General features: G+C 70.9%; 32 protein-coding genes (1 of these 32 cut by a window edge). 17 read left to right on the top strand and 15 right to left on the bottom strand.

What is annotated here, in order from left to right; all coding sequences use genetic code 11:
• Positions 1-209 precede the first annotated feature (209 nt).
• On the top strand, positions 210-2234 hold the full coding sequence (locus tag MFF21_RS21595) for a TonB-dependent receptor (RefSeq protein ID WP_238313963.1): 2025 nt from the start codon (positions 210-212) through the stop codon (positions 2232-2234).
• A gap of 102 nt (positions 2235-2336) precedes the next feature.
• Here MFF21_RS21595 and MFF21_RS21590 read toward each other — a convergent pair whose 3' ends face one another.
• The 5 genes from MFF21_RS21590 to MFF21_RS21570 all read right to left on the bottom strand — a co-directional run bounded on the left by MFF21_RS21590 (position 2337) and on the right by MFF21_RS21570 (position 5073).
• Entirely contained in the window at positions 2337-3227 is an 891-nt protein-coding gene (locus MFF21_RS21590) for a cyclase family protein (RefSeq protein WP_238313945.1), read from the bottom strand.
• 114 nt (positions 3228-3341) lie between these two features.
• The gene (locus tag MFF21_RS21585; RefSeq protein ID WP_238313943.1) at positions 3342-3962 is read right to left on the bottom strand and encodes an SRPBCC family protein; all 621 of its coding nucleotides are present in this window, start codon (positions 3960-3962) and stop codon (positions 3342-3344) included.
• Positions 3963-4020: 58 nt separating this feature from the next.
• The gene (locus MFF21_RS21580; RefSeq protein WP_238313941.1) at positions 4021-4257 is read right to left on the bottom strand and encodes a carbon-nitrogen hydrolase family protein; all 237 of its coding nucleotides are present in this window, start codon (positions 4255-4257) and stop codon (positions 4021-4023) included.
• Positions 4258-4261: 4 nt separating this feature from the next.
• Positions 4262-4666 (bottom strand): cupin domain-containing protein, encoded by a 405-nt coding sequence (locus MFF21_RS21575; protein ID WP_238313940.1) that lies wholly within the window; start codon positions 4664-4666, stop codon positions 4262-4264.
• 8 nt (positions 4667-4674) lie between these two features.
• Entirely contained in the window at positions 4675-5073 is a 399-nt protein-coding gene (locus MFF21_RS21570) for a hypothetical protein (RefSeq protein ID WP_238313939.1), read from the bottom strand.
• 112 nt (positions 5074-5185) lie between these two features.
• Here MFF21_RS21570 and MFF21_RS21565 point away from each other — a divergent pair, with 112 nt between their 5' ends.
• Positions 5186-5818 carry a helix-turn-helix domain-containing protein gene (locus MFF21_RS21565; protein ID WP_238313937.1) on the top strand — a complete coding sequence of 211 codons (633 nt, stop codon included), beginning with the start codon at positions 5186-5188 and terminating at the stop codon, positions 5816-5818.
• Positions 5819-5922: 104 nt separating this feature from the next.
• Here the strand turns inward: MFF21_RS21565 and MFF21_RS21560 are convergent, their stop codons facing one another.
• The 4 genes from MFF21_RS21560 to MFF21_RS21545 are packed head-to-tail and all read right to left on the bottom strand — an operon-like array spanning position 5923 to position 11859.
• On the bottom strand, positions 5923-8199 hold the full coding sequence (locus MFF21_RS21560) for a xanthine dehydrogenase family protein molybdopterin-binding subunit (RefSeq protein ID WP_238313935.1): 2277 nt from the start codon (positions 8197-8199) through the stop codon (positions 5923-5925).
• Positions 8200-8202: 3 nt separating this feature from the next.
• Positions 8203-8685, bottom strand: coding sequence for a (2Fe-2S)-binding protein (locus MFF21_RS21555; protein ID WP_238313933.1), 483 nt, complete (start codon positions 8683-8685; stop codon positions 8203-8205).
• The gene (locus tag MFF21_RS21550) at positions 8678-11008 is read right to left on the bottom strand and encodes a xanthine dehydrogenase family protein molybdopterin-binding subunit (protein ID WP_238313932.1); all 2331 of its coding nucleotides are present in this window, start codon (positions 11006-11008) and stop codon (positions 8678-8680) included. The genes MFF21_RS21555 and MFF21_RS21550 overlap by 8 nt, the downstream gene beginning before the upstream one ends.
• Entirely contained in the window at positions 11005-11859 is an 855-nt protein-coding gene (locus tag MFF21_RS21545; protein WP_238313930.1) for an FAD binding domain-containing protein, read from the bottom strand. Before MFF21_RS21545 ends, MFF21_RS21550 begins: the two co-directional genes overlap by 4 nt.
• 538 nt (positions 11860-12397) lie before the next feature.
• Here MFF21_RS21545 and MFF21_RS21540 point away from each other — a divergent pair.
• The 5 genes from MFF21_RS21540 (at position 12398) to MFF21_RS21520 (ending at position 18141) form a co-directional block, all read left to right on the top strand.
• Positions 12398-13084, top strand: coding sequence for a cysteine hydrolase family protein (locus MFF21_RS21540; protein WP_238313928.1), 687 nt, complete (start codon positions 12398-12400; stop codon positions 13082-13084).
• A gap of 187 nt (positions 13085-13271) precedes the next feature.
• Positions 13272-14384, top strand: a complete 1113-nt coding sequence (locus MFF21_RS21535; RefSeq protein WP_238313921.1) for a BMP family ABC transporter substrate-binding protein — start codon at positions 13272-13274, stop codon at positions 14382-14384.
• Positions 14385-14562: 178 nt separating this feature from the next.
• Complete coding sequence (locus MFF21_RS21530; protein ID WP_238313919.1) at positions 14563-16038, top strand: ABC transporter ATP-binding protein; 1476 nt, start codon at positions 14563-14565, stop codon at positions 16036-16038.
• Positions 16031-17176, top strand: a complete 1146-nt coding sequence (locus MFF21_RS21525) for an ABC transporter permease (RefSeq protein ID WP_238313917.1) — start codon at positions 16031-16033, stop codon at positions 17174-17176. Before MFF21_RS21530 ends, MFF21_RS21525 begins: the two co-directional genes overlap by 8 nt.
• A 29-nt stretch (positions 17177-17205) precedes the next feature.
• On the top strand, positions 17206-18141 hold the full coding sequence (locus MFF21_RS21520) for an ABC transporter permease (protein WP_238313915.1): 936 nt from the start codon (positions 17206-17208) through the stop codon (positions 18139-18141).
• Between the two features lie 60 nt (positions 18142-18201).
• On the opposite strand, the gene MFF21_RS21515 is transcribed toward MFF21_RS21520, so the two are convergent.
• From MFF21_RS21515 to MFF21_RS21500, 4 genes are all read right to left on the bottom strand, one after another.
• Positions 18202-20547, bottom strand: coding sequence for an acetamidase/formamidase family protein (locus MFF21_RS21515; RefSeq protein WP_238313914.1), 2346 nt, complete (start codon positions 20545-20547; stop codon positions 18202-18204).
• Positions 20548-20627: 80 nt separating this feature from the next.
• Positions 20628-21887, bottom strand: coding sequence for an acetamidase/formamidase family protein (locus tag MFF21_RS21510; RefSeq protein WP_238313911.1), 1260 nt, complete (start codon positions 21885-21887; stop codon positions 20628-20630).
• A gap of 82 nt (positions 21888-21969) precedes the next feature.
• A complete protein-coding gene (locus MFF21_RS21505; RefSeq protein ID WP_238313908.1) occupies positions 21970-23586 on the bottom strand; it encodes an amino acid ABC transporter permease/ATP-binding protein in 1617 nt (538 codons plus the stop codon).
• Positions 23587-23653: 67 nt separating this feature from the next.
• Entirely contained in the window at positions 23654-24565 is a 912-nt protein-coding gene (locus MFF21_RS21500) for an ABC transporter substrate-binding protein (RefSeq protein WP_238313899.1), read from the bottom strand.
• 274 nt (positions 24566-24839) lie between these two features.
• On the opposite strand from MFF21_RS21500, the gene MFF21_RS21495 reads away from it, so the two are divergent.
• The 10 genes from MFF21_RS21495 to bcsN all read left to right on the top strand — a co-directional run bounded on the left by MFF21_RS21495 (position 24840) and on the right by bcsN (position 41492).
• Positions 24840-25244, top strand: coding sequence for a RidA family protein (locus tag MFF21_RS21495; protein WP_238313897.1), 405 nt, complete (start codon positions 24840-24842; stop codon positions 25242-25244).
• Between the two features lie 284 nt (positions 25245-25528).
• Complete coding sequence (locus MFF21_RS21490) at positions 25529-26977, top strand: Hint domain-containing protein (RefSeq protein WP_238313896.1); 1449 nt, start codon at positions 25529-25531, stop codon at positions 26975-26977.
• A gap of 7 nt (positions 26978-26984) precedes the next feature.
• On the top strand, positions 26985-28139 hold the full coding sequence (locus MFF21_RS21485) for a glycosyltransferase (RefSeq protein ID WP_238313894.1): 1155 nt from the start codon (positions 26985-26987) through the stop codon (positions 28137-28139).
• Between the two features lie 331 nt (positions 28140-28470).
• Positions 28471-30906 (top strand): response regulator, encoded by a 2436-nt coding sequence (locus MFF21_RS21480; RefSeq protein ID WP_238313892.1) that lies wholly within the window; start codon positions 28471-28473, stop codon positions 30904-30906.
• Between the two features lie 276 nt (positions 30907-31182).
• A complete protein-coding gene (gene bcsS, locus MFF21_RS21475) occupies positions 31183-31950 on the top strand; it encodes a cellulose biosynthesis protein BcsS (RefSeq protein WP_373325076.1) in 768 nt (255 codons plus the stop codon).
• 168 nt (positions 31951-32118) lie between these two features.
• The gene (gene bcsA / locus MFF21_RS21470) at positions 32119-34530 is read left to right on the top strand and encodes a UDP-forming cellulose synthase catalytic subunit (RefSeq protein ID WP_283206549.1); all 2412 of its coding nucleotides are present in this window, start codon (positions 32119-32121) and stop codon (positions 34528-34530) included.
• 8 nt (positions 34531-34538) lie between these two features.
• On the top strand, positions 34539-37220 hold the full coding sequence (locus MFF21_RS21465; protein WP_238313888.1) for a cellulose biosynthesis cyclic di-GMP-binding regulatory protein BcsB: 2682 nt from the start codon (positions 34539-34541) through the stop codon (positions 37218-37220).
• Positions 37217-38416: a family 8 glycosyl hydrolase gene (locus MFF21_RS21460; protein WP_238313882.1), complete on the top strand. Its 1200-nt coding sequence runs from the start codon at positions 37217-37219 to the stop codon at positions 38414-38416. The genes MFF21_RS21465 and MFF21_RS21460 overlap by 4 nt, the downstream gene beginning before the upstream one ends.
• Positions 38413-40434, top strand: a complete 2022-nt coding sequence (locus MFF21_RS21455; RefSeq protein ID WP_238313880.1) for a hypothetical protein — start codon at positions 38413-38415, stop codon at positions 40432-40434. The genes MFF21_RS21460 and MFF21_RS21455 overlap by 4 nt, the downstream gene beginning before the upstream one ends.
• Positions 40431-41492 (top strand): cellulose biosynthesis protein BcsN, encoded by a 1062-nt coding sequence (gene bcsN, locus MFF21_RS21450; protein WP_238313878.1) that lies wholly within the window; start codon positions 40431-40433, stop codon positions 41490-41492. Before MFF21_RS21455 ends, bcsN begins: the two co-directional genes overlap by 4 nt.
• Positions 41493-41662: 170 nt before the next feature.
• On the opposite strand, the gene MFF21_RS21445 is transcribed toward bcsN, so the two are convergent.
• On the bottom strand, positions 41663-42610 hold the full coding sequence (locus MFF21_RS21445) for a LysR family transcriptional regulator (protein WP_238313870.1): 948 nt from the start codon (positions 42608-42610) through the stop codon (positions 41663-41665).
• A 972-nt stretch (positions 42611-43582) separates the two neighbouring features.
• A protein-coding gene (locus MFF21_RS21440) for a hypothetical protein (RefSeq protein WP_238313862.1) crosses the window boundary here: on the bottom strand, positions 43583-43628 show its final stretch. The gene runs 101 nt beyond the window's last position; only the last 46 of its 147 coding nucleotides appear in the window; its start codon lies off the right edge, out of view — the gene reads right to left on this strand; its stop codon occupies positions 43583-43585.

The raw sequence follows: 43628 nt of genomic DNA, 5'->3' as shown, positions 1-43628 counted from the left end.
GTGTCCTGGCGGGTGTCGAAGGTCCGCCATTCCTGCGAGGAGGCGGTGACCCGAGACCTCGTTCGCGGTGACGTGCCACTGCCGTTGCCCGAGGCTGCCGTCCCGTGTCCCGCCCCAGTCTGCTTCTTCTCTCCTGCGCACTCCTCGCCACCGCGCAGCCTGCCCATGCCGAGGACTCCCTCGGCGAGACGCGCCTGGACGAGATCGCCGTGGCGGGGGAGGCCGCCGCTTCCGCCGGGGGGGCATCCGGCCCCGCCGCCAGTGCCGGCTTCGTCGGCGGCAGCACGGGTATCGGCGGCGCACTGCCCGTCGTGGAGGCGGCGAGCGCGGGGGTCATCACCGGCGCGCAGCTCAACAGCCGCCCGGTCACCCGGCCCGGCGAGGTGCTGGAATCGGTGCCCGGCCTGATCGTCACGCAGCATTCGGGCGAGGGCAAAGCCAACCAGTTCTTCCTGCGCGGCTTCAATCTCGACCACGGCAGCGACATCGCCATCACCGTCGACGGCATGCCGGTGAACATGCGCACCAACGCCCATGCGCAGGGCTATGCCGACATCAACTTCCTGATCCCCGAGCTCGTCGGCGCGGTGGAATTCCACAAGGGCCCGTATTTCGCCCGCGACGGGGACTTCGCCTCGGCCGGCTCGGTGCGGATCGACTATCTCGATACGGTCGAGAAGAACCTCGCGCTCACCTCGATCGGTTCCTTCGGCTACAAGCGGGCACTCGCCATCGCCTCGGCGCCCCTGGGCGAGGGCCACCTGCTCGCCGCCGGCGAGGCCCAGGTCTATGACGGGCCCTGGGACGCGCCGGATCGCCTCGCCAAGTTCAACGGCGTGCTGCGCTACAGCCAGGGCACGGCGCTCGACGGCTTCTCCGTGACCGGCATGGCCTATTGGGCCAAGTGGAACGCCACCAACCAGATCCCCGAGCGGGCCGTGGCGGAGGGCATCCTCGGCCGCTACGGCACGCTGAACCCGACCGATGGCGGCGATACCGGCCGGTTCTCGCTCTCGGGACGCTGGAGCGCGACCGACGATACCGGGGTCACTCGGGCGAGCGCCTACGTGATCCGCTACCGGATGAACCTGTTCAACGACTTCACCTATTTCCTGAACGACCCGGTCAACGGCGACCAGTTCCGCCAGCTCGACGACCGGGTGCTCGGCGGCGGCGAGATCGCCCACGTCTTCCAGGGCGACCTGTTCGGCCTGGCGACCGAGACCGAGATCGGCGTGCAGACCCGAACCGACAGCATGCGCGTCGGCCTGTTCAACACCGCCAACCGCCAATACCGCTCGACCGTGCTCGACGACCGGGTGCTGGAGGCGAGCGCGGCGTTCTACGTCGAGAACCGGGTGCGCTGGACGGACTGGCTGCGCACCAGCCTCGGCTTCCGGGCGGACGGCTACTACGCCGACGTCGTCTCCGACATCGCGGCCAATTCCGGCAAGGCCCGGGACGGCATCGTCAACCCGAAGCTCGGCCTCGTGCTCGGTCCCTTCGCCGACACCGAGCTCTACGTGAATTACGGCGGCGGCTTCCATTCCAACGACGTGCGCGGCGTGACCGCGACCGTCGACCCGTCGAGCCCGCTCTTCAACATCCAGCGCTCGCCCTTCCTGGTGCCCTCGACGGGCTACGAGGTCGGCCTGCGCAACCGTTCGATCGCGGGACTGGAAACCTCCGTCGCCCTGTTCCGGCTCGATTTCGCCTCCGAGAACCTGTTCCAGGGCGATACCGGCACCACCGAGCCGAGCCGGCCGACCCGGCGCTTCGGCGTCGAATGGACGAATCGCTACGCGCTCACCCCGTGGCTGCGGCTCGAAGGCGCCCTCACGGTCACCAATGCCCGGTTCTCGGATGTCGACCCGGCCGGCAACCGGGTGCCGGAGGCGCCCACCACCATCGCCTCGGCCGGGGTGACCTTCGGGGAAGGCACCGGCTGGTTCGGGACCCTGCGCTTCCGCTATTTCGGGCCGCGCCCGCTCATCGAGGACAATTCGGTGCGCTCGAAGCCGACCGCGCTGCTCAACGGCCGCATCGGCTACAATTTCGAGAACGGCGTCAGCCTCGCCCTCGACGTGCTGAACCTGACCAACGCCAAGGCCGACCAGATCACCTATTTCTACGAATCCCGCCTGCCCGGCGAGCCGGCGGACGGCATTGCCGACCGCCATTTCCATCCCGTCGAGCCCACCGCCGTGCGGCTGACGCTCGCGGGTCGGTTCTGAGGCGAAGCAACGGGCGACCCGGCGCTTGCCGGGCCGCCTCGTGACGAATCTCCCGCCCGGCTTCCATCGCCGGACGGGAGGGGAGCCAAGCCCGAGGACGCCTCAGCGGCCGTCCGGGCCGCCGCTGGTCAGGCCGGCGGCGATGGAGCGCGGGCCCAGGATCGCCTTGGCCGCGTCGCCCACGGCCTCGACCGCTTCGTCCATGCCGTCGAAGCAGACGATCCGGCAGGGGCAAGCCTCGAGACCGTCGTAGCGCCAGGGGAAGGCGCCGATGATCGAGCGCTTGTTCAGCATCAGCTCGATGTCGCCGCCGACGTTCTCGGCATGGATCAGGCCCTCCTGGAAGGCGTAGGCGTGGAAGGGGAAGATCTCCTCCGTCACGGCGCGGCCGGAGCGCTTGTGGGTGTAGCTGTAGTCGCCGAAGAACTGATCGCAGGTCATGCCGACCTTCTGCTCGAAGCGCTTGGCGAGGTCGGGGCGCATGTGGCGGATCGAGGTGTTCATGGCGTGGTCGCCCGAACCGCAATCGATGCCGAACCACTTGATCTTCTTCTTGAGCATCCATTCCAGGAGCTCGATCTTGCCGCCCGGATGCATGCAGAAGTAGCGCACGAGATCCTGCTGAGGCTTGCCCTCCCAGTACCGGTGCCAGCCGGTATGCAGGATCAGGATATCGCCCTCGCGCACCTCCACCGGAGCGCTCTCGATCATCTCGGGCGTGATCACCGCCCAGTCGTCCATGTGCTGGGACACATCGACGACGGCGCCGGGCCCGACCAGGAAGTCGAGGGGATAGGAGGCCATGTCGCCCATGCCGTCGGTGCCGTGCATGGCGCCGTCGATATGCGTGCCGACATGAAGGGCGGTGTCGATGCGCTGCGCGACGATCTGCTTCGTCTGCAGGTTCTGCGCGTAGTACATCTTGTTGCCGGCATACCCGACCCAGCCGGGGGTGTGCACGTTCATCAGATGCGAGAGGTCGACGATCTTCACGGGTCTCGGTCTCCTTCAATGTTCGAGATCATGGGACGGCGCGTCTCCGCCCTGCGGGCACCCGGAGGCGCCACGATGGATCCACGGCGGAGCGGAGGATGTCGCGGGGGCGACTCAGCTGTTCTCTTTGGTCTGCGTCCGCCGGAACAGAGATCGAAACCATCCCTTGAGGACGGCCAGGGCGAGGGAGAGCGCGCTTACCGGGCGCCCCGGCGCGGCGATGGGGGCCGCCGCAGAGGCGGGCACAGGTGCCGCCGAGGGCGCAGCGCCTTCGGCCACGGCGGGTGCGGCGGGCACGAGCTGCGCCTCCGCGTTCTGCACGAAGCTCTGGACGAGAACCGCGGCGACCTCGTTGAGGAGGCTGGTGCGACCGAACTGGGCGATCGGGCCGGAGAGCTGGACGTCGGCGTCGACCGTGACCTTGGTGGAATCGCCGGCGGCCTCGCAGGTGCAGGCCATGGTCATCTTGCCCCGGCTGGCGCCCTTGCGGTCGACGCCCTTGCCGACCGCCGTCACCGCATGGGCGGCCTCGTCGTAGGTGACCTCGGCCTCACCCTCGAAGCTGGTCTGGAACGGGCCGACCTTGGTGGTCACCCGGCCCGAATGCCGGCCGTCCTCCTTGACGCCGAGATAATCCGCCCCCGGCACGCAGGCCGCGACACGGGGAATGTCGTGGAAGAACTCCCACACCACCGGCAGCGGCCGGCCGACGGTGAACACCTGCGTGATCTTCACGATGCTTCTCCTGAATGTCTCCGTCGGCCCGTCCCGGTGATGCGCGCCGGGGCGGCTCTCAGTGGATGTCGCCCCCCAGGATGCCGTGCGCCCGCGCGAGATCCGACCAGAGCCGCAGGCTCCGCCCGTCCACCGGCGCTGCCGCCTGCAGCGCCTGAGGATCGACCGCGTCGCCGGACACGATCGGCGTGGGCAGCTTCACCAGGCTCGCGCCCGCGGCAGCCACAGACGCGATCGCCTGGGACCAGCACGCGCGATTCGCCTCGCTGCGTCCGATCCGTCCGGCGATCGCCACGGACTCAGCTCCGCTCCGGTGCCTGGGCGCCCTGAGGCAGCGCGCCCGCCTTGACGAGCAACGCCACGTCGGCCGGGCTCGGGCCACCGACGCTGACGATGCCGACGCCGCGATCGGCCTTCACCGCATGCTTGACGCCCACGGGGACATGGACGGCGCAGCCCGCATGGAACGGCAGGCTGACGTCATTGGTATAATCCTGGATCGTCCCCTCGCCTTCGAGGATGAAGATCGTATCCTCGGATTGAACGTGGATATGGGGCACGTTCTCCTCGCCCGGCTCGAGCCGCACGTAGTTCATGTTGGCCGTCCAGGCGCCGACGCCCGGCCAGACCACGAAGCGGGCATCCTTGGAGATGAGCGGCAGGCGCAACGAGGGCGTGTCGCGATGGAAAACTCGAATGGCCATGGCTGCCGCTACCCCCGCGCGCGAAGATTTGCATAGAGTTCGAGATCGGCCGGGCACGGCCCCCCGAGCAGGCTCATGCCGGAATTGCCATGGGCCTCGAAGGTGTAGGAATCTCCACCGTCGATATGGACCATGGAGCCTTCGACGAGCTCCGCGCTGAAGTCGTCGGACGGGCTGCGCACGATGCCACTTCCTGAAACGACATAATAAACACTATCGCCCTTATGGCTCAGTGGAATAGTTTTATCGGATGCGTGGAGCGCAATAAGATGAAATGTCCTGTATATTGCCCCATTCTCGGGCCACATGACGACTTTTGCATTGCCCGCACCGACCACGATCGGTATCTCAGGACAGTCGACCGCGCTGTCGATGACGCGGACGGTCTCCACCGTCTCAGTGCTCATAGCCGACGATGATCCTTTTTGAATATCACTCAAATGATTTTACACATATAAAAAACCGACGCAAGGCGGAACTGTGGGGCTGGCCTTCGTTGGTCTGCGAGGAAGAAACGAGATGACACGAGAGATCACCGTGGCGGGCGACCTGACAGAGGACGTGCCGATGGCGACGTCGGCGGAGATCGCGGAAAGCACGGCCTCGACGCTGGCGGCGATCGGCCTGCGTATCCGCGAGGCCCGCAGCGCCCGGAACATGACGCTTCAGTCCCTCGCCGCCGCGTCGGGGCTCAGCACCTCGATGCTGAGCCTCGTCGAGCGGGGACGCGCCTCGCCCTCGATCGGATCCCTCGTGGTGATCGCGAGCGCGCTGGGCATCACCATGTCGGACCTGGTGTCGAGCGAGCCCACCTCCGAGGAGAAGCTGGTGGTGCGGGCCAACGAGACGCCGGCCATCGAGACGGCACAGCACGTGGTTCGGCGGCTGCTGCGCGACGACCGCGCGCGGGGCGTCACCGTGGCGGTGAACGAGTACCAGCCGCAGACCGGCAGCGCCGACCGGCCGATGTCGCATGCCGGCTTCGAATACGGCTACGTGCTGGAGGGACGGCTGACGGTCGAAGTCGACGGCGCGGTCTATATCCTGAACCCCGGCGACCTCATCGCCTACCTGTCGCAGCGCCCCCACCGGATCTGGAATCACGGATCGACGGTGGTACGGACCCTGTGGTTCAACATCGATCGCCACTGAGGCTGCCGCCGCGCTCGCTCCACAGGGAGCGCGCAGCCAATCCTCGCGGCAGGGCCTTCCCCTGGCACGCGGCGGAGCGGGAGATGCGCCGCCGGAGCCTCGGCTCATGAGCCCATGGCGCCGTCGAGGGCGTCGTAGAGATACAGGGGGGCGATCGGCAGCCGCGCCACCAGGCCGGGCCGCTGCAGAGCGTCGTCTACGGCCGCCGCGATAGCGGCACCGGCTGCGGTGAGGCCGCCTTCGCCGGCCCCCTTCACGCCGAGGGGATTGAGCGGGCTCGGGGCATCCTCGCGCAGGAGCACCTCGACGAGCGGGGCTTCCCGGCTCGTCGGCATGAGGTAGTCCGCGAAGCTGGTGGCGAGGGGCTGCCCCTCCGCGTCGTAGACGAATTCCTCGAGCAGCGCCCCGCCGATGCCCTGCACGGCCGCGCCGACCACCTGCCCTTCGATCAGCATCGGATTGATGGCCCGGCCGACATCGTAGGCCACGAGATAGCGCTCGACCGTCACGCCGCAGGTCCGACGGTCGACCCGGACCTGGGCGACGTGGACGCCATAGGGGTAGTTCATGTGGTCGGCCTCGAACAGGCCTTCGCCCGCGAGCGCCTCGCCGCTCTGGAGCGCGACACCGGCCAGATCGATCGAAGCGCCGGTCTCCGGATGGTAGAAGGCGCCATCGCGGAAGATGAGGAGGTTCGGTTCGGCCTGAAGCAGGCGGCCGGCGGCCTCACGGGCTCGCCCCAGCAGATCCTCGGCGGCGAGCTTCACCGCCGAGCCCGTCATCACCGTCACGCGGGACGCGAAGGCCCCGAAGCCGATCGGGATCTCCCGGGTCTGGCCATGGATCACCTCCATGCGCGTGATCGGAACCTGAAGGGTCTCCGCACAGATCTGGGCCATCGCCGTCTCGACGCCCTGGCCGACCGAGCAGGCCCCGGTCACGATGCGGATCAATCCGTCCGGGAAGAGGCTGACCCGGGCGAGATCGCGGGGCCCGAGGCCGCTCTTCTCGACGAAGAAGGCGAGGCCGAGCCCGACCGCCTCCCCCGCGGCCCGCCGCGCCGCGGTCTCGGCCTTCAACGCGGCATAGCCGAGATGGTCGAGGGTGCGCTCCAGAAGGTCGTGGTACTTGCCCGAATCGTAGACGACGTGGGTCCCGAGGGCATCGATGCCTCGGTCGAAGGGCATCGCCTCCTCGGGGATGAGGTTGACCCGACGCACGGCGACCGGGTCGAGGCCGAGGCGCGCCGCGACGGCGTCGAGGAGGCGCTCGCGCGCGAAGGTGGTCTCGTAGCGCCCCGGCGCCCGGTAGGTGCCGCAGGGCGTCTTGTTGGTGAGGCGGATATGCCCCTCCACCCGGTAGGCCGGCACGATGTAGGGGCCGGGCAACAGGGCGGCGGCGAGATCCGAGACGGTGGCGCCGTGGGTGCGGATATAGGCGCCCTGGTCCGTGTGGAAGCAGACGTCGAGGCCGAGGATGAAGCCGCGGGCATCCACCGCCGCCCGCATCCGATGGCGCTGGTCGCGGGAATGGTTGGCGGCCATCAGGTGCTCGCGCCGATCCTCGATCCAGCGGACCGGGCGCCCGAGGCGCAGGGCCGCGGCGCAGACGAGCACGTCCTCGGGATAGATCTCGCCGCGGATGCCGAAGCCGCCGCCGACATGGCCCTCGCTGAGCTGCAGCCGCGCCGGGTCGCGCCCGAGCATACGGGCGATGGCGTCGCGGTTGTAATGGACGACCTTGGCCGCGCCATACATCGTCAGGGTGTCGGTCTCGGCGTCGAGGACCGCCACAGCGCCGCGCGTCTCCATGGGCACGCCGGAATGGCGGCCGATCGCGACCTCGAGCTCCACCACCGCATGGGCGGCCGCGAAGGCGCCTTCGAGATCCCCGTAGCCCTTGCGCAGCACCGCAGGCTCGGTGTGCAGGTCCGGCGCCACACCCGGCGCGAACAGGCCCGGCTCCGCCACCGGATCGAGCCGGGGCGCGAGGTCGTCGATCTCGCAGAAGACGCGTTCGGCGGCGTCCTCCGCGATATAGGCGTCCTGCGCGAAGACCACGGCGACGGGCTCGCCGACATAGCGCACGAAGTCGCGGGCGAGCACGGGCTGGCGGTAAGGCTCCAGGCCGTCGACCTTCGTCATGCGGAAGTCGATCGGCGGCAGGTCGGCGACGTCGCGCGCCGTCCATACCGCGAGCACGCCCGGCAGTTCGAGCGCCGCCGCGATGTCGATGTCGAGGATGCGCCCGAAGGCGACAGGCGAGCGCACGACGCGCATCGTCACCTGCCCCGGAAAGGCGGCATCCGCCGCGAAGCGGCCGGCGCCGGTGAGCAGGGGGCGGTCTTCCAGGCGCTTCGGTGAGGCTCCGATGCCGTGCATGGTTCAGCCGCCCGCCCGCATGTCCTTGACCGCCAGGGCGACGGCCTTGGCGATGTTCTGATAGCCCGTGCAACGGCAGAGATTGGACGAGAGCACGTCCTTGAGCGCCTCCTCGCTCAAGTTCGGATCGTTCTCGATGGCACCCGCCGCGAGCATCAGGAATCCCGGGGTGCAGAAGCCGCATTGCAGCCCGTGCTGCTCCCAGAAATGGCGCTGGAGCGGATGCAGCGTGTCGCCCTCGGCCAGCCCCTCGACGGTGCGCACAGGCAGCCCCTCGGCCTGGACCGCGAACATCAGGCAGGACCGCACGGGTCGCCCGTCCACGAGCACGGTACAGGCCCCGCAGACCCCATGCTCGCAGCCGAGATGCGTGCCCGTCAGGCCGCAATCCTCGCGCAAGGCGTCGGCCAGGGTCTTCCTTGGCTCGACATTGATTTCGTAGCGCTTGCCGTTGACGTCGAGGGACGTCGCGATCCTGTCAGTCATGTCGGGTGTCCATGTCGCGTCCGCGCCGGGCGGCACGGATCCGCGCGCGGATGCGCTCAGGGGTTGCGGGAATTTCGTTGATCGTGACGCCGAAGGGCTCGAGCGCGTCGACGATGGCGTTCACCACCGCCGCGGGCGCGCCGATCGTTCCGCCCTCCCCGACGCCCTTGGCGCCGGTCAGGGTGGCGTCCGAGATCGTCTCCATATGGAGGATCTCGATGCGCGGGATCTCGTTGAGGGTCGGCGGCAGGTAATCGGCGAGCGAGCTCGTCAGCAGGTTGCCGTCGGGATCGTAGATCATCTCCTCGTAGAGGGCGTTGGCGATACCCTGGGCAACGCCCCCGTGGATCTGGCCGTCGACGATCATCGGATTGACGAGCCGCCCCGCATCCTCGACCACGAGGAAGCGCTCGATCCGCACGGCCCCGGTCTCGACATCCACCGCGACGATCGCCGCGTGGCAGGCATTCGAGAACGTGCCGGACGGATCGTAGAAGGCGCTCTCGCGCAGGCCCGCCTCCAGGCCGGCGAACCGATGGCTGCGGTGATGCGCGGCCCGGGCGAGCTCGGTGATCGGGGTCGAGCGGTTCGTGCCGCGCACCCGCGCCAGCCCCGCATCGAGCTCGATCTCGCCCTCTTCCGCCTCCATCACCCGCGCGGCGATCGTGCGCAGCTTCTGGGCGATCTTGCCGGAGGCGAGCCGGGAGGCACCGCCCGCGATCACCATCGAGCGGCTGGCGAAGGTACCCCAGCCATAGGGCGTCCGGTCCGTGTCGCCCGAGACCACCCGGACCTTGGCCGGCTCGAGGCCGAGCTCGTCGGCCACGAGCTGCGCCAGGGCGGTGCCGAGCCCCTGCCCGTGCGGGGAGGCGCCGATGCGCAATTCGACGTGGCCGGACGGGTCCATGGCGCACTCGACCTGCTCGTAGCCCGGCACGATCGCCATGCCCCGGGCCGCATAGGCCGGGGTGCCGTAGCCGGTGCGCTCACTGAACACCGAGAAGCCGAGGCCGAGATGGAGTCCCTGCGCCCGTGCCTCCGCCTGCCGGCGCCGGAAGGCCGGCACGTCGATGGCGGCCACCGCCGCCTCCATCGCCGCGATGTAGGAGCCCTCGTCGTAGACGAGCCCGGTGGGGGAGCGGTGGGGGAAGCTGTCGATCAGATTGCGGCGCCGGATCTCGATCGAATCGAGCCCGAGGCGCCGGGCGGCGCTCTCCATCAGCCGTTCCATGGTCAGGGTGAGCATGGGACGGGCGACCCCGCGATAGGGGGCCATCGTGCAGGTGTTGGTGGTGACGCCCCGCGAGCGGGCACCGTATTCCGGCACCTTGTAGGGGCCGGGCAGCTCGGCGAAGGCCATCAGCGGCTCCACCCCGCAGGTGACCGGGTAGCAGGAGAAGGCGCCGACATTGCTGCGCAGATCGGCCTCCAGTCCGAGGAGGCGGCCCTCCGCGTCGAAGGCCCCCCTCACCGTGAAGGCCTGGTCGCGACTATGGGCGGAGGCGAGGAAGTTCTCCCGGCGATCCTCGATCCAGGCTACGTCCCGCTTCAGGTGCCGGGCAAGCCAGACGAGGGCCACGTATTCGGGGAAGAGCGCCATCTTCTGCCCGAAGCCGCCGCCGACATCGGGGGCGACCACCCTCAGATCCGCCTCGGGACAGCCGAGGCAATCGGCAAGCCCGGTGCGCAGCATGTGCGGCATCTGCACCGAGGCGTAGAGGGTGGTGCGCCCGTCGCGGGCGTCGTAGCGGGCCACGGCACCGCGGGTCTCCATCGGCATGGCCGATTGCCGGCGGGAGCGCAGGTCGAGCTCGATCACCGCCGCAGCACCGGCGAACGCCGCATCGAGGCCCGGGCTGCGCATCGCACCCTCGACGAGGACGTTCCCGGGCGCCTCCGGATGCGTTCGGGCGACCTCCGGGGCGAGGGCCGCGTCGAGATCGATCACGGGATCCTCGGGCTCGATGTCGAGGAAGACCTGCTCGGCGAGATCCTCGGCCGCGGCCGCGTCCTCCGCGACGACGAAGGCCACCGCCTGCCCCGAGAAGCAGACCCGGTCGGCGGGCAGGATCGGCTGCGCGATGGGCCGGTAATCCGGACGCTCCAGGATCGGACGGATCGCTCCGACGCCCGCCAAATCGGCGGCGGTGTAGACGGCCGCCCCCGCGGGCGCCTCGATCCCGAGGATGGCGCCCCGGGCGAGGGGGCTGCGGACGAAGCGGACATGGGCGGCCCCGCGGGCGAGATCCGCCACGTAGCGCCCCTGCCCGCGCAGCAGCGTCGGGTCTTCCAGCCGCGGGAGGGAACGCCCGATCCAGCTCACGCCGCGGCCTCCGCCAGGGCGCGGGAGACCATGGCGGCGATCAGGTCGCGCCGGTATTCCGATGAGGCGTGGATGTCGGCGCTGGGCTCCACAGCCTCGCGCGCCTGCGCCGCGGCAGCTTGGAACGTCGCCTCCGAGGCCTGCTGACCGATCAGCGCAGCCTCGATCCCCGAGAGCCGGATCGCCCGGTCGGCGACGCCGCCGATGCCGAGCTTGGCCCCGCGAATCACACCGCCCTCGACCTTCAGGACGGCGAGCGCCATCGCCAGGGCGAAGTCGCCAGCGCGCCGCGAGAACTCGGAGAACCCTCCCCGCCAGCCGGCATCGAGGACCGGCAACCGGATCTCGGTGATCAGCTCGTCCTCGTCGAGGGCTGTCGTGAAGGTGCCCCGGAAGAAGTCGGATGCAGGGAGGCGGCGCGTTCCACGAAGGCTGCGCATCGCGATCTCCGCGTCGAGCACGGTCGCGGTGAGGCACCATTCGGAAGCGGGGTCGGCATGGGCAAGGCTTCCCGCGAAGGTGCCGCGCTGACGGATGGGATAATGCGCGATGTGGCCGGCCACCCGGGTCAGAAGCAGGCCGAGGGGACCCTCGACGACGTGACGGTGGAAGGCCGCGTGTCGGGTCAGGGCGCCGATTCGCAGGAACGTCCCCTCGACGGCAAGGCTGTCCAGCTCCCGAACGCGATTCACGTCGATGAGCACGCTCGGCCGAGCCAGGCGGAAGTTCATCGCCGCGACCAGGCTCTGGCCGCCCGCCAGAATCTTCCCGTCCGTGCCATGCGCCTCGAGCAGCGTCAGGGTCGACGGCACATCGAGTGGGCGGTGATAGTCGAACGCAGCTGGCTTCATTTTGATACCATTAAAATTACCCCAGGGATAAGCCGTGGCGGCAAGGGCTGTCCATAGTCCTTCCCAAGGGCCCGAGCCGGAGAACCCTCCCACTTTATGCACCAAAGTTCATTTCTGCACTTTTTTTGGACAGCAGCAGACCCAGGCCGCCGCGGAGAAGCGCCGGCATCTGAGCCGAGAAGGGCAATTTCTCGCTCTGAACAGTTGTCGCAGAGGCTGTACCGACGATGGCGCGGGATCGGCACAAAAGTCCGACGCGACGCCAGATTGCACGAAATGCAAACTTTGTGGGCAGATATGCCGAACTATCGTGCATGCAACCCTTTTAGATCTGTGAGAAATTATTTGAGCAGAATGAAAAGTCCGATGGATCGGAATTTATGCGGGCTCAAAAATTCTTACCGCTGCCGCTGCTAGGCGACCATGTCTCGGCGCCGCTCGGGACAGGCGCAGCGACACTTGAAGAGCCGTGTGTCGGCAGGCGCGCGCCCGAACCGATCTCATCCGTGACGGCGCCTGAGCGCAGGGATCATCGCTCATGAAGAGCTACATCAACGGCGAATTGCAGCCGCTCGGCGCCGACTTCGCCCCCTTCTTCGACCGCTCGGCGACGGCGATCGTCTCGATCGACCTGCATCGCGGACATCTCGACGACGACCCGCTCTGTCCCTGCCCGGCGCCGCGCGCCCGCGACGTGGTCGCACCGGTGAACGCCTTCCATCGCGCCGCCCGGGCGCTCGGCGTGCCGATCATCCATGTTCGCAGCACGCTGCGGGCCGGTGGCGTCGACGACATCGCGGGCCGATCCCCCTCGGCCTGGCGCCTCGTCTTCCCCCTCCATGTCGGTGCCATCGGCAACGCCGACGCGCATGCCATTCAGGGTACGCGCTGGACCGAGTTCGTGACCGAGGTGGAAGAGGGCGACCTGATCGTCGAGTCGAAGAAGCGGCTCTCCGCCTTCTACCCGACCGATCTCGACTTTCTCCTGCGCAACATGGGCGTGCGCAACCTCGTGCTGAATGGCTGCCTGGCCGATTGCTGCGTGCTCAACACCGCCTTCGACGCCTCCAATCTCGGCTACCAAGTGAGCGTGGCGCGCGACCTCGTCGCCGGCACCAATCCGGAGCTCGAAGAGGCGGCGATGCGCATCGTGGCCATGCATGTCGGCCTCGTCTCGAACGCTGCCGTGCTCCTCGAAGCATGGGCGGAGCAGAAGGCGACCTGACGTCAGGGCAACCGGCGCGGCGAAGCCGACGCGCCGGCACGCGTATCGCCCTCGGGGGGATGCGGACGGAGATCTGGAGCTTCGAAGCCGGCCTCCGGCCCGATGCGCCAGGACACTCGCGGACAACGCGGGATCCATCAGGAACGGCCGCTTCGCGGCACGTGACAACAGGGGCTGAGCGAGGACGATGATCGGAAGATTTGTCAGCAGAACCGCGGCTTACGCCGCGCTCGGGCTGTCCTGCGCAGCGGGACTGGCGCCGGCCCTGACGGGGCCTGCGCAGGCGGCGCCGTTCAAGCTCGAGGGCGAGCCCAAGGTCGCGATGGTGCTGTTCGGGCCCAAGAACGACGGTGGCTGGTCCCAGGCTTTCGATGAGAGCCGCATGCGCACCGAGCAGGCGCTCGGGATCAAGATCCCGGTGGTGGAGAACATCAAGGAATCGGCGACCGCGATCCGGCCGGCGGTCGAGCTGTTCATCAAGCGCGGCTACAATGTCATCATCGGCACCGCGTTCGGCTATTCCGACACGTTCAAGGAGCTGGCCGAGAAGTACCCGAAGATCGCCTTCGTGAACGGCTCGGGCACGGCCAACGGCCCCAACCTCGAATCCTTCTACGGCCGCACCTACGAGACGCATTACCTCTGCGGCATGGCCGCAGGCGCAGCCTCGAAGGAGGGCAAGCTCGGCTTCGTCGCCGCCAACCCGTTCGGCGTCGTCAACTGGACGGTGAACGCGTTCGAGCTCGGCGCCAAGCAGATGAACCCGAAGGCGACCACGACGGCGATCTTCACCGGCTCCTGGAACGATCCGGTGAAGGAGCGCGCCGCGGCCGAGGCCCTCGCCGGCCAGGGCATCGACGCGATCGGCCAGCACGTCGACACGCCGACCCCGCAGATCGTGGCCCAGGAGAAGGGCATCTTCGGTACCGGCCATCACCGCGACATGCGCGAATTCGCGCCCAAGGCGACGCTGTGCTCCTCGGTCTGGTACTGGGATCGCTACCTGATCCCGACCATCCAGAAGATCAAAGCCGGCACCTGGGAGCCCGCGCCCTACGGCGCCTTCGTCTCGATCAAGGAGGGCGGTCCGGACATCGCCTGCTGCGGCCCGGCCGTGCCCAAGGAGGCGGTCGCCAAGATCATGGCGGAGCGCCAGGCCATCATCGATGGCAAGAAGATCTATGCCGGCCCGCTCAAGGACCGGGAAGGCAAGGAGCACGTGCCGGCGGGCGGCGCGCTCAGCGATGCCGATCTCTGGAAGATGGACTGGTTCGTGCCCGGGGTGATCACCCAGAAATAGCGGCCGGACGTCGCCATCATGCGGGCGCCGCCGGCCATCCGGCGGCGCCCCTCGGCATGCTCCCTGCGAAGCGAGGGACGCCGATGCCCGAGGCATCATTCCCTTTTCTCTTCGGCGGATTTTGGTGTTTTCGATGAGCGGTTCGTGTGGGGCGTCGCCCGCTCTCTGCCTGACGGGGGTGTCGAAGTCGTTCGACGGCTTCGCGGCGCTGTCGGAGGCGGGTTTTTCGGCGCATGCGGGGGAGGTGCACGCCCTGCTGGGTGAGAACGGGGCGGGCAAGTCGACGCTGATGAACGTGGCGATCGGGCTGTACCGCCCGGATGCGGGGGAAATCCGGATCGGGGGCGAGGCGGTGGTGCTCGACGGGCCGCTCTCGGCCAAGCGGCGCGGCATCGGGATGGTGCACCAGCACTACAAGCTGGTCAAAGCCTTCACCGCGCTCGAGAACATCCTCCTGGCCTGCGGCGGCCCGTCCTACGGGCGGGGTCTGGCCGCGGTGGAGACGGCGGTGCGCGGGCATTGCGAAGCGCTGGGCTTCGCCGTGCCCCTCGATCGGCCGGTCGGGCTGCTGTCGGTGGCCGAGCAGCAGCGGGTCGAGATCCTGAAGGTGCTGGTCGAGGGCGCGCGGATCCTGATCCTGGACGAGCCGACCGCCGTGCTGACCGACCGCGAGGCGGAGCAGATGCTCCTGACCATGCGGCGCCTGGCCGACGAGGGCCGCACGGTGATTCTGGTCACGCACAAGTTGGGCGAGGTGAAGCGGCACGCCGACCGGGTGACGGTGATGCGTGGGGGCCGCACGGTGGCGAGCGCGGATCCCGACAGCCTGTCGCTGTCCGAGCTCACCGCGCTGGTGGTGGGGGCGCCGGTGGCACGGGAGCGGGCCCCGGCGCCGGCGATCGGCAAGCCGATGCTGCGCATCGCCGGGCTGTCGGGGGCGCGGGCGGACGGGCTGACGATGCTGTCGGACGCCACGCTGGTGGTGCGGGCGGGGGAGATCTACGGGATCGCCGGGGTCGGCGGGAACGGCCAGACGGAGCTGGCCGAGATCCTGATGGGGGTGCGCAAGCCGCTCTCGGGCAGCATCGAGCTGGAGGGCGGGGGCGATCTGTGCGCGGGGGATGCCGGGCTGCGCCGGGCGCTGGGCCTGGCCGCGATCCCGGCCGACCGCTCCGCCTACGGGCTGGCGGGCAGCCTGTCGGTGGCGGAGAACTACGCGGTGGGCGGGGTGCTGTCGGGCCGGTTCGGCAGCTGGCTGCGGCTCGACCGCAAGGCGATGCGCGCGGCCACGCAGGCGGCGGTGTCGGCCTTCGACATCCACGGCGTGCGCGCCCCGCGCCAGAAGGCGAGCCTGCTCTCGGGGGGCAACGCGCAGAAGCTGGTGGTGGCGCGCGAGTTCGCGCACCCGCCCCGCGCGGTGCTGGCCCACAGCCCGTCCCGGGGCCTGGACGTGCGCGCCGCCGGCGCGGTGCACCAGCGCCTGCGCGCGGCCCGGGACGCGGGCGCGGCCATCCTCCTGATTAGCGAGGATCTCGACGAGGTCCTGCTCCTGTCCGACCGCATCGGGGTGATGAGCCGCGGGCGGATCGTCGCCGAGTTCGACACGCCCGCCGACCGCAACGCGGTGGGGGCCGCCATGGTGCACCATGCCTGACACCGCGCCTTCCGCCATGCTCCTGACGCCCCCGCCGGCCTCGAAGCCGGCTTCGAGGCCGAACCCCGAGGCTCCGAGGCGCCGTACCCGCCGCCTGGCGGTCGAGATCCGCCAGCACGCCCCCGGCTGGCTGCAGGCGGCGGCGCTGTCCGGCGGGCTCCTGGCGGGGCTGGCCTGCGCCGCCGCGATCCTGATGGCCTCCGGCGTCGGCCTGTCCGAGCTCGCCCAGGAATTCGTGGTCTCGGTCGTCACCAGCCCGGAGAGCTTCGCGGCGGTGCTCACCCAGGCCGCGCCGCTGGCCATCGTCGGGCTGGCCGCGGCCCTGGCCTTCCGGGTGCGCTTCTGGAACATCGGCATCGAGGGCCAGATGATCAGCGGCGCCATCGCCGCCACCGCGGTGGCCCTGGCCGATCTCGGCCCGGCCCCCCTGCGCCTGGGGCTGATGGGGCTGGCCGCCGCCCTCGGGGGCGCCCTGTGGATGCTCGGGCCGACGCTGCTGCGCCTGCGCCTCGGGCTCAACGAGATCATCTCGACGCTGCTTCTGAACTACGTCGCCCTCAACGGCCTGCTGCACCTGCTCTACGGCCCCTGGCGCGACCCCGAGAGCAACTTCCCCAACTCGGCCCTGTTCGGGCCGGCCGAGCGCCTGGCCGATCTCGGCTGGCAGAACCTCACCGCCGCCCTGCCGCTGGCCCTGGTCCTGCTGCTGGCCGGCTGGTGGCTGATCGACGTGAGCCGCTTCGGCTTCCTGATGCGGGTGGCCGAGGCCAATCCGCGCCTGGGCCAAGCCCAGGGCCTGCCCATGACCCGGGTGCTGCTGGCCGCCACCCTGCTCTCGGGAGCGCTGGCCGGAGTGGCGGGCTTCGCGATCTGCGCCGGCGTCGAGCACCGGCTCACCCAGTCCTTCGCCGTCGGCTACGGCTTCTCCGGAATCCTGATCGCCTTCCTGGCCCGCAACAATCCCCTGGCCGTGCTGGTGGTGGCCTTCGCCGTCGGCACCCTGTTCGTGGCCGGCCAGAGCCTGCAGGTCTTCTACCAGATCCCCAGCTCCGCGGTGCAGCTCGTCCAGGCGGTGATCGTCCTGTGCGTGGCGGCCTCGGACTTCTTCATCCGCCACCGGCTGCGCTGGATCGACTGAGCTGGATCGACTGAGAAAGAGCCGTCCCGATGTTCCTCGACTTCCTGCTCGACTGGCTCGCCGCGGTGCCGGGCTTCGCCGTGCCCTTCGCCCTGGCCGCCCTGGGCATGCTGCTGATGGAGAAGGCCGGCGTGCTCGCGCTCGGGGCGGAGGGCTTCATGCTGGTGGGGGCGCTGGCCGGCATCGGCGCCATCCTCGGGCTGGGGGCGGCGCCGATGCCGGCCCTGCTGGTCTCGGCCCTGGCCGCCGCGCTCCTGTCCCTGCTCTACGCCGTGCTGGTGGTGAGCCTGCGGGTCAACCAGGTCATCGCCGGGCTGAGCTTCGTGTTCCTGGCTCAGGGCCTGACCGGGCTGATCGGCACCAGCCAGGGCTGGGTCAACCGGCCGGTGGAGGGTCTGCGCAGCCTCTCCCTCGTCCCGCTCTCCGACCTGCCCGGGATCGGCCCGGTGCTGTTCCGCCAGGACGCGGTGGTGTTCCTGACCGTGCCCGCCTTCGGCCTGGTCGCCTGGTTCCTGGCCCGCACCCTGACCGGGCTGCGCCTGCGCGCCGTCGGCGACGGGCCCGACGCGGCGGACGCCGCCGGCATCGGCGTGTCGGCCACGCGCTACGGCGCGGTCGCCGCCGGCGCCGCCCTGGTCGGCCTGGCCGGGGGCTACCTCTCCGTGGGCATCGCCCGGATCTGGGTCGAGGGCATGACCGGCGGACGCGGCTGGATCGCCGTCGCCCTCGTCATCTTCGCCCGCTGGCAGCCCTGGCGCGCCCTGGCCGGCGCCCTGCTGTTCGGCGCCATCGAAGCCCTGATCCCCCGGATCGCCGCGGTCGGTATCCAGGTCCCCCAGTACTTCATCGCCATGATCCCCTATCTCGCCACCCTCGGCGTCATGATCTGGACCTGCCTCAAAGCCCAATCCAACAACACCGAACCAAGAGCCCTCGGAACACCTCACCTGCGCGAAGACCGATAGGGCCGGAACCGAGAGACGGGCGCGCGCCGAAGGGAGCCGCCCGGGGCCGCCTCCGGGGGCTCAGGGCGCGCCCTGCGGCCCCCGGAACATGGCCTTGTCGATCATCGCGTGCACGCCCCAGTTCCCGTCGACGACCTGCGTGATCCCGAAATCGACGGCCGCCGACATCAGGGCGATGGCCTCGTCCTCGTCGAGGTTCATGTTCGCCATCAGGAAGCGGCGCACCTTGCGGAAGGCGTCGCGCATGGCGAGGTCGAGGGACGACTTGCTGTAGACGTCGCTCTGGCCGTGGGCGCCGAACTCGGCGAGGTAGTTCGGGTGGCTGAAGCCGGTCAGCACCCAGTGCTCGGGGGTCTCGATCAGCGGGTAGGTCAGGTCGCCGAGGGGCGTGCCGCCGGTGTCGGCCCTCTTGTGCAGGACCACCCGGAAGGTCCCCGTCATCGAGCACTCGATCGCCGTGCCCGACAATTCCCCGTCCCCCTGGGCCGCATGGGGGTCGCCCACGGAGAGGAGCGCGCCGGCGACCGAGACCGGCAGGTAGACGGCCGCCCCCTTTCCGAGGCGCCAATTGTCGAGGTTTCCGCCGAAATAGGCGGGCGGCACGGAATCGACGAGATCCGCCTCCCGCGGCGCCACCGCGATCACGCCGAAATGCGGCCGCAGCGGGATCCGGATGCCCGAGAGCACCGGCCTGCGCCGCGTCACCGTGGCCGGATCCACCGGCACGCCGGGATAGTCGTAGAGCGCGTGGCGCACGCCGTTCGGATCGGTCTGCGGCTCCCAGCGGAAGGCATGGACCGCCCGGGCATGGGGCGCGTCCCCGTCCGGGAAGATCTCGTAGATCGTCACCGTCTCGCGGGGCCGGGGCTCGCTGAGAAACTCGCCGTAATGGTAGCCCCACCAGGCGGCGACGCTGCTGCCGAAGACGCGGCCGGCATAGGCCGGGTTCTGCGAGCGCCGCGGGGCGATGTCGACGATCCGGACCTCGAGCACGTCGCCGGGCTCGGCGCCGCGCACCGCGATCGGCCCGGTGCAGATATGGACGCCGAAGCCCTCGCCGGCGCCCCGCCCGAGCACCGAGGCGTCGAGGGGGCCGGCGCCGCGGCGGTTGACGGCCTTCTCGGTCGCCGTCCAGCGGAACACGTTCTCCGCGCCCGCATCCCCGCGGATCATCCGTTCCGGGTCGTCGGAGGCGTGCTGGGTCAGGGTCTCGACGGTGACGAGATCGCCGGATTCGATCGCCAGGACCGGCTTGAGCGACCGGCTGAAATAGCCCCAGTGCACGGTGCCGGCATCGACGGCCAGGTGATGGTGCCCCGGCGTGCGGGCCGCCCCCTCCCGGCGCATGGGCCGGGCGGCGGCGCCCGGCGCCTCGTCCTCTCCGCGGGCCGGGCGGGCGCGCAGACGGGCGAGGGCCTGTTGCGGCCAGCCGCGCTGAACGTTCGGCGCCGCGCCCGCCGCCCGCTCCTGCTCCGCCTCGCGCCGCCGCAGCTCCCGGGGCGGCAGCCCGAAGCGCTCCCGGAACAGGCGGCTGAAATGGGCGGAATCGGAGAAGCCGTAGCGATAGGCGATCTCGGAGATCGACACGGCGCCACAGGCGGGATCGACCAGATCGTGCCAGGCGCGCTGCAGGCGCCGCTCGCGCAGGTACTGGCTGAAACTGTCCCCGCTGCCCTCGAACAGCTTCTGCACGTAGCGCTCGGAGATGCCCTCGCTCTGGGCGATCTCGGCCACCGAGAGGCTCGCCGCACCGAGCCGCCGCTCGATGGTGGCGTAGAGACGCTGCAACAGGGCGACCCGGCTCGACGAGGCGTCGGCCGCCTCCGAGGCGCGCTCCGTCGCGAGGGCCAGAAGCAGTTCCGCGGCGCTCTGGGCCACGGTCTCCCACGCCATCTCGGAGAGGCGGTCGAGGGTGCCGGCCGCGGCCTCCGCCGCCTTCGCCAGGATCCCGGACACGCCCTCCCGGTCGAGGATATGGGGCCGCGACAGGTTCTGCAGGGCGAGCGTGCGGCCCCGGAACATCTCCGCCGGCGCCGCGAGCACGATCGCGTGCAGCCCACGCTGGAAGCTGAGCTGCCAGTCGCCGCCCCGGGGGCCGAGCAGCATCTGCCCCGACCGGAGGATCCGGTCGCCCTCGGCGGCCTGGAGCAGGCCACCGCCCTCCTGCGGCAGGATCAGGAGGGGCGGGCCGCTCGCGCCATGGGCCGGCTGCAGGACCTGCGGCTCGGCCGAGAGGGTGCCGAGGCGCAGGCCGAGGGAGGAGGCGCGGAACAGGGCGGAGGCATGGGCCGAGATCGGCGGGCGCGCCGCCACGGAGCGCAGGGCGAAGCCGCCGAGAACCTCCTGCCAGGCCCGGTCCCGCGAGGCCCCGCTATAGGACTCGCTGGCGAAGGGCTGCGCGCTCATGGTGACGATCCCGGCATGGCCGGGGCGCGGCCGCAAGGATCGTGCCCCGGCCAGGCCCGGCCCGCGGGCCGGACGGCCCCTCAGCGCGCCGCGCGGCCGGCGAAGACCGCCTTGGGGATGGAGCCGGTCACGCCCCAATTCGCGTCGACCACCTGCGTCACGGAAAAGTCCGCGGCGACCGACATGAGCGAGATCGCCTCGTCCTCGCTCAGGCCGTGAGCCGTCATCAGGAAGCGGCGCAGCTTCCGGAAGGCGTCGCGCATCGCCGCGTCGAGGCTGGAGCGCTTGAGGATCTCCGCCTGCGGATCGGGCGCCAGCTCGGTCAGGTAGTTGGGCACGCTGAAGCCGTAGACCGACCAGAGCGCCTCGGTTTCGAGGAGCGGGTGGTTCAGCCCTTCGAGGATCGTGCCCTCCAGCGCGCCCTTCTTGTGCAGGACGAACTCGAACTCGCCGGTGAGCGAGATCTCGATGGCGGTGCCGGAGAGCTCGCTGTCTCCCTGCGCGGCATGGGCGTCGCCGCAGGAGAACAGCCCGCCCGCCACCGCGACCGGGTAATAGACCCGGGCGCCCTTGGCGATGCGCCAGTCGTCCATGTTGCCGCCCGTATAGTTCGGCGGGATCGTGCTGACGAAATCCACCTCGGCCGGGGCGAGACCCATCGTGCCGAAATGCAGCCGCGCCGGCACCCGGATGCCCTGCAGGACGTTCTCCCGCTTGGTGACGGTGGCGTGGTCGACCGGCACGCCGGGATAGTCGATGGTCGGGTGGACGATCCCGTCCGGGTCGGTCTGGGGTGTCCAGCGGTAGGAATAGAGCGCCTTGACCGAGGCCTCGGCCATGTCGAGCTCGTAGATCGTCACCACCTCGCGCGGCTTCGGCTCCTCGATCAGGTCGTTGTACTGGAAGCCCCAATTGGCGGAGGGGTTGGACCCGAAGAAGCGGCCGGCATAGGCGGGATTGGCGCTCGGGCGCGGCCACATGTCGATCACCCGCACCTCGATGATGTCGCCGGGCTCCGCGCCCTCGATGGCGATGGGCCCCGTCAGGAGATGCACGCCCAGGCCCTCGCCGGAGCCGGCGCCAAAGGGGGGCTCCGTCGCGCCGGCGCCGCGGCGGCGCAGGGTCTTGGTCTCCTTCGTCCAGCGGAAGATCGCCTCCGCGGCCGGGTCGCCGGCGATCATGCGCGCGTGATCGTCGTTGGCGTGGTGCGTGATCGTCTCGATCACGGCGCGCTCGCCGGATTTCAGGGTGAGCACGGGCTTCAGGGTGTGGCTGAAATAGCCCCAGTGCACGGTCTCGGGCGTGGCGGGCAGGTGATGCGGGGGGCGGTGCGCGGTCATGGGATCTCGCTGGGTACGGTCTCGCGGGGCATGGGGAGAGAGGCCACTCGGGCGGGCGGCGTCGCCGGGCGTCCGGGGGCCTTCAGGCGGCGTCCATGGTGCGGAGGAAGCGGGCGGTGAGGGGATGGGCGGGGGCCGCCAGCACCCGGTCGGCCGGGCCCTCCTCGACGATCCGGCCGCCGGAGAGGAACACGATCCGGTCGGCCACCTCGCCGGCGAAGCGCAGCTGGTGGGTGGAGATGATCATGGCGAGCCCCTCCTCCACCGCCAGGCGCCGGATCACCTCGAGCACCTCGCTGACGAGCTCGGGGTCGAGGGCGGAGGTCGGCTCGTCCAGGAGCAGCACGCTCGGCCCCGGGGCGACGGCGCGGGCGATGGCGACGCGCTGCTGCTGGCCGCCGGAGAGGTGGCGGGGGAGGGCGTCGGCGCGCTGGGCGAGGCCGACGCGCTCGAGCAGCTCCTGCGCCCGCCGCGCCGCCTCACGAGGCGAGCGCCGCTGCACCCAGCGCAGGGGGCCGGCGATGTTCTCCCGGGCGGTCAGATGGCCGAACAGGTTGAACTGCTGGAACACCATGCCGACGCCGACGCTCGCCCGCATCTCGGCGATGGCCCGGGGCGTCAACCTGCGGCCGCGCTCGTCCACGTCGAGGGAGCAGCCGCCGACGCGGATCGTGCCCTCCTCCCAGGTCTCGAGGCGGTTGATGCAGCGCAGGAGCGTGCTCTTGCCCGATCCGCTCGGGCCGAGCAGGGCGACGACCTCGCCGGCGCGCACGCTCAGGTCGACCCCGTCGAGGACGGTGTGGCCGCCGTAGCGCTTGCGCAGGCCGCTGATCGCGACGGCCGTGGCGTGGCCGGCCAGGCGCTCGCTCCGGGCCGCCCGGTCGAGGCCGTCCGCGCCGGGGCGGAGCCGCCGGAGGGCGGGCAGCGGCTCGGCCGGAGCCAGCGGAACCGCCGCCGGGGCGGGCGTCGCGGGCACCGCCGCGCTCGGCGGGGCGGCCCGCCCGGGCAGGAGGGCGCGCAGGAGGCGGGCGAATTGCTCCCGGGCCGGCGGCCGGTCGAGGTCGAGCAGCCGCTCGACGCCGACCTGGATGAGCGCGACCGCCCCGGTGAGCCCCAGATACATCAGGCCCGAGGCGCAGAAGATCGAGAAGAAGTCGAAGGTCGCGGAGGCGAGCTGGGTCGAGCGCAGCGTCAGCTCCTGCACCGCGACGACCGAGGCGAGCGAGGAGTTCTTGAGGGCGCTGACCGTCTCGTTGCCGAGGGCCGGCACCATGGCGCGGATCGCCTGCGGGGCGATGATCCGGCGCAGGATGGCCGCCGGCGTCATGCCGAGGGCCTGGCCGGCGCTGACCTGCCCGCGATCGACCCCGAGCACGTTCGAGCGGAGGATCTCGGCGATGAACGGCGCCTCGTTGAGGGCGAGGGCGAGGCCGGCCGCGGCGATGGCGGAGAGCTTGATGCCGATCAGCGGCAGGGCGTTGTAGCAGAACACCATCTGCAGGATCAGCGGCGTCCCGCGGAAGACGATCGCGTAGCCGCGGGCGAGGACGGCCAGCGCCTTGAAGCGGCTGAGCTGCATCGCGGCGAGGAGGAGCCCCATCGCCAGCCCGCCCAGCAGGCCGAGCCCGGTGATGAGAAGGGTGTAGCCGATGCCCTCCAGGAGGTAGGGCATGCTGAGGTAGTGCAGGAACGGATCCATCGGCCTGTTCGCGGCTTCGAGGAGGGGGCGGCCGGTGCGCGCGGCCCGGCCGCCCCGAAGGACGCCCTCAGTCGGCGAGGACGAGCGTCGGCGCCTCGAGCTGCTCGGCGGGCAGGTTCCACTTCTTCATCAGCGCGGCCTGCAGGCCGGATTTCTGGATCTCGGTCAGGGCCGCGAAGACCGCGTCGCGGAAGGCGACCTTGTCGCGCGGCACGGCGATGCCCACCGAATAGGGCAGCGTCACCGCCGTCGCCTTGTCGAGCTTGGCCGGATAGGCCTTCACGGCGCCGTCGACGGTGTTGGCGTCGTTGATGTAGGTGTCGGCGCGCCCGGCCAGGATCGCCTGGATGCAGTTGGCGTTGTTGTCGTAGAGCTGGATCTCGGGCGCCGGCTTGCCGGCCTTCTTGCACGCGGCCTCCAGGGCCTGGATCAGCGGCACCTCGACATAGCCCGTGTTCTCGGCGGCCACCGCGCCGCAGAGCGAGAGGTTGATGCCGTCGATCTTCTTCGGGTTGCCCTTGGCGACCAGCACGCCGTCGAACACCTTGAGATAGGTGATGAAGTCCGCCGCCTTGGCGCGCTCCTTGGTGGCGTAGATGTCCGAGATGACGATGTCGGCCTGCCCCGCCTGCAGGGTGGTGAGCAGCGCCGCGAAGGTGACCGGCTTGTAGGTCAGGCTGAAGCCGAGGCATTCGCCGATCGCCTCGCCGAGATCGACGTCGAAGCCGATGTACTTGCTCGGATCCTTGGGATCGATGGTCTCGTAGCCCGGCGTGTGCGGGTTGATGGCGTTGACCAGCGTCTTCCCCTTCAGGGTGGGATACTTGGCCTGGAGCGCCGCGCAGGCCTCCGGCGCCGCCGCCTCGGCCGTCCCCGGGAGCGCGGCCGCCGCCAGGGCGAGACCGAACGCGCCGAGAACGGCCCGCTTCAGCCAGGTCGCGGCCCCTGCCACGGGCTGGCCGCAGGATTGATCGAACATGGAAGCCACCGGACACTCCCCTCGTCTCGCCGCCTCGTCGCGGCCATGAGTCCCGAGACAGGAGTGTCACCGAAGCGCCCGCGGCGGACTTGTCTGTGGCCGCACTGTTTGTTGGATCGGGCCGGGCCAGATTCCGGGCAGGGCGCGCCCATCGGATGAGCAGCCGCCGCCCCCGCACCGGGGTCGAAAGCCGGATCAGGCCGGGGCGGCGGATGGCTCGCACCTTGCCCCGGCCCCGCGCGGCGTCGTTCGCCGCGCTGCCGAGGATGACCCGATGTCGAAGACCGCCCCCGCCCTCCTGTTCCACATGGTCCCGGGAGGGCCGAAGCCGGTCGCGCCGTTCAGCCACGCCGTGGAGACGGACGGCTTCGTCTTCGTCACCGGCCAGATGCCGGACACGCCGGAGGCGCCCGGCCGGCTCCCCGAAGGGATCGAGGCGCAGACCCATCACGTCATGGCGAACCTGAAGACTGTCTTGTCCGGGCTCGGCCTGGGCCTGGAGCACGTGGTGATGGTGCGGATCTACCTGACCCGCTTCGACGCGGACTACGCGGCGATGAACGCCACCTACCAGGGCTATTTCCCCGCCGACCGCCGCCCCGCCCGCACCTGCGTCGGCGTGACGGGCCTCGCCTACGACGCCCGCATCGAGATCGATCTCGTCGCCCGGCGCCCCTGACCCCGGGGGGCGCGCCCGCCCCCCCGCGCCATCGATCCGGGAGGCCGTGGCGGCCTCCCGCCCCCAATACACAACTCTCAGTTGCAACTCGGCAACGATCAAGCCGCAAATCGTTGACGCGTGGAGCGACCTTTCCATAATCCAGCATGCGTGAAGAGAAGCTGGATTCCATTCAATACAGTTGCGGACCGAAAGATGTTTTGGTTTTTTCACTCGTAGACATCGCCTCGAATGCGATGGGAAAAACCTCTGCGGCGCAATCATAAGCCCAGGGGAATGCACAAATGGCCGAGACATTCGTCAACCAGACTTTCGGAGCCGGACAAGCCTCCACAGGACTTCTGCTCGGAAATACTTTCACGGGAACGAACCTCGCCAGTGGCGCGGCGTCGATCACCATCAACGGCAATATCGACCTGCCCGGCTCGCCGGTAACCGTCGATTCGACCCTGGTCGGCATTGCCGGCGTCGGCCTGCAGGGAAGCTATCTCGGCTTCACCGCGATCCCCAACTCCCAGGAAGCGATCTATTACTTCCGCGTCGAGCCCGCCGGCATCGGCACGCCCGTCACCGTCGCGGTGCGGAACGCCCCCCTGCCGCCGCTCCAGGTCGGCGTCGCCGTCGACACCACGAACGTCAGCGCGCCCGACAGCCCGACCATCGTCTGCTTCACCGAAGGCACGCAGATCCTGACGGATCGCGGCGAGGTGCCGGTCGAGTCCCTTCAGGTCGGCGACCTGGTGGTCACGGCCTCCGGGGAGCAGCGCCCGGTCAAGTGGCTCGGCCACCGCACCATGGATCCGCGCCGCCATGCCCGGCCCGAGATCGCCATGCCGGTGCGAATCCGGGCCGGCGCGCTGCGCGAGAACCAGCCGTCGCGGGACCTCGTCGTCTCCCCGGGCCACGCCATCGCCCTCGACATCGTCGGCGAGATCCTGGTCCCGGCCTTCTCGCTCATCAACGGCGCCACCATCGTCCAGGAAGAGGTCGAGAGCGTCACCTACTGGCATGTCGAGCTCGACAGCCACGATCTCCTCGTCGCCAACGGCCAGGCCACCGAGAGCTATCTCGACATGGGCAACCGGACCTTCTTCGGCCGCTGCAGCGGCGAGGCGGCGAACGGCGTCCTGATCGATCTCGGCGCCGGTCCCGACGCGGATCCCGCCCAGCGCACCCATGCCGACTTCTGCCGTCCGTTCCATCAGACCGGCGCCGTGGTCGAGTTCGTGCACGAGCGGCTCTGCGCGCGCGCCCGCGCCCTGGGCTGGCGCCTCGACGAGGAGGCCTGGGCCCACGCGCACCTCATCGTGGACGGCCGGCGCGTCGACCCGGAGACCCGCGGCCTCACCGCACGCTTCGTCGTGCCGGCGGGCGCCAAGGAGGTGTGGCTGGTCTCGCAGACCAACGTGCCGCGCCATCTCGGGATGAGCCACAAGGACGGGCGCGCCCTCGGGCTCTGCCTCGCCGGCCTGCGCATCGACGACGGCTGGAACGGTCCGCGGGCCGTGGCGCTGGACGATCCGCTGCTGTGCCTGGGCTTCCACGAGATGGAGGGCCCCCAGGGCAAGCGCCGGCGCTGGACCGCCGGCCGGGCTCGCCTCCCCTCGGGCCTGTGGACCGGCAGCACGGGCAGCTTCCAGCTCTGGCTGGACCTGCACCGCGCCGCCCTGCCCCGCTGGATCGCGCCGCAGGTCGCCGCCCAGCGCGCCACCCTCAGCGCCGTCGCGGCCTGAGCGGACGATGACCCGGCTCATGCCCGTCGCGGGACGAGCCGAGCGGGGGGCGCTCGCGCCCCCCGTCCTATTCTGGTGCGACACCACCGCGCGGCAGCCCTTCGAGACCGGCATCCAGCGCGTCACCCGCCGCCTGGCCCGGGGGCTCGAAGCCTGCGGCCTCGACGTCGTGCCGGTCGGCTGGGATGCGGGACGGCGCCTGATGCGCCCCCTGGGCGATGCGGGCGCGGCCGGGCCGGACCGCTTCGAGGCCGCCTCCGGCGGCGACTGGCTGATCCTGCCCGAGATCCCGAGCACCCTGCTCGGCGAGGACATCGACCCGATCCGGCTGGCGCGGGCCAGCGGCCTGCGGGTCGCCGCGATCGTGCACGACCTCATCCCGATCCGCCTCGCCCACCTCTACAGCCCGGCCCAGACCCTCCTCTATCGCCGCTACTTCCGCATGCTCGCCCGGGCCGACCTCGTCCTGGCGACGACCCGGCTCGTGGCCGGCCATCTGCGCGCCTATCTGGAGGGCGAGGGGCTCCCGGTGCCGGAGATCGGGGTGGTCCCGCTGCCGGCGCAATTCGCCGACCGGCCGCGCCTGCGGGAGGCGCTCCCTCCCCGCGCGGCGGGCGAGCCGTTGCGGCTCCTGGCCGTCTCCACCTGGGAGCCGCGCAAGAACCTGCCGCGGCTGCTCCGGGCGCTCGACCGGGCGCAGCGGAGCCATGGCGCGGCGATCCGGCTGACGCTGGTCGGGCGCCGGGGGGCTTCCGCGGCGCTGGATGCGGAGATCGAGGGCCTGCTGGCCGGCCTGCCGCAGGCGCAGGCCACCGAGCGGATCGACGACGACGCCCTGGTGGCGCTCTACCGCTCGCATCACGCGAGCGTCTATCCGTCCTGCGACGAGGGCTTCGGGCTGCCCGTCCTGGAGAGCCTGTGGCTGGGGCGGCCCTGCCTGTGCCATGCCGGCTCGGCGATGGCCGAGGTGGCGCCGGGCGGGGGCACGCTGATGCTGGACATGGGCGGCGAGGCCGCCATCGCCGACGGCCTGGGGCGCCTCGCCCGCGAGCCCGGCCTGCTCGACCGGCTGTCGGGCGAGGCCCGGGGCCGCCCGCTGCGCGACTGGACGGACTACGCCGCGGACGTGGCGGACCGCACGGGCCTGGGCGGTCGGGGCTGAACAGGCGGGACGGACCGGCCGGTCGGCGCCGGTTTCCCGCGCCGTTCGCCCGATCACGGAAAGACGACGGCGACGCGCGCGGGCCTGGTCCGCCGCGCCCGGACCGATCCTCCGCCGGTCAGCGATGTCCTCGCCGGCCGGGAGATGAGAAAAGATCCGAGCCTGTCTTGGAAATGACCTTTCTAGTCCTTCGCGCGGGCACGCCCGCGTCGCTGCGCGGGCGGATCGATTTCCGGGCGGCGTCGAAACAGCGTTAACGGCACCTTAAGCCCTTCCCCCCTCGTCTGACCGGGAAGAGAGGCCGATTCCGGCCTCCCGCGACAGGCAGACCATGCGAGGGGATCGTCCAAACGGGCCGGGTTCGCGGCGCGTCCCGCTCAAGATCCTGAACGCGGCGCAGCTCGCGGCCGTCACGGCCGCCGCGCTGCTGGTCGCCTGGGCGGGGCTCGCCTTCGGGACCGCGCCGAGCTTGGACGCGGAGCGCGCCGCCGTGCAGGCCGGCGCCCGCGCCCTCGCCGATTCGCTGGAGGCGCAGCTGCGCGGCGGCGTCGCCGATGCGCGTAACCTCGCCCTGCTGCTGCAACTGGACGATCCGGCCCGCGCGGATGGCGACCGCTCCGCGCTGCTGCAGGACTGGCTCGCCCTCAACCCGCGCTACCGCGAGGCCGCGCTGATCGGGATCGACGGCAGCGTGCGCGCCGCCACCGACCGCCGCCGCGTCGGGTCGAACGTGGCGCGCCAGCCCTGGTTCGCCCGGGCCCGCCTCGCCCAGATCGCGCTGGCGACCGGCGTCGGCGAGCGCGAGGCGCCCCTGGACATCGTCCTCTCGGCCGGCGCGCCGGGCCGGTCGGACCGGATCCAGCTGCGCACGGCCCCGGAATTCTTCACGGAGACCGCGGCGCATGTCCGCCAGGCCCTCGGCCTCGCCGGGCCGGTGGCCTTCACGGTGACGGGGGCCGACGGGCGCGTCCTGGCCGGGCCCGCGGCTTCGCCGGAGGGCGAGCGGCTCGCGGTTTCCGTCCCCCTCTCCGGCGGGAGCGAGCTCGCCAGCCCCGGCTGGGTGGTGACGGCCACCGCGCCGGCCCCCGCCGCGCGGACGGCGCTTCCGCTCCCGGATGTCGGGATCCTGATCCTCGGCCTCGCCACGGTGCTCGCCGCGGCCGGGATCGGCTACGGGCTGGGCGGCCGCGCCGCGCAGCCGCTCCGGTCGCTCGCCGAGGGGACCGCCGAGCCCGAGGCGGAGCCGGCCTCGGTGGTGCGCGAGATCGCGGCGCTGACGGAGGCCGTCACCGAGCGCAGCCGGAGTTCCGGCGCCCTCGTCGCCCAGGCCGATGTGAGCCTCGACCGGATCAAGGGCCGCCTGAGGACCTTCGAGGCGGTCTCCGGCTGGCGCTGCTGGGAGATCGATCCGGACACGCGCCAGATCCTGTGGTCCGACGCGGAGGGGGCCGGGGCCTTCACCGCCGATCACGCCAGCGACGTCGCGGCCTGCTTCGACCCGGCCGATCACGCGCTCCTCCACCACGCCCTCACGGCGGTGCGGGCGGAGGGCGGCCCGCACGACGTGGTGCTGCGGACCCGCGCCGACGCTCCCGAGGGACAGCGCCGGATGCTGGTGCGGTTCCTGCGCGGCGGGACCGGCGACCGGATCCACGCGCTCAGCCGCGCCCTCGGGGAGGCGGAGAGCCCGGAGCCCGGCCACGGGCGGAACGAGCGGCGGCACGCGCTCGTCCTGCGCCAGGTGACGGACGCCATCATCCACGACTTCAACGACGCCCTCACCGTCGTGCTCGCCAATCTCGGCGTCCTGCGGCGGCGGCCGGATCTCGACGCCGCGCAATCGCGCCTCGTGGAGGCGGCCCTGGCCGGGGCGCTCCGCGGCGCCGCCCTGACGCGGCGCATGCTGAACCTCGTGCGCGGCGAGGCCGACGCCTCGGCGGAGAGCGATCCCGGCGCCGCGATCGGCGCGGCGCTCGCCTTCATGCAGACCAACGTCCTGCGGGACATGCCCGTGATCGACCGGCTCCCCGCCGGCCTGCCGCGGGTGCTGTGCGCCGAGCGCCTGATCGAGATCACCCTGCTCAACATCGCCTTCCATATCCGCGACCAGGGGCTGCACGGCTTCGCCATCGGCGGGGCGGAGCACGAGGCGCAGGAGGCCCTGGCCTTCGGCCTGCCCGCGGGCCGCTACGTCCGGCTGCTGGTGGCGAGCGGGCAGCGCGTGCCGGACCGTCTTCCCTCCGCCGCCCCCTCCCGGACGTCCCTCGAGACCGTCGCGGCGCTGCTCGCGGAGATCGGCGCGGGCTGGCGCCTCCTCGCGGACGGGACGGGCGAGGAGACCTTCCTGGCCGAGATCTGGCTGAGGGCCGCGGAGCGCCCGGCGGCCGAGCCGCCGCTCTGGCAGGCCAGCCTGCGGATCCTGCTCGTCGAGAGCGACGGGCTGGTGCGGGAGAGCCTGGCCGAGGCGCTGACCGATCTCGGGCACGAGGTCGTCCAGGCGGCGACCGGCGCGCAGGCCCTCGACCTCCTGAGCGAGGATGCCCGCTTCGACACGATGATCGCGGATCAGGCCATGCCGGTGATGAGCGGCCTGCAGCTCGTGGCCACCGTGGTCGAGCGCTATCCCGGGATCCGGGTCGTGCTGGCCAGCCCCCACGGCCAGCTGCCCGCCACCGCGCGCCGGTTCCTGCAGCTCGACAAGCCCTTCCGCCCGGACGAGCTCGCGACGGTGCTCAGCGCCGGCCCGGTGCAGGACTGGGCGGCCTGATCCGCCCCGCGCCGAGGCGCTAATCGGCGCCCTCGGTTCACAGAGCAGCAAAACAGCGGTGCGACAGAGACCGGACGCCGCTTCGGGCCGAGATGCGCCCGTTGCCGGGCGGAACCGTTAAATCTTCGTCACTCTCGTTTCCGTGAGCGAAATAGCAAATTGCTGGTTGCAGGCAGCATCCTGTTAACCCTCACGGTGGAGAATCTGGTGAACAGCTTTCGAGCGTCCGAGGATTGAGCGGCTGTGTTTGCACGCATCCAGCAACGAACCCCGAGCATCCTCCATGCCCTCCTCGTCGGCGCCGTGCTGCCGCTGCCCCTGTCGGTCGCCGCGGAGGCCGCCGACCTGCCCCGCTCGGGCGACGCCGACTGGTACACGGGCGCACAGCAGCAGGCGGTCGACGACAGCTGGGCCGTGTCCGTCGACGGCTCGACCAGCGTCACCTCGAACAGCTCAGCCTTCGGCTCCGTCACGGTGACGACCGCCCTGGGAAGCCCGCCCACCGTGAGCGGCGCGCGGGTGCGCATCGAGGGCGTCGCCGGCACCTATTCCTATCCCGGCCAGAGCGTCGGCTCCCGCGTGACGGGCTACCAGCAGGAGGGCTCGGCGCTCGCCGGCTACGAGTGGATCTGGCGGGACGCGGCGCTCGCCGGCTATATCGGCTTCAACGTCCGCAGCAATCAGCTCTCGATCCCCGACCCGGGCAACCCGGTCGCCGGCACGGGGGTCGGCCTGAAGGTCGCAGGCAACTTCTACGCGAATCCGACGGACCGGACGATGGTCTCGGCCTACGGCTCGTACTCCACGAAATTCAACGCCTATTATTCCCGCGTCCGCCTCGGCTACATGGTCGCGGACGGGGTCTATATTGGGCCGGAGGCCCTGTTCCTCGGAGACGACTTCTTCCGGCAATATCGCATCGGCGCCCACCTGACGGGCTTGACCTTCGGCCCCGTACAGATGTCCCTCGCCGCCGGCTATGTCCGTGACCGCATTCAGGGCTCCGGCTACTATTCCAGCATCGAGGCCCGGGCTAATTTTTAATCCTGGAAAAATTTGCGGTTTAATCGAAGGCTAGACATAAAGACACATTCGATATTGATCGCATGCAGAAATCGCTGGCATACGGCTGAACATCGCTCGCAAAGCGGTATTTAGAGGGCACGATACGGCCCGAGAGCCGGGCGAAGCGGTGTGGGAGCGGCGGGTGTGATGCGTGTGATCCGTTGGCTTGCATGGATGGGGACGACGATCGCCGGCCTCATCCTGCTGAGCCAGCCCGTCGGCACGCAGAACCAGCTGTTCATGAGCCTCGCCGCCATGGCGGCGATGACCATCCTGTGGTTGTTCTTCGACGGTCCACGGACGCGCTTCGTCTTCCTGGCCCTGGGAAGCCTGGTGGTGCTCCGCTACATCCTGTGGCGCCTCACCGACACGCTGCCCTCCCCCGGCGATCCCGTCAGCTTCGGCTTCGGGCTGCTCCTGCTCCTGGGCGAGCTCTACTGCGTCTTCATCCTGTTCGTGAGCCTCATCATCAACGCCGATCCCCTGCGGCGGCGGCCGCCGCCGGTGGCGGATGCGGCCGCGCTCCCCACGGTCGACGTGTTCGTGCCGAGCTACAACGAGGACACCGCGATCCTGGCGATGACCCTCGCCGCGGCGCGCCAGATGAACTACCCGCCCGAGAAGCTGACCGTCTGGCTCCTCGACGACGGCGGCACCGACCAGAAATGCGCCGATCCGAACCCCGAGAAGGCGGCCGCCGCCCGGGACCGGCGGCGCGACCTCCAGGCGCTCTGCGCGGAACTCGGCGCCCGCTATCTCACCCGCGCCCGGAACGAGCACGCCAAGGCGGGCAACCTCAACAACGGGCTCGCCTCCGCCAGCGGCGAGATCGTGCTGGTGCTCGATGCCGACCACGTGCCGTTCCGCTCCCTCCTGACCGAGACGGTCGGCCATTTCGCGGAGGATCCGCGGCTGTTCCTGATCCAGACGCCGCACGCCTTCCTCAACCCGGACCCGATCGAGCGCAACCTGCGCACCTTCACGCGGATGCCCTCGGAGAACGAGATGTTCTACGCGGTGACGCAGTGCGGGCTCGACAAGTGGAACGGCTCGTTCTTCTGCGGCTCGGCCGCGCTGCTGCGGCGCACCGCCCTCGACGAGGCCAACGGCTTCTCGGGCATCACCATCACCGAGGATTGCGAGACGGCGCTGGAGCTGCATTCCCGCGGCTGGACCAGCGCCTATGTCGACAAGCCCCTGATCGCCGGCCTGCAGCCCGAATCCCTGTCGGCCTTCATCGGCCAGCGCTCGCGCTGGTGCCAGGGCATGTTCCAGATCCTGCTTCTGAAGAACCCGCTGTTCAAGCGCGGCCTCAAGCCGATCCAGAAGATCGCCTATCTCTCGAGCATGACGTTCTGGTTCTTCCCGGTGCCGCGCCTGGCGTTCATGTTCGCGCCGCTGCTGCACATCTTCTTCGACCTGAAGATCTTCGTCGCCAGCGTCGACGAATCCATCGCCTACACGGCGACCTACATCATCATCAACCTGATGATGCAGAATTACGTCTACGGGAAGTTCCGCTGGCCCTTCGTCTCGGAGCTCTACGAGTACATCCAGGGGCTCTACCTCTTCAAGGCGATCGCCTCGGTGATCTGGTCGCCGAAAAAACCGACCTTCAACGTCACCGACAAGGGCATCGCCCTCGACCACAACCATCTCTCCTCGGCCGCGCTGCCCTATGTCATCGTCTATGGAGTGCTCTTCGCCGGCTGCGCCGTGGCGACGTGGCGCTACCTGTTCGAGCCGGGCGTGACCAACCTGATGCTGGTCGTGGGCCTGTGGAACTTCTTCAACCTCCTCACCGCCGGCGCCGCCCTCGGCGTCTGCGCGGAGCGCCGCCAGAGCGAGGCGACGCCCTCGCTGGCGATCAACCGGCGCGGGACCCTCACCCTCGGCGGCCGCGCCGTGGACGTGGCGGTGGAGCGCGTCTCGGCCCAGGCCTGCTCGATCCGGCTGCCGACCGCGCTGCTGGCCCCCGGCGCCGGCCAGAAGCCGATGACGGGCTCCCTCGGCGTCGTCCCGATCAAGGGCTCGCCCCGCCCGACGGGCCTGCTCCCGGTCACCCTCGACGAGGTCGAGCGCTCCGGCGACGAAGCCTTCTGCCGGCTGACCTTCGGCCGGCTCCGGCCGCAGGATTACATGACGCTCGCCGGCCTGATGTACGGCGACGCGGAGGCGATGCGCCGCTTCCAGCTGCGCCGCCGCCGCCACAAGGACATCCTGACCGGGACCCTGCAATTCATTTGGTGGGGGCTCGTGGAGCCCCTGCGCGCCCTGCGCTACGCCTTCGCGGCGGATGCCCGGCCGGCGGTGGCGCCCGTCTCCACCGGGATCTCGCCGATCTACGACGGCCCGGACCAGGCCCCGACCGGCGCGGGCTTTCCGGAACCCCTGCTGCCGCCGCCCGGCCCGCCCGCCCGGGCCGCGACGCGGGAGACGGCGCGAGAGGCCGAGGCCCCCTCGAGCGAGTGGGTGCGCATGATGCTCGATTACGAGAACGAGCGGACCCTGGCCGACCATTCCGGGGCCGGGCCGGGCCGGGGCGCGACGGCGCGATGAGGGCGCGCATGCGAGTCCGGACCTGCCAAGGGCGCCTGCGCCGCCTCGGCCTCGCCGGGCTGCTCCTGGCGCTGGCCGGCCTCCCGACCCCGGCCTGCCGCGCCCAGAGCTTCCTCGGCACGGGGCCGGCGGAAAGGCTGACGGTGCCGCCCACGGGCGACCCCCTGCGCCCGACCGCCGGCCCGCCGCAGGGCGCGGCCCCGGCCGCGCCGCCCCCACCGCCGGCACAGGCGCCCGCCGCGACTGCGGTCCCGACCGCTGCCCCCGCCGCCGCCCCGCCCCCCGTCCAGGCGCCCGCCCCGCAGGGCCGCCCGGCCGGATCGGACGCGGCCACGGAGGCCGCCCGCCGCACCGCGGCGCAGGCGGCGATCGCCCCGGCCCGGCGCTTCCCCGCGGGCACCCGCGGCTTCCGCCTCGCCGGCGAGGAGGACATCCTGCAATACCCGGTCTACCTGACCGAGAGTCAGGTGCGCGGGCCGGCGCGCCTGCGCGTCTCGTATCTCTCGGCAATCTCGGTGGCGCCGGAATTCTCCGTGCTGACCGGCCTCGTCAACGGCACGCGGGTCGGCTCGACCCGGATCCAGGCCCCCGGCGCGGTCAAGGTGGTCGAGTTCTCCGTGCCGGAGGGCGTGCTCCGGAGCGGCTACAACGCCGTGACGCTGACGGCGAGCCAGCGCCACCGGGTCGATTGCTCCACGGACGCGACCTTCGAGCTCTGGACGCAGGTCGATCCCTCCCGCTCGGGCCTCGTGGTGGCACCGGCGACCGACCTCGACGCGAACGCCCTCGCCGCCCTGGAGCCCGACGAGAGCGGGGCGCTGCCCATCGCGGTGCTGCTGAGCGAGAAGCCGAGCCTGCCGCGGCTGGAGCGGATGATCGCCGCCGTGCAGGGCGTGGCCCTGGTCGGGCGGCTCGCCCGCCCCGCCGTCACCTTCGGAGGCCCCATGGCCGGCCGCAGCGGCGTCAACCTCGTGGTCGGCACCGCGGCCGAGATCCGCAACACCGAGGGGATCGAGGCCCTCGGGCCGATCACCGGGCCCCGGCTCGCCCTGCTGCCCCCCCGGGGGAACCGGGCGCCGACCCTCGTGGTGACCGGCCCCGGCGATGCCGAGGTCCGGCAGGCCGCCGCGCAGCTCGCCGCCTCCCGGGACAACCAGGCGGGCGGCCCCGGCGCGACCCTCGCCACGCTCACCCGCGGCTACGAGGTCTTCGGCAACGAGTCGATCGACCTGGAGCGCCTCGGCATCACCTCCCGGGAGTTCAACGGGCACCTCCTGCGCACCCGCCTGGAGCTGCGCTTCCCCGCCGATTTCGTCCCCGCCGACTACGGCAAGGTGATGCTGCATCTCGCCGGCGGCTACGCGGCCGGCCTCGATCCGAGCGCCAAGATCATCGTCGACATCAACGGCCGCAACGCCGCGAGCGTGCCGCTGCCCTATGCCCGGGGCGAGGTGTTCGAGGACACCGCGATCCCGCTGCCCCTGAGCCTGTGGCGGCCGGGGCTGAACCGGATCGACATCAGCGCGCTCCTGCCCAACGCCTCGGACAAGACCTGCGATACCCTGTCCCCCACCGCCCGGCAGGCCCGCTTCCTGTTCCTCGACCGCACCCGCCTGACCATCCCGCATCTCGCCCAGGCCGCCCGAAGCCTCGACCTCGCCGCGGTCAAGGCCGGGGCCGTGCCCTTCGTCGCCGCCGGCGCCCGGCCGCAGCTGGTGCTACCGACGGCGGACCGGGACACGGTGGATGCCGCCGCCACCCTCGCGGCGCGGCTCGCCATCGCGGCCGGGCGCATCGTCGATTTCGAGGTGGTCCCGGAGATCCCGGCGACGGGGGGCGGCGCCCGGCTCGTCGTGGCGCCCGCCCGCGCCCTCAACCCGGTGACGGTCGAGGCGGTCGGCCTCGATCCCGGGGAGATCCGCCGGATCTGGGAGGGACGGGCCGAGACGCTCGCCACGCCGGGCCAGTTCGGCGCGGAGGGCGTGCTGACCCTCGACCGGCTGCGGCGGAACCTGCCGATGCGCTGCGCCCTGCCGGCCTCCGCCGTTCCCCTCGTCACGGCGCCTCCCGCCGCCCCCTCCGCGGCGCCCGCCCCGGCGCCCCCGCCCGGGGAAGCCGACGCGGCCGAGATGGCCCCCGACGATGCCGCCAGCGAGGCGGCGCTCGTCGCCCGCTGGGACGAGACGCTGTCGGGGGCCTCCATCCCCGCCGTGCTGCGGGAGGGCTGGCGGCAACTGGTGGACCGGACCCGGCGGCTGCACCGGACGCTCACCACCCCGAGCCAGGCCCCGGCGGCCGGCGCCGTCTCGGAGAACGCCCGCGCCTCGCTGATCATCGCGGAGGGGATCGGCGGCCCGGGCCTCGCGGACAGCACGGTGGTGGTCACCGCCCCCAATCCCTCGATGCTGAAGGCCTCGGTCTCCTGCCTCGTCGACCCCGTGGTCTGGACGCGCCTGCACGGCCGCGCCGCCTTCCTCGACGCCTCGAACGGCACGCTCTCCGTCGTCCAGCCGGAGCATGTCGCGCTGATCGGGACGCGTCCCTGGACGCTCGCCAATTTCCGGCTCGTCTCCGCGGCGTGGCTCTCCCTGAACCCGCTCTCCTATGTCGGCATGACGCTGGTGATGGCGCTCTGCCTCGGGCTCGCCACGACGAGCCTCGTGCGCCAGCTCGGCCGGAGGAATTCATGAGCCCGCCCGCGCCACGCCGCAGCCCCCGCCCCGGCCGGCGGCGCGCGGCCGCGGCCGCTCTCTGGCTCGGGCTGAGTGCCGGCGCCGCGCCGGCCCTCGCCCAGGCCCCGCCGCCGGAGCCCGGCGCGGTGCCACCGGCCATCGCCATCCCGAACCCGCCCCGTGCGGAGCGCCCCGTGCAGAACGCTTCCGGGCCGAACCTCGCCGGCGCCCTCGGCAACGACGCCGCCTGGCGGGCCTACCGGGCGCGCTTCGTCACGGAACAGGGGCGGATCGTCGACACGGCCAACGGCCAGATCAGCCACAGCGAGGGCCAGGGCTACGGCATGCTGCTGGCGCTCGCCGCCAACGACCGGGCCGCCTTCGAGCGGATCTGGGGCTGGACCCGGGCCAACCTGATGGTGCGCTCCGACGAGCTCCTGGCCTGGCGCTGGGAGCCCGACAAGCGCCCGGCCGTCGCCGACATGAACAACGCCACCGACGGCGACATCCTCGTGGCCTGGGCGCTGACCGAGGCCTCGGTCGCCTGGGACGAGCCCTCCTACCGGACCGCCGCGCGGCGCATCGCCGTCGAGTTCGGCCGCAAGGCGATCCTGTTCAAGGACCCGCACGGGGCGCTCCTGCTGCCCGCCGCCTCCGGCTTCTCCGGCCAGGAGCGCGCCGACGGCCCGCTCCTCAACCTGTCCTACTGGATCTTCCCGGCCTTCCCGCGCCTCGCCATCGTCGCCCCGGAATACGACTGGGCCTCCCTCGTCCGCAGCGGCCTGTCCTTCCTGCGCCAATCCCGGTTCGGGCCGAGCCAATTGCCGACGGAGTGGATCTCCGCCAAGGAGGCCCTGCGGCCGGCGGACGGCTTCCCGGCGCTGTTCTCCTACAACGCGATCCGGATCCCGCTCTACCTGGCCTGGGCGGGCCTCGGCCGGCCGGAGGATTTCGCGCCGTTCCGGACGCTCTGGGGCGGCCTCGACCGCGAGCGCCTGCCCATCGTCGACACGGGGGACGGCCACACCGTCGAGTGGCTGAGCGAGCCGGGCTACACCGCCATCCCCGCCCTCGTGGCCTGCGTCTCGGACGGCACCCCCTTTCCCGAAACCCTGCGGACGGTCCAGGACAACCAGAACTACTATCCGACCACCCTCCACCTCCTCGCGCTGATCGCGGCGCGGATGCGCGCCCCGTCATGTCTCGCCCAATGATTGTTCGCCGGAGCCGTCTCCCATCCCGCCTCCCCGCGCGCTTGGCGGGGGGCCTCGGCACGCTCCTTCTCGCCTGCGCCGCCCCGGGCCTGCCGGGAACCGGATCCGGCGCCCTGGCGCAGAACGCCGCGCCCGCCCCGGCGCCCGGGCCGCGCGTCGTCTACGGCGACGGGGTGCGGGCGCCCGCGATCCTGGTCGATCCCGAGACCGGGGGCGGGGCGGCCGGCATGGTCGACGAGAGCGCGCTGCGCTACTACGCCTCCCAGAAGCAGACCGCCCGGATGAAGGCGGAGATCGCGCGCCTCAAGCGGCTCTATCCGGGCTGGACCGAGCCCACCGACCTCGACAGCCTGCAGCCGAGCCCGCCCGAGGAGGCGCCGCTCTGGGACCTGTTCACGGCGGGGCGCTTCGAGGACCTGCGCGCCGCCATCGCCACGCATCGCTCGGTCGAGCCGGGCTGGCAGCCCTCCGAGGAGCTGGCGCGCAAGCTGCGCCGGGCGGAATTCCGCAACCGCATCCGGGAGATCGCGGGCAAGAGCGCAGGCAAGAGCGCGGAGGAGGTGGTCGCCCTCTACCGGTCCGATCCCGGCGCCCTCGATCCCGCCGACGTGGAGAGCATCTGGACGATCGCCGACGCCCTCGCCGCGACCGGCGCCGCCGAGGACGCCTTCGCGATGTACAAGTCCGTGCTCGACGGGAATGCGGATGCGGGCGCGCGCCTGGCCACCATCCAGAAGGCGATGAGCCACCTCACCATGGATCAGGCCGAGCGCCTGATCGCCCTGGGGCGGCAGGCGCAGGACGGAAGCTCGGAATTCGACGTCATCCGCCTCGACATCACGCGGGCGCGCATCGCCGCCTTCCTGCATGACGAGCCGGCGCAGACGCCCAAGGTGGCCGACCTCACCGCCTTCCAGGTCTATGCGCGCAAGAGCGGCGACCCGGGCCAGACCGGCCTGCTCGGCTGGTACGCCTACAAGCGCCACCAGTTCCGGGAGGCGCTCGAGTGGTTCAAGATGGCGATCGCCCGCGGGGGCGACGCCATGATCGCCCACGGCCTGGCCCATACCCTGCGCGAGCTCAACATGCTGCGCGAGGCGGAGGAGGTGGCCTATGCCTGGCGCGACCGCTTCGTCGGCAACGAGCTGCTCTTCATCGACATCCTCGAGCGCAAGCTGACGCTGCCCAATCCGCCCTTCATCGAGCCGACCCGCATCGAGCGCTACGCCAAGGTCGTCATCGGCAGCGGGTCCGGCGAGGGGGCGCAGGGGCTCGCCTGGTATGCCTACAATTCCTGCCAGTTCGACACGGCGCTCGAATGGTTCCAGCGGGCGGTCGCCTGGCTGCCGAGCGAGACGACGGTGTTCGGCTACGCCCTCACCCTGCAGCGCCTGAAGCGGCAACGGCCGTATCTGGCCGTCGTCAACCGCTATGACGGGCTGTTCCCGAAGGTCGTGGACATGCTGTTCCGGGAGGATCCGGGCGGCCCTCCCCTGCCCTGCGCCGGCCCGGTCGCCGCGCCCGCACCCGCGGCCCCCCGGGCCGCCTCTCCCGCCCGGACGGACGCGGCCGCCTATGGCCGCGTGCCCCGGCCGGACGCGCCGACGGTCGGTGCCCGGAGCGATGGCACGCCGCCCGCCGTCCAGCGCAACGAGTTCCCGCTTGCCGTCTCCCTGGACAACGCCCTGCGCTACCCGCCGGGCGCCCTGCAGCGCGTCCTGACCGACCCGGTCCCTCCGGGCACCTACGCCGCGGAACCCGCGACCGCCCATCCCCCGCTGGTCGCGCGCCGCGTGGCCGGTGCGGGCGCGATGCCTTACGAACGGTATGGCTTCGCGCTGCTGCCCGGCTACAACGGCCTCGACAAGCCGCAGGGGCTGAGCCCCCCGGCCCGGGGCACGCTCTGGCAGGACCAGCAGGCCGACCGCGCCCGCGCCGGCTCCACCGAAGGCGACCGCTTCTCGGTGCCCGGCCGTCAATCCTCCGGCACGACAGCGAACGAGAAGGGGTTTCCGTGAGATCCGGACGTCGCGGCCGCCCTCCTCTCACCCTCCTGGTTCCTGCGATCCTGGCCCTCCTGAGCGGGCTCGTCCCGGCCGGTCCGGCCCGGGCCCAGCCCGTGCCGGTCCTGACCCTGCCGGGGGCCGGGCCGGTCGCGGGCGTCGTCGAGACGCGCCAGCGCGACGGGTTCGACCAGCGCATCCGCTACGAGGGCGGCGACGGCCGCAACCATGCCGAGATCGCCCTGCGCAACGAGACGGGGGATCTGCTCCTCGCCTTCCCGCCGCGCCTCGCCAAGCCGAGCCAGTTCGGCATCGAGAGCGAGATCGCGGTCCGCTTCCCCGGCCAAGTCCTGCGTGCGCTCCCCGTCCCGCGGCAGACCATCTACGGCCCGGTCGGCATGGCCCTGGGCGCGGATTGCCTCTACGCTTGGCAATGGCTGGAGCGGCCGAGCGCGCTCCAGCGCAGCGGCCGGCGGCCGGGCCTGATCGATGCCGCGCCCGCGGCGGGCGCCCCCCGGAAGGTCCTGTCCCTGCGGATCCGGCTCTGCCGCACGGCGCAGGCGAGCCTCGGCGATCTCGTCGCCGCGGTCGAGAAGCTGCGGATCACCCTGCCCGGGGCGGCCCCGTCCGTCGAGCGGCCCGCGGTCACCCGCCCCCGGCCGAAGGCGGCCCGGCGACCGGCCCCGGTCGCGAAGCCGGCGGTCGAGCCCGCGCCGAACGAGCCGAACGTGTTGAACGACCGGCCGGCCCCGCCGCCCAAGGCGCCGCCGCCCTCTCCGCCGCCGCGGCCGGAGATCCCGGCGCCCCCCCGGTCCGAACCGGCCCCGGCCGACCAGAGCGGGCGCCGCTACATCGCGCCGACCCAACAGGCACCCGCCGCATCGGCGCCCGAGCCGGCCGGACCGGCCGCAGGCGGCCCGCAACGCTACATCACCGACGTGCCGAACCCGGCGGAGGCCGGCGGCCGCACCCCGGCGCCGAGCCCGGCACCGGGCCGCACCACCAACGAGAGCCTGTCGCAGGATCTGCCCCCCGAAGCCTACAAGCCGAAGGGGCCGCCCGGGGGACCGTGACGGCGCCCAGGCGGCCTGCCGCGGTCGACGGGAAGGAACAAGGGCCGCCGCGGCGCGCCGCCGGAACGAGGCCCGAGGGCGATCCCGATCCGTCGGGAGCGGCTCCTCCAAGCCTCTGTCGGGACGCGCTCTCTCACGCCGAACCGGTGTCCGCTTCGGCGGAGAGCGCCCTAATGGGGAAGGATCACCCGGCGCAGATACGGCATCTCGTGCGCGGCGGACACGACGGCGGGCGCGTTCTCGCGGTTCGACGCCTTCGTCACCGCCGGAAACCGTTCGGCGGCGAAATCGATGAAGCTGCGGACCTTGGCCGGCAGCAGCCGGGAGGTCGTCACGATGTGGATCGAGGTGGGCTGGAGCCGCCACGTGGGCATGACCTGAACCAGCGCCCCGCTCTCCACATCCGCCCGGACATGGGACAGGCTGTCGGCGAACAACCCCTGGCCTTCGATCGCGAAGCGGCGGGTCAGGGTCGGGGAATTGGACGACACCGGTCCGGAGACGGCGACGGTGGCGGTCTCTCCGCCCCGGCTGAGCACCCATTCCGCGCTCGGCCCGGGCACGATCACATGATGGTCGACGAGATCCTGCGGGACATTCGGGCAGCCCCAATCCTCGAGATAGGCGGGGGCGGCGAAGATCCCGTTCTCCACCTCCATGATCTTGCGGGCGATGACCGAGCCTTCCTGGGGCGGATCCAGGGTGAGGGCGAGATCGTAGCGGCCGCCCACGAGATCGACCGAACCGTAGCCGAGATCGATCTGGAGCTGGACATAGGCGTGGTTGGCCTTGAACTCCGTCAGGAGGGTCGAGAGATGCTGCAGCATCCAGGTGTCCGGCGGCGCGGCGATCTTGAGGAGCCCGCTGGGGCCCTTCGCCTCCGCCGTGATGTCGTCGTAGGCGCGCTGCGCCTCCTCGACCAGGCGAAGGGCCTGCTTGAAATAGGCTTCCCCGTAGGAGGTCAGGCTGATCTTGCGGGTGGTGCGATCGAGCAGGCGGACGCCGATCGTGGATTCGAAGACGGTGATCCGCCGCGAAAGGGACGAGACCGGCATCTCCAGGGCAAGGGCGGCCTGGCTGAAGCTTTTTCTTTTGGCGACCTCAACGAACAGCGCCATGTCTCTCAACACCTGAGGATGTGACATTGCGCGCCATTCACCCCTTCCACCGGGAGGTGGGTTGAAGACTTCGATTGCCTCGCAGAGCCGTCACGAAAACGGACCGAGCGGACGCTCGCTCCTCTCGGACGAAGCCGTCTCAAGAAGCGATTTAGCCTCCGAAGAAACTCCGCGCCGATGAAGCGGACGAACTGGCGTAACACAGGCTTGCTCGAACGGGGCTTATCCTAAATCAACCCTGATCGCATAGTATGGAAAATATCTTTCAATATGTGCTCTGGATGAAAAGCACCTTTGCGGACCTATCGCGCCACCGGGGAAAGCGCCGAATCTTGCGCTATTTTTATATAAATTGATGTCATCATATAACGGATCTACGCTACGCTCGATTTTCTTCGCGACCTTGAGCGAAACCTGCCGCACGATAGGTAACGTCGCCTTGCGCCCTGTTCATCGACGACCGACATCGGACATCGATCACCTGCTGCGGGCTATCACCGCCCGCAACCCTCGAACGCAAGGATCAAAAGGTTAACCAAACCTCAGAGCGGCACGCCGCGATTCACGATCGATCAACCATGACGACGCAGCGTCACAAAGACGGAGCACAGATCCTGTCCCGATACATTATCATGACGTGGGGCAGCGAGCGAGGCAGGCTCACATGCTGATATCACTGTTATTGTTTTTTATTGGCCTTGTTATTGGCTATTATCTGCGTGTGACAAGCCTGCTCTTCTGCAGCGCAATTGTAGCGATCACTTATGCCGCGACATGCATCATTCTAGGGAAGACATCTCTCATCAATGTAGTCATCGCCTTCGCGCTCCTGACATCCCTTCAGGGCGGATATCTGCTGGGCGCCTATATGATGCACAAGACCGACTCGTAGAGAGTGCCGGCGGGCGTTCCGGGGGTCCTGTTTCGACCCGTCGCCGTTCCGGGAACCGGGGCCGCCTCAGGGAAGGCGCGCTAGTTCAGGAACCAGACGGGCCGGCCTTCGGCATAGGACACCACC

The organism is Methylobacterium organophilum (assembly GCF_022179465.1).
Classification (GTDB): Bacteria; Pseudomonadota; Alphaproteobacteria; order Rhizobiales; family Beijerinckiaceae; genus Methylobacterium; species Methylobacterium organophilum.
This window is presented reverse-complemented; position numbering and strand designations above follow the sequence as displayed.

Excerpts from the sequence above, each read along its gene's own strand:
- MFF21_RS21525 (WP_238313917.1), top strand. The coding sequence starts at position 16,031 with ATGCCTGACACCGCGCCTTCCGCCATGCTCCTGACGCCCCCGCCGGCC.
- MFF21_RS21540 (WP_238313928.1), top strand. The coding sequence starts at position 12,398 with ATGAAGAGCTACATCAACGGCGAATTGCAGCCGCTCGGCGCCGACTTC.
- MFF21_RS21465 (WP_238313888.1), top strand. The coding sequence starts at position 34,539 with ATGCGAGTCCGGACCTGCCAAGGGCGCCTGCGCCGCCTCGGCCTCGCC.
- MFF21_RS21455 (WP_238313880.1), top strand. The coding sequence starts at position 38,413 with ATGATTGTTCGCCGGAGCCGTCTCCCATCCCGCCTCCCCGCGCGCTTG.
- MFF21_RS21545 (WP_238313930.1), bottom strand. The coding sequence starts at position 11,859 with ATGAAGCCAGCTGCGTTCGACTATCACCGCCCACTCGATGTGCCGTCG.
- MFF21_RS21515 (WP_238313914.1), bottom strand. The coding sequence starts at position 20,547 with ATGAGCGCGCAGCCCTTCGCCAGCGAGTCCTATAGCGGGGCCTCGCGG.
- MFF21_RS21495 (WP_238313897.1), top strand. The coding sequence starts at position 24,840 with ATGTCGAAGACCGCCCCCGCCCTCCTGTTCCACATGGTCCCGGGAGGG.
- MFF21_RS21480 (WP_238313892.1), top strand. The coding sequence starts at position 28,471 with ATGCGAGGGGATCGTCCAAACGGGCCGGGTTCGCGGCGCGTCCCGCTC.
- MFF21_RS21560 (WP_238313935.1), bottom strand. The coding sequence starts at position 8,199 with ATGCACGGCATCGGAGCCTCACCGAAGCGCCTGGAAGACCGCCCCCTG.
- MFF21_RS21510 (WP_238313911.1), bottom strand. The coding sequence starts at position 21,887 with ATGACCGCGCACCGCCCCCCGCATCACCTGCCCGCCACGCCCGAGACC.
- MFF21_RS21570 (WP_238313939.1), bottom strand. The coding sequence starts at position 5,073 with ATGAGCACTGAGACGGTGGAGACCGTCCGCGTCATCGACAGCGCGGTC.
- bcsA (WP_283206549.1), top strand. The coding sequence starts at position 32,119 with ATGCGTGTGATCCGTTGGCTTGCATGGATGGGGACGACGATCGCCGGC.
- MFF21_RS21485 (WP_238313894.1), top strand. The coding sequence starts at position 26,985 with ATGACCCGGCTCATGCCCGTCGCGGGACGAGCCGAGCGGGGGGCGCTC.
- MFF21_RS21460 (WP_238313882.1), top strand. The coding sequence starts at position 37,217 with ATGAGCCCGCCCGCGCCACGCCGCAGCCCCCGCCCCGGCCGGCGGCGC.
- MFF21_RS21520 (WP_238313915.1), top strand. The coding sequence starts at position 17,206 with ATGTTCCTCGACTTCCTGCTCGACTGGCTCGCCGCGGTGCCGGGCTTC.
- MFF21_RS21535 (WP_238313921.1), top strand. The coding sequence starts at position 13,272 with ATGATCGGAAGATTTGTCAGCAGAACCGCGGCTTACGCCGCGCTCGGG.
- MFF21_RS21575 (WP_238313940.1), bottom strand. The coding sequence starts at position 4,666 with ATGGCCATTCGAGTTTTCCATCGCGACACGCCCTCGTTGCGCCTGCCG.
- MFF21_RS21555 (WP_238313933.1), bottom strand. The coding sequence starts at position 8,685 with ATGACTGACAGGATCGCGACGTCCCTCGACGTCAACGGCAAGCGCTAC.
- MFF21_RS21505 (WP_238313908.1), bottom strand. The coding sequence starts at position 23,586 with ATGGATCCGTTCCTGCACTACCTCAGCATGCCCTACCTCCTGGAGGGC.
- MFF21_RS21565 (WP_238313937.1), top strand. The coding sequence starts at position 5,186 with ATGACACGAGAGATCACCGTGGCGGGCGACCTGACAGAGGACGTGCCG.
- MFF21_RS21445 (WP_238313870.1), bottom strand. The coding sequence starts at position 42,610 with ATGGCGCTGTTCGTTGAGGTCGCCAAAAGAAAAAGCTTCAGCCAGGCC.
- MFF21_RS21500 (WP_238313899.1), bottom strand. The coding sequence starts at position 24,565 with ATGTTCGATCAATCCTGCGGCCAGCCCGTGGCAGGGGCCGCGACCTGG.
- MFF21_RS21490 (WP_238313896.1), top strand. The coding sequence starts at position 25,529 with ATGGCCGAGACATTCGTCAACCAGACTTTCGGAGCCGGACAAGCCTCC.